The sequence below is a fragment of the Enterobacter cloacae complex sp. 418I7 genome, assembly GCF_050030705.1.
In the GTDB taxonomy this organism is placed as follows: Bacteria; Pseudomonadota; Gammaproteobacteria; order Enterobacterales; family Enterobacteriaceae; genus Enterobacter; species Enterobacter intestinihominis.
Window position 1 is genome coordinate 54206 of the sequence record NZ_JBLGUU010000003.1, and the last position, 55027, is coordinate 109232.

Below are 55027 nucleotides of genomic sequence, written 5' to 3' on the forward strand. Positions count from 1 at the left end.
CGCTGAAAGAGGGCGTCACTGTCACCGTGTCCGATGTGTCCCGATACGGCGATGTGCAGGTGGAGATCCGCACCAACGGAACGCTTAACTGGCGCGCCTGGTCGTTTCAACCTGATTTTCTTTTTGAACTGAAACGCAACCTGCAATACGTACAGCTGTAACCCCACGCCGGATATCCGGCATGTACTGATAAAAGGAGATAAACCATGCATTTACACACGACTGATTCTTTCGCTTCTCTTGATTCCAGCGCCAGCGCCGAATCGGAAATGGCCTACTGGCTGAGCCGTGAAAAGTCCGCACTGATCGCCCCCGTGGAAATCGATGTGAACAAATTCCACGATGCGGCAGGAATGCACCCACCGATGATCAACTGGCGTTGTGACACCGCGCAGGACACTGAAACCTTCATGCTGGCAGAGATGATCTGTATGAACGTGACGGACATTTTTGTCCGTATTGGAAAGCGTTATTTCCGCGTACGTGATTACAGCAACCTGAATCACGCCGATATCGTGGCGAAGGTGAAAGCAGCATTCAGCCCTGAGAGCCAGAGCCAGAAATGAAAAAAGCAGGCTTACACCTGCTCCATCCACGCCGGATTTGAGCGATTCCAACGAAAAAATCCGGCTTTCACTAAAAGGAACAAACCCATGCAATTCAGTGAAGTTTCGATTGTTACACCAACCGCCCTCTATGTCCAGATGCAGGAGGCTCAAAACGCGCCCGTGAAAAAGCAGGTGCGTATCAAACGCGGTGAAATCGCCTGCAATGCCCTCAGTCCGGAAATGCGGGCACTGGGGCGTCATATTGCGCACTGCCGGAAAAAGGGGCGATCCGTACGTATTCCCGCCATGCGCGGGAGCGAGTGGGGTCATGTGCTGCGCACGCTTGAACTGAGCCGCGCCTGTAACTGACAACAACGCCGCCCCTGACGGGGCGACAGGAGAAAAAAACATGACCCAGATTAGCTTTGCCGATTTCTTCAATGAGACAAAAAGGCGCGGAGCCGCCCGCCCTGTCGTGCAGACGGCTCCGGCTGTCCAGTCAGAGCAAGTCCCCCCGCGTCTTATCAGCATCGACACTGCGCGTAAGCAGTTTATCAGTCTGTTTAACCAGACTGCCCGCCACCTTCACCGCTGGGATGTATTCAGCGATTTTGTCAGACTTGCCGCGAGCGAACTGGATATTGCGCGGGTGAGAACGCCAGAGAGCGCGGAAAACTGCCGGAAGATCTGCGCGCGATACGATGCGGACGATATCCGCAATTTTCATGAGTTGTTCCGTCTGATGGTTTGCGCGCTGGAGGCTAAATTCCATGACTTCATCGGCTCAATTTTTATGGAGCTTGAGCTGGGGTCGGGAGGTATGGGGCAATATTTTACCCCCTATTCTGTCCAGTCAATGATGGCCAGAATGCTGGTTTCCGGCATCAAAGAGACGGTCACGCGGGAGGGTATCGCGACGATAAGCGATCCGGCCTGCGGTTCGGCAGGAATGATTATTGCCTATGCTGAATGTCTACTTGAGGCTGATATCAATCCGTCCGCGCACCTGTTCGCCAGTTGCATCGATATTGATCCGGTTGCTGCCGATATGGCATTTATCCAGTTGTCTCTTTTGGGGATTGCGGCGGAGGTGGTGACAGGGAACACGCTCACGATGCAGTTCAATCGTGTACGGTATACGCCTGTTTACTATCTCAACGACTTTGAAGCGAAGCTGAACACTCAGCGCAGACTTAAAGCCATGATGGACTTTATGTGCGATTTATCGAAAGCCGCCTGATACGGGCAGGGGAGGTGCTCAGCGCCTCCCGATGAGTCCAGCTGCTCCGGTTAGAGTCTGGATCATGGTAATTATCTTTTCTTTGGTGTTTTTCCGGTGTCCGAAGGAAGGAACAGCAGCAGCGATAGAAAGTGTTACGGTTGCCAGCTCTACTACCCGCGATACCTTTTCCGACTTCTCGTAAACTTTCCATGTTCGCAGGCTGACTCCAAGCTCTTCGGCCGCCCTGTCACTGCTCCAGTTCATACCTTTTCGCCATAAACGAAGTTCGTAACCCGTCATTTTCTGATACCTAAATAAGTGCAGATTCTGCACTTATTTTAGTGTTTTTTTTGTGGGAAAGTATATATGAATAAAGTGCAGATTCTGCACTTTTATTGATTTTTTTTTGTGGATTAATGTGATGCTAAATGACGACGAAAAGCATGTTGTCAGGACTGACATCTGGGTACCTTCGGCTCCCCGTCGCTGCCGGGTCGTCGCCTGCACTTCGCGTGGTGGCCGTACGCCCACCGCGCTACGCGGAGCCGCACGCGTCTCCGTCCTGACGGATAGCAAGCGATACCTGAACCCATCCCGCTTGCAGCTGCCGTTCCGGCAGCGCCGCTCCCACTGACCGCCACGGCGGCCGCAAGGGAACGCCGGATTAACCGGCGCCTTCTGCCTTCCTGTCCGTTTCTGCCGTGAAAGCCTTTCATTACTTATGCACTCTGACAGAGCGCCTCTGTTCAGCAAGGGACGCTGACGCTTTCCGTCCAGATTTTTTCTCGCAGGCTCCAAATAATCTGTCCTTCACCCCTGCTTTCCATCGTCACCCTGTCAGGGCATTAGCGTAATGAAGGCATTTCCCTCATTGCAAGAAAACGGAAAAGGACGACGGCAGAAAAGGCCGGATGGCCTGCAAGATTTGCGTCGTAAGACGCGCAGGATATTGCCGGAAGACTGGCAATAAAAAAGCAGGGCGGGTGCCCTGCCTGTTTACACGGGCTGCTGTAACAGCTCGTTATCACAATGACTCTGAGGAGGCACTATGAAAGACCAGTTCATCGTCGCATGTCGCGAATACTTTGTAAAGGAGCGGGTTAAAACCCGTCATCCACGGAAAATCCGCGAAACGTTGAAACCAGACGCTATCGCGCCACATCTGAAACAACTGGGGACATCACTTGTCCGTTGCGGGCGTATTCATAAACCGATCCATATTCCAGCACTTAACGGGGCTGAATGGGATCACGTCCTGAGTACGCTTGAGCTTTCCCGCGCGTACGCCTGATAACCACCGCCCTGCAACGGGGCGGTAATTTAATAACACAGTGCCGGAGTATTATCCGGCACATTTTTGGAAGGAATGGAACATGCCACACTACATATCCCGTGCGCCTCATGGCGTCACCTGTATCCGTCTTGATAACGGTGATGAAGCTCTCTTTGTGAATGGAGAACTGATTTCCTCATGTACAGCCAGTGAACTTTATCCGCGTATTATTGCATCAGGGTTGAACCTGTCGACGGCACTTAGCTTGCCATTTAAACAGCTTACTGCTCAGGTTCCTGATAACCCTAAATGGACATGGGAGGATGTTACTGCATCGCTCGGATGGGGACAGCGTACTGAACTTAATCACAAAGTTTTGCGTTCTGTTCTGGAATGTAGTCTGAGCCATATTACGCGGAGGGATAGCGAGATTCTGAGCGAACTATGTCACGCCGAGTATGAAAGCGAATGGATCCATGAATCCGATCTGGGTTACATCATTCGTGTTGATGCCGTCAGTTATCCGCTTCTCATTCTGAAACATCATGGTATTTCAAAAGCGGCGAGAATAGTGATTTACACTGCCATGATAAAGGCTGACATCAGCATGGTTCATTTTACTTCATGGGGAGAAATGCTGGCAGACGTTCCGACCTTTGAATGGTAATTTCTATATCATCTCCCTTCTTACCAGGCTGAAAAAATATTTCATCCTGGTAAGAAAAATTTCAGTACATCACATCTTCAGGATGCAGGAATTATTTCGTTGGTGATGACGAATTTTCTGCCGTCGACCTGCGATTTTTACGGGCTGGTTTGTTTTTATCAGCATCACGAACGATTTCACGAAGTGCTCTCTCACTGATTTCATACCCCGTGGTTTTTAGTGTCTCTTTAATGTCTGAGACCGTGTAACCTTTGGTTTTTACCAGTGCTAACAGGTCATCACGGATTGCATCCAGAAATTCCTTTTGTGATTTGCGCTGAGGTGTCAGATCCGGTAAACCAGCCAGAGTAACCTTTGCTAGCTCGATATCTTCATCTGAATAAAACGCCTTCTTACTCATCTTCTTACCCCTTTCAGAATATTGTCATCCAAATCATAACATTGACCACTCAAAAGTGGCAGTGCTCCGCACTGCCTATGCCGTCAAATCGCCACTAGGCGAAACAGCCAGCGAAGCGTATAATGACTCGAAAGACGGGACAGGATGTGCATTTGTAATACCGCGCACGCACGATATCACAAATGCCACCTGGTCAGGGCTCCGCCCCGACACCCGAGTAAGGAGCACACATGAGCGACAAAGCATCCCGAAGGGGAAGTGATAAACGGCAGAAAACCGTAATCAAGACCCTGAGATTCACGCCGGATGAAATCGAAGAGATTGAACAGAAAGCGGAAGCAGTGGGGCAAAGCGTATCGGCTTATATCCGTAACGCAGCGATGAACAGAAAGATGATTTCACTCATCGACGACAGCTTTATGACCGAGCTTTTAAGGCTGGGGAGACTGCAAAAGCATCTCTTTGTTGAAGGGAAACGAGTGGGTGATAAGGAATACTCCACGGTCCTTGTCGCAATAACAGAACTGTCGACCACGCTCAGAAATAAACTCATGAACAACGGTTAGCACGGAGAGAAGAACAACATCATGATCCCGGTTATTCCACCGAAACGACAAGACGGCAAGTCCTCCTTTGGGGACCTGGTTTCGTACGTTTCTGTTCGTGATGAGCCGCGCGATGATGATTTAATGGAAGCCGTTAGAGCTTCCGGAACAAAGCCAGAAATGCCGCACAGCAGCCGCTTTTCCCGTCTGGTTGACTACGCTACTAAACTGCGTGATGAGTCGTTTATCTCGCTGGTTGACGTGATGCCTGACGGCGGGGAATGGGTGAATTTTTACGGTGTGACCTGTTTCCACAATTGCACATCAATTGAAAGTGCAGCTGAAGAAATGGAGTTCTCCGCACGTAAAACGAAGTTTGCCCATAACAAAAGCGACCCTGTATTCCACTATATTCTGAGCTGGCAGTCGCACGAAAGTCCGCGCCCTGAACAGATTTACGATTCGGTCAGCCATACACTTTCCCGTCTCGGTTTAGCGGGCCATCAGTTCGTTGCTGCCGTTCACACTGACACGGATAACCTCCACGTTCACATCGCTGTAAATCGCGTACATCCGGAGACTGGTTATCTTAACCGTCTTGCTTACAGCCAGGAAAAACTGAGTAAGGCCTGTCGTGAACTGGAGCTCAAACATGGGTTTTCACCTGACAATGGCTGCTATGTGATTGCCCCTGATAATCGTATTGTTCGTCGTACCTCTGTTGAACGCGATCGTCAAAGTGCCTGGAAACGTGGCCGTAATCAGAGCCTGAGAGAATATATCGCTGACACGGCAATAGCTGGTTTACGGGAGTCACCGGTGACCGACTGGTCTTCTCTCCATCAGCGTTTTGCGAAAGAAGGCCTGTTCCTGACAAAGGAGAGCGGCGAGCTAAAAGTGAAGGATGGCTGGGACAGTGAACGTCCTGGCGTTACGCTTTCTGCGTTTGGACACGCCTTTGATACCGATAAACTTATTCGTAAACTGGGTGAGTTTGTTCCTCCTGTACAGGACATTTTCTCGCAAGTTCCGGCTGTCGGCCGCTATGAACCAGACAAGATTATTATGCCGTCTCGCCCTGAACGGATGACAGAGAAAGAATCCTTATCGGACTATGCGATCGCACGTTTACGGGCGCCGCTGATTGCACTTGATCAGGATCCAACGCAGCGAACCATACAGTCAGTGCATACGCTTCTGGCACAGTCTGGACTGTATCTGAAAGAACAGCATGACCGTCTGGTTATCTGTGACGGGTATGACTCAACGCGTACACCTGTCAGGGCGGAACGTGTGTGGCCTGCGCTAACGAAGGCTATTCTGGACTCGTATAAAGGAGGCTGGCAGCCGGTACCGAAAGACATTTTCCAGCAGGTTCCCCCTGCGGAACAGTTCACCGGCGGCAGTCTGGAAGCCACCCCAGTATCCGACCGGGAATGGCGAAAACTGCGAACAGGTTCGGGCCCGCAGGGGGCGCTGAAACGTGAGATTTTCTCTGATAAGGAAAGCCTCTGGGGCTATGCGGTTTCACACTGCCGTCAGGACATTGAGTCGCTTATCGGTAGTGGTGAATTTACCTGGGAACGCTGTCATGAGCTACTGGCGCGTCAGGGGCTGTTGCTGATGCGCGAGCAGCAGGGCCTGGTTGTGATGGACGCTTACAATCACGAACAGACCCCTGTAAAGGCCAGCCACGTTCATCCTGATCTGACGCTTGCGCGTGCGGAACCCCATGCTGGTTCGTTTGTTTCGGTGCCGGCAGACATCTTTGAACGTGTTAAGCCGGCCAGCCGTTACAATCCGGAACTGGCCGTGAGCGACCGCGATATTCCGGGTATGAAGCGTGATCCTGAATTGCGTCGCCAGCGTCGCGAAGCGCGCGCAGCTGCGCGAGAAGATCTGAAAGCCCGTTATGCAGCCTGGCGGGCTAACTGGCAGCGCCCTGATTTGCATGGCCGTGAACGTTACCAGGCGATTCATGACGAATGCAGGATACGTAAAGCGCGCATCCGTATCGAACATCGTGACCCTCTGGTGAGGAAGCTGCATTATCATATTGCAGAGCTTCAGCGCATGCAGGCACTGATTGCGCTGAAAGAAACCATGAAGGCTGAACGAGCTGAGCTTATCGGGCAGGGGAAATGGTATCCGCCGTCTTACCGGCAGTGGGTTGAAGCTGAAGCGGTGAAAGGTGACAAGGCTGCGATATCGCAGCTGAGAGGATGGGATTACAGGGATCGTCGTGGTAATGCGGTGAAATCTACAACAGACAACCGATGTGTCGTTATCTGTGAGCCAGGCGGAACGCCGATGTATTCCGGTGTTCCTGGCCTGCGGGCTTCACTGAAGAAGAACGGTCGCGTCCAGTTCCGCGATCCGGAGACAGGCCGCCATATTTGTACCGACTATGGCGACAGGGTTATTTTCCGGAACAGTGGCGATTACGATGCGCTTAAGCGGGATATGGTCAAAGTCGCGCCGGTTCTCTTCAGCCGTTCTCCGAGCGTCGCGATGGCTCCGGAAGGGAATAATGAACAGTTCAATACAGCTTTTGCCAAAATGGTGGCATGGCACAATGTGAACCACCGTGATGAAGGTGAATACCAGATCTCGCGACCGGAGGTCGACCAGGTGCGTGTTGAAAGCGAGATGCGCTTTGCTGAAATGACGAATCAGGGGAGTAATACAGAAGCTGTGCGCAATGAGTCAGGACCAAACTGGAAACCACCTTCACCGTTATAAGCATTCGGGGACCAGATGGAATTTAGCCCGCAGATAAGAAATAAAAAAGGCCGCAAATGCGGCCTTTTAAACTTTTAGAGGATGTTTTATGTCATAACAAGCGACAACGCCCGTGACTACATGGAACGCAAGCAATACATAGGCAAAGCCGCATGATGTCCAGAAGACAGCAAAACTATCATCAGCACCTATGAAAGAAGCGAAAATAAAGAATAACTGAAGTGAGCAACCTGCAATAGATAAAACCAGTGTCTGTTTAGGAATGTTCATTCTCTGCCCCCTGTTTTATCAATCATACTTATCAATTTCTCGTACTGCCAGCAGAACGGGATAGTGTGAATCTGTGCCCAATCCGGAGGGTAGCATAATCAGGTCAAAAAAAAGGCCGCTTTCGCGGCCTTATTTAGTTGAATGCGATGCGTGGGACTAATTCCCATTCAGCATGGTCTTTCTTTAAAACACATTTGTATTCAGAACCATCGTGTTTTATCTGCAACCCAACAGTATAAAGCTTCTCGCCATCGGAGCAGGCGTACACCTTCTGCTGGTTCGTGAGGAGGATGTTACGGATTTCAGTCAGCTGCGCCACGGCATCGGTGTCGATAACGGGCTGGGGCGCTGCAGCGGCAACGCATGAAAAACCAAAGAGGGCGGCAAATAGTAGTTTCTTCATTTCATTTCCTTCATTTCTATATCATTTTGTTTATCGGCAGCTGTTCCTGAAACAAGACAATTTTTTTGAACTATCACTCTGGCCACTCCATATCCGGATGTGGTGAATCAGGCAGTTTCGGGGAGATAAATGGCTCGTTTCGATATCTGGAAGGAGGAATATAAGCCGGCTGCGGGAGTGTCAGCGTTCTCAGTATCGCATCTGGTGCGAGCTGAATTTCTTCAGCGCTTACTTGCGTCGGTTCCGATTCAGGCTTATTAAGCGTGATGTACCGTATTGTACGTTCTGCCATAGTGGTTGTTCTGATTACCTCCAGCGCTTCTTCCCAGAGGTTTTCTTCCCGTCCACGGTGGTCCGTATCATATTCAGTCATCAGATTATGCGCTTCCTGGCGATTGGCCAGACGCTGCTGAAAGGTATCGATTATCTTCCAGGGTTCAGCTTTTGCCGCTTTACGCCGACGCGAGGGCTTTTCTGTCAGAACACCAATGATTTTGCTGACGTTCTCCGGAGCAGGAAGACGTCGCTGCGCTGTTCGTGGAACAAGTTTACGTAGTTGCTTAAGGTTCGGTGGGTTAATCGTGATGTATCGGTTGATAATGACGGGTGCATTGCACGTTTTGTCCTGCGGCTCGATGTAGAAGGATGCTCCCGGAACCGGATCGCCCTGAAACACCGTGTAGTTCTCACCTGGCTGCAATTTAATCAGATCCTGCACATTGATTTTGTTCTCCATCTGAATATTGATGTGGTCGCCATCGATCCAGGAGGTACCAATGATACCGTCACGCCGTTGCAGGCTGACCATGTTCGCCCGGGCTTCCTGTCCTGCGGCATTAGTGATTGTCTTTGCCGTTTTATCATCACTTACGATTTTACCCGCAACCTTAGTGCCGGCGTTTTGCATCAGGGTGGCAACGTTTGTGGCTGAGGTCTGGCTTTCAATGCGCTCCTGGTCCTGGCTCATCATGACGATAGAAAAGTCCAGGGAACGTACCTGTGTGGCCTGAACGGCAATACGCTCGGTATAATAGGCTCCCACCTCGTCGAGATAGTTCATGTAGGGGAAGGGGCCTTTGTATTTGGTGATTTCGAGAGCTTCGGAATCTAGCCCTTCCAGACGATGTCCCAGGTCCCGGGCCAGTATCATGCTCTGCTGGGTAACAAACATTCTCCCCAGTGCAGAGGTTGTGTGCTGAGAGGTGTTCATTGCCGGGATAAGGACCAGGAGTATCCGGTCGCTGTGAATGCTGTCGCGAATATCAATGTCACCGGCATCCTCAGCGAAGATATTACCGAACGTTTCCGTAAATGTGTTGAAGGTTTCCAGAAACTGCCCAGTCAGGTAGCTGTGCTGCTTGCGCGGCTCTTCTGTCCAGGCTGAAGGCTGGCGAACGGTGGCCATATCGAAACCCGGTACGTCTACCAGATAATTATAGAGCGGAGAGACAGCTTCCTCTGGCCATTGATCGTCTATGGCACGGCAGTAAAGCTCTGCCAGTTTCTCCAGTGGCATAAACTCGCGCAGCAGCTGCAACGACATGGTTTTGTTTTCACGGACGCAATAGAACTTTGTGCCAAAAACCAGCGCCTTGTTCATTGCAATTGCTCTGGACTGCCATTCTCCCCCCTGTACGTTGGTCGGCAGCATTGATTGCATCGTCTCAGCAACAAAGGCCTCAGTGCTATAGCAGAAGGGGTTCCACTGGTGAGACTGTGGCCGACTTTTATCACCGTTGTGGATCATCTCACTGCGGGACATGCCGCTATTCATGAAGTTGATGTATTCCACATCATCCTCACGCCCAAAGCGGCGGGCCAGGTAGTAGCAGGTGCGCGCCGTGTCGTTCTGCGCCTTACCGTCAACAAAGGTGAAGCCCCGACCCCAGCAAAATGAATTGAGCATCCACGCATAGATGGTTTCGGTTTTCCCTCCACCGGTCGAGGCAAAGAACATCACATGACGGGTCAGGTCATCAATGGTGAGCCAGAGTTCGCGACCGATATCATTCATTCGCCTGTAGCCGAGATAGAATATTCCCTTACCTTTACTTTCCTGCGTTGTTTCATACTGAAACAGTGAGGGAAACCTTCTGAACAGGCTGCGTCGTACCTTCCGGTCTTCAGAGGGGTCTACTTTATTCAGGTGGACAGGCATTCGCATGGGCATACGCCAGCGGTGTGTTCCAAAGCTGATGCTGGCCACGATGGCCAGCAAAAGCAAAAGCGGTATGGCGAGTGGCCAGATAAACCCCGCCACCACACTTCCTGCCATAATTCCGGCATACAGCAGGTGGTCGCGCAAAAGCTCAAGAACAGGGGAGTTCCAGGCATTGCGCTTCATGAGCGCCTGGTTAACGGGCGTATAATTCATGGTTTACTCCTGGATACTGAGGGAACTCACAAAGCGGTCGACCTGTTCTGGTGACATTGGATCTGTAATTTTCAGGAAGTGATCAATTTTATCCGGCGCGGTCAGCATGCCCGTTGCCAGGCGAATGCCCGTGTCAGTCAGCACTGTCGGCGTACCTGAAAAACCAAAGGTGCGGAAGCCAGTATCGTTTACGGCTACTACGGCCTGAGCCGACGCGGAACAGTCTGAGCTCACCTGTGGAGGTGTTGTCTGTCCCGGAACCAGCATACCTGCGTCCGGTCGGAAAAGAACACTCCATGCAACAGCACGAGCTGTCTGGTCCTTCTCGCATAAAACCGGAATGATCTTCTCTACAGCATCGCCGCCGTCATTCACGACTGATACAGGGAATACAACAACGTTGTAACGCTGCGCCAGCTGTTCGATTGCCGGCTCCATACTTCTGCAGACCGCACAGGTTGGATCGAGGAATGCATACAGCGTACGCTCATGCCCGGTTGAGAGCTGGATGGTGAACAGACCTCGATCGGTACTGCGCTTCAGTATTTCCACCATCTTCTGTCGCGCTGACTGTTCCGTCGCTTCTTTTTTTACTGATGTGGTTGACGTTACCGCTGCCGGTGCTGTTTTCAGGGCTTCAGAAGGCGAAGCCGGTAAGGATTTATGACTTTCCTTCATAATATTCTGCATGTTGTCGGATTCAGCCTGGGCAGCCTGAATGACTGTATTGCCTGCCGCCGGGTTGGCTGGCTCCTGAACAGCGGCAGTCTGCCGCGGCCGGGCCGGTGCGATTGCGCCTGGTTCTGCCGGGATAGTCAGTGTCTGGTTTCCCACATTGAGTGAGAAATGGTTGTCCGTACCCAGGAGCCATAACGAAGATGCTATCAGCGCGCCGCTCACAAACAGGGCAAGGGACTTCATACGGCGTTTCATTATTGCCTTACTCTGGGTTTTGAGGTGTCGCGCTATGGTGTTGAAGACTTCCGCTGCATCGTGCATCGGGTCATCAAGAAGTGTCACGGCTTCTGCTGAATATGGATAAAAAGCGATGAGCTTTTTATCGTGGATGGCCATACGCTGAGGCTCACGAAAGGTGAACAGAGCCTGAGGAACACCATGTCCGTGTTGATGTAAAACCACAATGGTGTCGTTACAACGAAAGGTGGTGTAGGTGCTTTCCAGCGACATAATGAGACTCCAGTAGACAGTAAGATAATTAGCGTCAGAAATGAGCGAAATTTCAGAAGATGAGATCGTCATCGTCACCCGGGCGAGTGATGACGTCTTCCGTGAGTGACCAGTTGGTCCGGATGCGACGCTTGCGGTCGCGGTCTGGCTGAGGTTCGTTCCAGATTAGCCCCAGGGACAGCATATCGATGCGCAATCCCTCAATGGCTTCATCGACGCAGGCTTGCGGGCAGGGGAGGCCAAGTCGGATAGCCTCACTCTCGGTGCGGGCGACGGCGACGATACCTGCACCTTCAATAAATCCTTTGGTGGTGTTTGCCCGGTGCAGGGCATAGAAGAGTGGGCGGTCTACCCCCTTTAGCCATAGCCAGTTAGGTGGTGTCAGCCGTAAATCATGTGCGTACAGCCAGACCAGACCACTTCTGACGTAACGGTGCTCACGCAACCACTGTTTCGCGCCTTCGCTCTGGATGACGCGCTTAAAAGCGGTTCTCGCCAGCGCATAGACCGGAACTGAGAATTTCCCCTTATCACGGCGGCTTTTTATCCGACAGGAGCGGTTCAGGGCATCCATTAATTGACGTGCGGCCGGTCGGTCGTCCAGGAAAAACTGAAGGCCGAATATTGCGAATAATGCCTTTTCATGAGGGGCGAGACTTTTCCATCCATTAAGTGGACGCCCCAGTTGGGCCATAAAAACAGCCCTGCAGCGGGCAACATCGAGCTGCATATTACTGATGAGTTCATGCTCTTCAGCGAAACCCTCAGGGCTTTGTGCCGGACGTCTTTCTTGACGACGTTTATCAAGCAACAGGCGACTGGAATTCCCCTCATTAAGAATGGGGGCAATTGCAGGAGAAATGGTTTCCATAGCGAAGGGCAGCGTGCTGATATTGAGTACCCGTCGCGTTTGCCAGTTTCGTGCAGGATGGCATAACCAGCTCCACAGCGAAGCGGTAGACAGGGGAATGAGGAATATCATCAGGATCACCGTCGTTTGCTTCATCACGTTGATCCACTGATCGTAAGTGATGTTTTCGGCATTGTTGGCGGTGACGGCCAGCAGGTTATAACGCGGTGCGGCCCAGGTGTGGAAGGGGCCAAAATCAGCCATGCCCCACAGGGTATGCAAAATGAAACATGACCAGTACACAAACTCAGGCAAGAACAGCCATGCAACAAGCAGAAGCATAATGCCCAGGATGGCGAGGGCTCCAAGAAATTCAAGCGGATCAGTCGTTCCCGCGCGAGCGGATGTCATGGAAAAGCTCCCTAAATAAAAACGATGAAGACTAACTGAATAAAAGAGGGCAGCAGAGCCCGAGCTTACGAAAAGTTAGCAAGCGTATTTACTGGTGATAACGGCAGGTGAAATTATATTGATTGGTCAAATATTAGATTGTTGAGGATCTGATACGGATCTCCTTTGTTTTAGTGAGGGTCATTAATAAGATGGGTTGTGGTTTTTATTATCATCATCTGTTTTAAAGTGAATTTTCAGAGCGATGATCTGCGTTAATGAAATCAATGAAAATAGCCGGCAATTAAACCGGCTATTTATTGGAGGGTATTGGATGTGTTTCAGGCAAGAACGGGAACAGGTAGCCCTGTCAGAGATTCGATCTCGGCACGTTTTTTATTCACGACATCGTTAAAGTTGAAGTTATAGGTGTATCCTTTGTTGTTCATTGCATGCAGATGGTTAGCAATACTGGATGCAGCACCGGTATCGATAGGAATCATCGGCAATGATGTGAACCTTGTGAAGAGACGCAACTTTGAATCTTCAACCTCTGTACGTGTCAGGCTGTAAGCATCGAAGCCAATGACATCCATGACATTGCCCGGGTAGATTCGGACGTACAAAAAGGTTCCTTGCTGAAAGTCGAAACCCAGGTAGGTACTTTTCCAGAAGAGCCAGCCCTCAGAACCGCTTTCCGGTTTGAAATGACCCGTCTCCTTGATTTTCTCAACAACAGCAAGGATCTTTTTTTTGCGTTTCTTGGCTATAACATAATTGATGGCAAATGGACCGAATAACAGTAAGCAACTTGTTATGGCGTATAGATATGCCTCCGGGCGTACGTACTCATCCATGATGATTGAAATGGAGCATAGAAAAAAAATCAGCAAGAAAGAGATTATACCGAACTTTAAAAATAAAGACTTTGCAACAGAGTATAAAACCCACCACTTAGGGAATCTATCTTTCACAGTAAACCCTCCTTAGGTATTTCACTCAATGTTATAGCACTACTGGATAGATGTCCACATCTCAACTTTTTATTCCATCATTATTTGTTTCCCCTGGACCATTCATACCCTTCGTATTAACGCCAGGGGTATGCCGTATATTCCTCCCACCGGCTACGAACATATCTTTGACAGAACCAGCCATGCTTCCAAGAGTATTTGCTGCATCTCTACCGCCAAGGAACGAAATGACGTAGTCAGGTAAATATGCCTGTAAGGCAAATATGCTAGATACCAGTGTCGTGCAAATTCGAGCATAGATCATTAAAAAACCAGCCATGCTGAATAAACCTGTTAACGAGTTGGCTTGAACATTGACCAGTGCGACACCAAAAAGTGCATGAAGGATAGTGCCAGTAGCAACAATCGCAACAGATGCAAAGAAAAATCCAAAAACCATAAGTGCGGGACGAATCATGGTATCTATAAAGTAAATGTAACCATAAGCCGCACGACTGCCTCGATCCTGAGACGTACCTAGGTGAGTTGCCCCCCATAGAGGTCCCGCAGCGCAACCTACTAGAACACTGACAATCCAGTTACCAATACCAGTCATCCAGAAGATAAACGGAATAAATGGCAAATAGATTGAAAGTGTAAATCCAGCGCTAAACATAAGTAGTAACAAGAAATATACTGCTGGCGAAATGGCATCAAGCCCTTTATCTACAGCGCTAATTGCTCCTGTCATATTGACAACCTTCCCGAGAAGGGATGACTCTCCACCCGCAACAGCAGCCCGTATGACCGTGTATGCTGTTAAAGTTCCCTCCGCTGCAACCAGCGTGTAATCTCCAACATTTTTCATTTTAACTAATGGGTTTACCTGCCCTGTTGAGGTTCCTGTCCCACTATAATTTGTTGCGATGTTGCTGGTTAAACTGACGAAAAATGGAGCGAACGAGTTCATTAATATGCTATTTGGGTCATTACCTTCAGAAGCACTTAACTCGTTTTGTGATGTTGCTGTACCTGCTGGAGGTGCATAATTAGAGTTTTGTAACTGGGTACGGTAGGCGCTCATTACCGCACTGAACAGGTCTCCGCTGCCAATTTCCCCAAGGGATGACATCCCACTGGTTGCCGGCGCGCGACTGGCAACTTCTGTCAGGCGTTGATTGGCCGTTGCAAAAGTCTGGTACCAGGCACCGAGAGCCGCCCAACCATAAGTGTCGAGGTAATTCCTGACAGCATCCTGTATGCCATTTTGTTCACTCTGCGCCGGTAGTGCGTGCTGAACAGTTTGTTCGTACGTACTGGCTGCTCTCTGAATGCGGGTTTCAATATCCGGGAGTGTGCCGTTGCCGGTTGTTCGTTTATTCATAAACCCTGCCATAAACTCGCTGGCCGCGCTGTCCATATCCTGGATCATTGCTTCCATAGCTTTGTTTTGCGCATCCACCACTTCACTTGTATCGCGGTTACTGAAGGGGTTAAAGAAGCTTCCGGAACCAGACGAGGAGTCCGATTTCTGTTGTTCCGGTATCGTCGCCGTGCCGCACACACCGCTGCCGTTGGTGACCCGGTAGGTATAATTCCCTCCAGAAGAACCGGATACCCCTGCCATTCTGGCTGTGGTCGAATTTGCCGTGCTGTTGTAATCGTCCAGCGCAGTATTGATGGCATATTTACAAAGCTGCATCTCAAAAATACCGCGTGCAGAAGTTCGGGTCGAAGCCTGTGTGGGCTGGACAGTCAGGGAGTAGCCGCTGGCAATATCACTGGCTGCTTTGGACACCATCAGGTTGGCAGAACCTACGCCCATAATCGACGCGCCCCAGAGAATTATGAGCTGGGACATGCTCCAGCCATTGGCGGTCGGGATAATCATCAAAAATCCTGACACTGTGCTCAGTGTGCTGGTGATATCGCGATCCCCGCTGAATACCTTGCCCTGATGCCCCGTTTTATTAATGTGCTTCAGACCAATAAATACAAACCAGACGACGGCAAGGACGGCGATAATTCCGTTAAACAGAGCAAACAGATTCCCGATCATCGTGGTATTGCCGGCGGCGAGAGGGTCCAGCACCACATCGCCGAAGATAGTGACCAGTGCCTGTCGGGAGAGGTCCTGTGCATTGGTTGCAGCAGAGACTATGTCATCGTAAGTGACACCTGCGCGTGCCGGGGTAACAGAGATAAGCAGCCCTGCACAAAGCGCACGAATGAGATTTTTCACGGTAACTCCGGATAATGCATGAATGCCGGGATGTCGGCAGGAGGCAGAGAAGGGCAGCTATTTCCCGAGAATGGCATCTCGTACGGCATGGGTTTCCGCCATGAAATGCTGAAAGGTGCCTCTTTCAGCAAGACTTACGCGACGGTTGCGTAACTGCCACAGTCGGTAGGTTACGATTAGCGCTTTTGACCATGCCACGCCAGCACCGGAAAACAGCACCACACAGGTGCTGATCTGGTGCGCGGAGATACTCCCACCAATAATGAATGGTGTCAGTGCTGCAAGCGGAACCGGTATGGCCATAAGCCAGAACAGCACTCGCCAGCGCCTGCGCTGGCTCACATACCCCTCATCCAACTGTGCGGGGGTACAACCTGATTCCGCAACGGCTTTTTCCCAGTCAGGAGAAGCCGGCGGTTTGTCGTCAGTAATGAGCTCCGGAAAAGCATCACGCATTCGCTCAATATTTCGTGATGTCATGTGCCGGGCAGCCCGCAAATACCACTTCGTTTCCTGCAATGGCAGAAATATGCTCAGCAGTCCCCGGGTAATACGTCCAGGTAGTCCTTTTTTCCGTGCGACTGTTTTTTCCAGTGTCATTTGGCAGCTCCCTGGTTCATGGCTGATTCGAGTTGTTTCAGACGTGGGGCGTAGGACTGGCGGGCAAAGGCGGCGAGTAGCTGGCCGTCGATCACGTTCCCTTTGCGCAGCAACTCTTTAATGTCGTTAAGTTGCCAGTTCATCTGTGCCGTAGTTCGGATGAGTTCGCGCATAAGGTTATCTCCGTCCATTTGCTGCAGGTCGGAGAGATAGGCTGTGTTGGCATATCGACGTCCGGCCTCAAACGATTCAAATTCTCGCTGGCTCATGTAGCCCTTCGCCTTCGCCTCCGGCGAAGCCACATTGTCAAAATACTGCGCTGCGGAAGGTGACTGCAGTGCTTCTTTCAGGGCATCACGGGTGGTTTCACTGGTCTTACTGTCGGCAATCAGCGAGAGCTGAGGTTCAGACGCGGCATCGATGATACCGTTGTACTCGTTGAGCAACCCTACATACGTACGACCGGTAACAGTGTTGACTTCACCTTTGCCTGGCGTGCGGCCTGCTGAAGGTCGAGCCGTGTTTTTCATGTAGGCCATAGCGGCATCAATCTGTTCCTGTGACCAGGAAAGTGCCGGTGCCTGCCCTTCAGGTCCCGCGCCGCCATAGATGGAGCGTACCTGACTGTCACCTCCGGGCAAATTACTGACGGCAGGGCAGATACCGGTTCCGCCAAAGCGTTCATATTCTGCTGCCGTACAGTACGCGGCATGTACGTTCGCACCGTCATAAGCGTCGCGGGCCTGTTCTTCCGATGCTGTAGAAATCCTCTTCCGCACCGCTGAACTGGAAACACCTTTGCCTGATGAGAGTTTTGACGCGGCGCTGCCTGATGCACTTTTACTTTGTGCTGCCACACCGGATGCGGAATCACTACAGATCGAATCCGGTACCGAAAAACTCTGCCGTGCCTCCTCCAGACGTTGGGTTTCATTATTGAAAATCATTTGCTGACGAGTAGCCTGCCCATCCTGATTAATCAGGGCGCCGAGCTTGTCGGCGTTCTGTGTGATGGCTGTGCCGGTTGCCTGTTGCATCTGTAGTATTTCGACCAGAGTTGCCTGGATGGTGGCCATCTCAGGCAGAACCTGAGTCGTGATCGGAACGCTGGAGTTCACGTTGACCGTTAAAGCACTGGCAACAGTGGGAAGGCTGGACGCGATGGCCAGCGCCAGCGCGGGGAGATGACGTTGTAGCATGAGATTCTCCGTTTATTTGAGCGGGGTAAACACGCCGGGAAGGCGGGTTGACTGTGTGCCGGGGGCGAGGGCGACCAGAGGGAAGGTCTGAAAGCGTCTGCTGATACGTCCTTCCCGGCTGCGGGTGTCTATGATTGTCAGCCCACGACGCGTGATTCTTGCATGAGCTGGAGGGGTGATATCCAGTACCGGCCAGTCTCCCGAGCTGAGTTGTGGGGTATCTGCCCCCTCCGGCCATAACCAGGTATCATCAGTTAACACCGCCCCTGTATTTTCAGGTAGCAACCACTGGACCACATGACGCGATTCCCGCACCGGTTCGCCTGGCTCATTGACCTGCCAGATGGCTGTTGTGACCAGCTGGCGTGGTCGCGCTTTGAGTGAAAGAAGCACGCCACAGGCCTCTTGCGTTGCCCGGCGATCGGTCGCGTATACCGCCCGGGAGTTCACTGCACTGTCTGTACGGAAGTGCCGGGACGGCAGGACGAACTCCACGCCGTCGGCATCGATCACCAGGCGGGAAAGACTGACCTGGCCCTTTACCGGGCGGCGACAGCGTGGCGTCAGGTGGATGGAACACATCAAAGGTCATACCCCAGCTCATTTATCATTTCGTCTGCCATCAATTCGATGACGCCCTTATCACCACGGGCGCCACTGTTACGCTCCCTGTACTCAATGAGTTTTTTTGCGGATCCGCGAGGGAACTTCTCCGCCAGTAACTGACGGGCACGGGCAGTACCGATCGTATCCGAGAGATTTCTGCGTAGCGCGCCGTCTTTTTTGTCTGAGTTAAGCGACCACAGCTCCAGCGGTCCGAGCGTAAACCGGACAATCCGTGCCAGCGTCCCCTGGGTTGTGCGCATCATACATAGCATCGGTACGCCACTACCGTCTGCAGCCGGACCAGCTGGCATACGCAGGAATGCATGAAGATTGTGTTCGGGGATCTTAAAACTGTCCCGTAAAAGTGGAATATCTTCCTGGCGGAAGCGCAGCAGCCAGAGGGTGTTGGCAGAGTCGAGCAGGCTTTTCGGATAGTCGGTAAGGAACTGGGTACTCAGCACCGTGCGGATACCAAACTTACGTTGTTCACGATCCTGCGTATCCAGTGCTTCGAAGATGAAATCAATGCCTTTGACGTTGTGCAGTTCGTCATAGATTTTGGTTTTCATTTCACTATCGAGCTGGTTGATGCGTCGCATAATGCCCGGGAGGTAGGCTTCCGGCAGTATTTGCATTACCTCATCCTGATACTGCGGCAGCAAAAAATCACCCGCAGTGATGTGGCCAGCAAAGAGGAACATGATGCCGGTTTTCAGTCTGCCTGCCGGGGTCTTATCGCCGGCTACGTTGTTTAAGTCTACGGCAATAATGCGTGTGTTCGGGTTCAGCGCAAAACGAGTCCGACTGGCCATCATCGGGTAGTCCTGTCGGGCCTGAATCATGCAGCGCTCAATGTACTCCACCAGGGGCTCCTGTGAGCCGTTACGCTGTATTCGGCCAAAAGTCTCCTGAATAACCTCACTGCGTAGTAGCGCGGGCATATCAGCAAGTTCTGGTACCGCCTGGTAGTGTGCCCGCTGAGCTGCAGATAACTGTCCACGTTCATGCAGGAGGTCACGTACTTCGTACCATGGTGTCGCGGTCCACCACTCCGGATCGTGCTCACCCCACAAACCGGATGACTCCAGTGCCGCATCCACTTCTGGCTCTACGTTTGAACGGAACATGTTTGGCTCAATACCACTACGCATGTCATACGCCAGATCAATCAGGCGATTCACTATTTGCCGGGTATCTGTAGGGTTAGGCGGGGTCCCTTTATCCGGTTCGATACAGAAGGCCGTCAACATGGACGCGATAAATTGCTTCTCTGGTGTCACTGGCTTACGAGCGCCGTACAGGATGTCGAAGACATTGCGTGACTTAGACGGGTCGTTGCTGAGTATGATGCCGACTGCTTCGTCCTTTCTCTCTTCTGGCAGACTGTCACGTATCAGCTGGATTAACCCCATCGCGCTGAATCCTTTATCAATGTGAGCCACATAAGGAAGCGAAACCTGGGCGGAAGATACCTGTATTTCCGTCAGGGTATTAATCAGTACCGATTTACCCAGACCCGAATCGCCAGGGGCAAGTTCGGTATGCTTGTTCTGTCGAGAAGACCCCAGCCCGACTTCCCAGGCGCATCCGTCTTCCGTGTGCAGCATCAGGTTGCCTTCCCCTCGCCAGACGGTACCTGGTCGGTTGAAGGGCAACATCGATAGCGCATGGGAGAGTGGCGGGTAAAGCGGAACAGGGCCGGAGCCCGCTGACGCGGCCAGCATACTGTTGACCCATCCCCTGCGAGGATCACCGAATGTGGTGGTCGTGTTACAGACTCCCCAACCCTGCAACGCTGATTCAAGCAGCATCTGATTACGGGAGCATATTTCCCGGGTATGCCCCCAGGTGGACGCCACAATGGTCATCACGCAGACCGGATCGCGTTCATCCGTTGCAGCCAGCTGTGTGAAAGCGTCGTAAAGTGGGCGAATAGAGGGAATAAATTGTCCAAATGATGAAATAGTCTTTTTCCAGCCCAGCGCTTTCATCCCGCCAGGCATGATGTCGATTCGTATGCGCCAGGGAACGGAACGTGGAACCAATTTCACAAGCTCATTGAAGGGGCGGGGATGCTGAGGCGGAAGTGTTATGGCCACCATGCCGTGCCACAGCCCCCCTGCATGCACCAGATTACCTTCTGTTTCTGGCGTACAACCAAATACCTGAAGATTCAGGAAGGGAGCTAGCAGTGCTGTAGCGTCGCCCTCCTGAAGCGCACCCGCTGGCGCAGCCTTCCCCGGTAATGCCGGGCGCCATGCGGCCGATGTGCTGTTGCGTGCTGTTTCACGTCTGATTTCATTACAGAACTCAGGCACATCAAGCAGGCGGACAAGCAAGCCGTCTCCACCGCGTACGAGTGCTTTTTCAAGAGTGGTGATAAAGCTGTCGTGCCGGATCTTCAGACCAGACATTTGCCAGCGCCAGGGCTCCTGACCAAAGCGCGCGACAGGTGCTTTATCCTGAATGGCCCGAACGGTGGCGTTAAAATCGGTTCGTTCCTGATGACTCACCAGTGTCGGAGAGCTCCAGACGGCAAGCCAGCAGCGCTCACGAACAAGCCACGGAGAAATGACATTGATCTTCTCATTAAGCAGGTCATCCAGCTGGACGCCGATGTGCTGAATTGAACGCATTTGCGGGGCGATCATGGCGCTGACTTCGTCACGCCCTTTTTCCGGGTCACGTTCGAAAATGAAGGCCAGTTTATGGCCGATATTTTTCCAGGTGGTGCTGAGCGTGGACGCGAGGTGCGCGATCATTCCTTCAAACGCATCCGGATGATCGTCTGAGGCTGTTTCCGACATTTCACGCAATGCCCCGGATATTTCGAATACAGAAAGGAAATAGCCATGATGGGTGACACCTATATAAGGGGCTTCCAGCCAGGGTCTGAGCTCCAGATCTTGTTTGTCCAGTCCGATCACCGTACGAATGTCGCAGTAGTCGACAAAGTCAGCAGAGACGGCGAAACGGGAACAGGTATTCATAACGTCTTCAATAGTGAAGACAAGGCGGTTGATATTCATAGCTGCGAAGACTCCACCGGAATGGCGTGTATTGATGGGCGAGGCGCTTCTGTGGGCGCATCTGCGGGATAAGGCTTGCGTTAGGTTTACGTGACAGTGGTACCAGATGACTGTGAGGATAATATTGTTGTCTGCGAGGCTCCTGACAGAACGTCACTGTCCGTCACTGAATCAGGTGTCAGGATCAACGCCACTCCGTTCATTTTTTGTCGCATTTCATCGCGCATGACTGGCGGGAAACGTTTAAGCGCATCTGCATAGTCAGCTGGTCGCCATCCCCCGAAACGTTCTTCCAGAGGAAGACGATGGCGGGTCAGTTCCGACAGTACCCGACGGCCTTCCCGAACCTCGCCTGGTCTGGTGCTGAAGACGGCCTGCAGGGCTTTTCGGTTCAGGGCAACAACATTACGTGGGTGCAGGTCCGGTAGCCAGACCATGACCCCCTGAGCAGCAGCAAATCCGTTGAGGGCATGCCAGGCATGGCAGAGGTAACAGAGGTGAAACGGTGTCGTGAGCCGTTCTAATTCAGCATGTTCGATGTCAGACAGCAGACTGGTGTCGGTCAGCAGTGTTTTGGGGATGTGTCGCAAAGCAATCCGGCGGGCGGCAAGTGATGCGTGCTGCATCCCGGTCCGGGCAGCTTTCAGAGCCCGGGCGTGTTTCTCATATTCAACCGGTACCTGCGGGGTGGGACGTGACTCCAGCTGAGCCAGCGTGTCTTTCGCTCTGACAAGTCGGGTCCTGGCATCCTGCGCGTCTTCCGCAAGTCGGGATAATGGCAGGGATTCCGGTAACACAAACAGATGTTTCATGTCAGCACTACAGCAATAACACCGCCCTCCAGAAACGCTCTCGGGGGGAGGAAGTAAAGGGGCTGTGGAATGGACAACATCAGGAACCGGAAGCGGATGTAGCCATGGACAGTCAGGTGTCTTTTTCTTTTTGCTCATCGTTTTCTCCTGAAAGGGTCGGTAAACACCGACCCTTTCCTGTGGTTAGCTGATATTGACAGAGCTGGTACCGAGCTGTTTCTGGGTTCGTCCCATAATTTCAGGGACTACGGCCAGTAGTGCGCCGATGGCCAGACCTGCACAGCAGCGGCCCACAGTGATCTGCGGATTGGTGCCCACTTTTTTGAAGGACAGCAGGGAACCGATGAAGATGAACACACCGATCGCCTGGGCAATTTCCAGGCCGGAAGTTTTACCGCTTTTGGCACCAGAGGCGGCGCTACCAAACATATCGGCGAGATCGCCATCAGCGAAGGCCATGCCGGGTAACAGGAACGTGACCAGAGCACACAGCCCCTGAATCATGCGCTCGCGGCACTGCATCATGGTCAGCTGGCAGAAAATAACGACGGCATAAAGACGCGCGGAAATAGCACGGAAAAGTGACATAGTGTCTCCTTGGGTTATAAAAAAACGAAGTGTGTTAAAAAGAGAGGCCGAGAGTGGCAAGTGCGGCATCGATGAGCTGAGGTGAAAAGACCATACCGGTCCCTGCAAACAGTTTTACTGTCGCAGCGCGAATGCTTTCACTTGAACTGAGTGCGGTGTGCCCCTCAAGCTCTGATCGTCGAAACATATCGAGTGCCGCATAGACAAACCCCACTCCTGCTAGCCGGACCAGAGAAAGTACGGCGTTAGCAGCCCCGGCAGCAACGCCGTAGGTGGCGGGTTGCACATACGCGATTGCATCAAAAGATGTGGCGCCAAAGCCAAGCTGCGCACCACTGGCATTAATGATGGAGGGGAGAGATACCAGCGCGGCGCAGGAAAAAAGGCCAATAGCAAACTTGCCCGGGGACAATGGACTTCGACTGGAACGTTGCCGGGTCAGAAGTGCGATGAGGCCAAAAAAACCAATCATCTCGGACCAGCTGAATAATAAATCCAGCCCAGCGGTGAAGATGCCCGAAGCAAGATTCTCTATTAGCGTGACGGCATCCAGTGCCATTAGCGCAGGGTTCCTCCGGTTGTCACCACAGAGCGCGTGGCAGGATCAATCTGACGAATAGTGACTTTACCCAGCGTATCCCCCTCCCGGACTGACCAGGTACTGCCCTGCCATTTGATCCACGCCATTCCTGCTTCCAGCGACATGATTTTCATGCCTGCAACAGCACTGGTTGTCTGCCGTTTTTGGGGCCGGGAAGCTGTTTTTGAGGCATCAGAGGTGCTTACGCGGGTTTCCAGAACAGCCAGCTTCTGTGTCAGCTCATTAAGCTGTGCACGCGTTTCTACTGCGTAAGCCTCATCCCTTTTGATAGCATCAGACAGGCGCGTAACGCTGTCTTTAAGCGACGTCAGAGAGTCATTTATCTTGCGGTCACGATCGTTCAGCTCGTCACGGATATCCGTCATCATGCTCGCCCTGTCGTCCTGAGCCATTGGCAGGGACGTATGTGCCGCCGGTTGCGCCGCGGCTGGCGAGACAGCCTGCTGCGGAACAGACTCAACCGTACTATGCTGTGCACCGTCGAGTGTATTTTCAACTTCACTGAAGCTGGTTTCAGACGGCGTATTATTCGTCAATGACAGTGATGGACCGAACAGGTACCAGAGGCTGGCCACTGCCAGAAGCGTTATCCCGAGAAGCCACGGCAGAGAATAGCCAAACAGCAGGTCTCGCTTCCAGAAGGGCGGTTTCTCGCGAGGATCTGGCGCGCCAAAATCATCCTCGCTTTCCAGTGTTTCTTCTTCAGGCATATCAATTTTCTGGTTCATCATTGTTCCTCACGGGTACGGTATCGCCATACTGACGACGGATTTCAGCCTGGCGGCGCGCGATGGCTTCCTGCAGGCGGGTTTCGGTTTGCTGCTCTGCGGCAGCGGGTGCTGATAAGGTGCTATTGATTGCGGGACGAGCCGCTTTATTACTGCTGACAATGTCGTCAGAAGTAACCGAGTCAACGAAGAGAATGGAGATAACTTCTTTCTGCTTCACGGTGACCTGGCGGAACGGCTCACGGGCCATCTCCTGTTTGATGACTTCCGCCCCGGTCTGGGCTGTGCCGCCAACCATTACACCAGCCACTGTGCTGCCATCAGGTTTACCCACTCGTCCGGTGACGGTACCGACACTGGACTGCATAACCTGAGTGTTAGCATCCTTGTACAGACCGCCAAGATCACCAAGACCTCCCAGTACAGCGGGCAGAACGATGTGTGTTCCCCATCGATGGTTAACATCGGAGGCCACAGAAGACATCAGGTTTTTCTCACTCTGTGCGCTTGCATTGACGTTCAGCTCCATGCCGTTCCAACTCATACTGGTAAATCTGATATCCAGTCCATTGCCGGCAAGTTTTGCTGACGAACTGTGAAGTCTTGCGCCAGCCAGCGGCCCGGCAGGAATAACCGCAACAACCTCTGAGTTGGGGTTATCTGAATCCACGGCAGTCTCCATATAACCGGCCGCACGCGTAAGTGCGTGGATGAAGACCTGTGCACTCTCTGTTTCAGTTTTTGTCTCTGCCAGGTTTCTTGTGCCAGTCGCTGGCGATGTCTGCGTAACACTTGCCAGGGCAGTTGCCAGCACCGGTGCATCGCCGCCAGTCTGTGCGTCACTGATCCGCTTAAGCAGTTTTTGCAGTTGAGCCTGGCGCTTTTCGTTTGCCTGCTCTTCTCCGGCCGGGTTTTCCGCATGGCGTGATGCTGCTGGCGGCGGAGGTGGCAGGTCCACCGGTTTTGTTTCTGGCACCTTATCCGGAGGGGGTTCCGTGACTTCAAGGCCGACCGGGAGACTGGCGATGAAGGATGAATCGGTCCGTGCGGCTTCCTGCGCGCCTAAATCGTTTGAGGCTTTAAGCAGTTCACGGTAACGCGGGCTCTCCGTCGTGGTGGTTACGGCACTTGAGGCCGTACCGTTAAGGTTGACGGCAGAATCTGTTCCTGAAGGGTCATGTGTCAGCCACGACATGGCCAGATAACCCGCGGTCACTAAAACCAGGGCACTAAATCCAATTATTGAAAAAAGTTTTTTGCCGTTCTTACCGGCATCCTGTTCTGCGCTCATTACTGAAGCTCCGGCGTGACGTGAACGGATTTCCCGTTTACTGAGAAGGTCAGTAACGGGGTGACGGGGAGTTTCCAGAGATGCGTACCATCCGCTGAAGAGAGTGTCTGTTCAAACTCGTCGCGCAGCATTGCGCGGGAACGGACCATCAGATCATCACCGCTTTGCCAGATCGCAGTGTCAGGGACGTTGCCCTGGAATTTAAGGCGACGGGCATCTTCTGGTGGTGTGCCATCCAGAAAAGCCTGCAACGTGGCGCTGTGGAGTGCGATTTTATCGACGGGTACGCCCGGGGCTGCTGAGCCAGGACCCAGACGCGGGACGCGTAAATCCAGCCGACTGTCGATCTCCTGACTGGCAGTACGGGTGTCTGTCTCACCACTTGTCACATTGATCATGATTGGAACATCAAGCCCTTTCAGATATACGGAAATATTCCCCGCAGCCCACGGGCGCAGTGGTGTTATGGCCAGCATGTTGGTTCCAGCATTGAACTTCACATCAAAACTCTTCGGGCTGGCATTAATTGGCGGATCTGACTGTGGCCACGGTGCGCCATTGATGTCCGTCAGGGTGACGACGCTCTGGTTATTCATGGCCGTGCGTACCAGCGGGATACTGGCGCCTGGAGAAAGATTGAGGGTTAATGAACTGATACGCGGAACCACGCTTATCATTGGGGCATTTACAGAACGCTCGTTGTCGGTCAGTCGAAGCCTCAATTCGCGTATCTCATCCGCTGACAGAGGCGAGTCTAAACCTGCTGCCTCATCTACCAGCGGCGAGCTTTGTTCCGGGGGCGGGAGCTCTCCACTAATCCGGGTTGCCGGTACACCTGTTGTTTGCGCTTCTGCCCCCTGAGGAGCGGCGGCAGTTGTTGCACCAGGCGTCCTGGCATCCTGCCAGCCAGTATTGTCAGCGGCGGCTACGAGGGCCGGACCACACAGCAGTAGTGTGGTCATGAGATAACGAAGTTTCATGGCGGGAGCCTCAGAGATTGCGGGGAGCGTTGCGTGAGATCATCTGGCGGATTTCCATCCCGACGGGTTTCTGTCGTGGATCTACGCGCTGGATGGTAATTTCGAAAACAAACGGTTGTTCAGGCTTGCTGGTCGTCTGCCCAACCAGGCGCAAACGTACCGGATACTGCATTGTCCAGAACCAGGTTCCGTCAGACAGACGCCCACGCCGGATGACGACACCAGCCCCTACGGAACCGGTAAGATTCATACGCTCGCGTTTCAGGGCATCGTAGATATTGGAGTTGGTTAGCGCCTGGATGTAACTGGCGTGTCCTGCTTCAGAGAACAGCGATGCTGTAGAGGATACCTGTTCACGATAATGAACGAAGTCCAGGTTAAAGGCCCGCATCAGAGCCTTGCTGCCAAAGGCGATGGCATCGTCCTGGCTCCATGCTGGTTCGGAAGTGGGAGCCAGGCGAACCAGGCGCCCACTGTCGGTGGCAAAGTAATCCCGTGGCTGTTGTATCAGAGCCCAGGTCAGGCCAGCATTGAGGATGATGCTGATAAGCAGGCCACTCCCCAGCAGGAGGTTACTCTTCATCAGCTCTGGTGCCATTTTCTGGCGTTTTTCTGCCGTTTTCATCATGTTCACGGCGTTTTTCAGCGGATCCTCCGCAGGGGAGGGGGCCCGCCCCTTTGCAGGGGGGGCTGATTGTGTCTGTTTTGTCATAGGTTTCAGGAGTTGAAGTTTTTCCAGGGATCGATGTTGTCTGGGATCTGTTCGTTGACTTTATCCAGGGCCGCTTCGCAGACCTTATTTTCCAGTTGCGAAATGATTTCATCGAGCCCGGGGAATTGCGGCAGGGTCACCTTGACGTTCTTGATACGGGACAGACAGGACTGCAGGGAGGATGAGACATTGCTTTCGCGCTGTTCCCAGGCTGTTGCGGCCGCCCTGGCTCGCTCATAACCAGCCTGGCTACCCGCTTCAGCAGCACTTCCTGCTCGGCAGGTTGCCGCCGCAGCGGCGGCAGAAAAAAGCATGAAGCCGGACAAAAGTCCGGCTTTAAGCATGTGATATCGCATTCTCTCTCCTTATCGGCTTAGCGGCCGGGGCTGTGGGAGTGTTCCTGATGAAGCGCTTTTTCCTGTCTGCCCTCCGGCTTTCGGGCGTCATCCCATTGTTTCCAGGTCTGTTCAAAACCGAGGCGCTGGAACAAGGTATCTGCCTGTTTTTCCGGTGTGTAGAGCCGGGCGGGAAGCGGTGTATCCTCTTCCCGACCTTTCAGGTGGAACGTCATCAGCTGAGGTGCGGCACGGGTGGTGCCGTCGGGTTCGAAATTCACCGCCTGTCCGTAGCCTACAAAGCGGGGACCGTCATCGGTGATGGCATTAATAACCAGCTGACTGTTGTCTGTGGTTGGCGTGGCCAGTGCCGGATACAGCGTGCCATCCAGACGAACCATCCCCTGCAGGTGTTCCCCCGCAGACTGGACAAGCAGCAGATCTAACTGGTTTGACTGTGTGTCCATAGAGGCCATGACGGGTACCAGCCTGTCTGGTGCTTCCGTGGACGGTGGCGAAATGCTGGCCGCGGCTACCGGTGACTTTACAGGATGCCTGTCTTCGCCCAGATAAAACTGACGCTCTTCCAGGCGAGGTGGCAGCTTCAGGTCTGTGGTGTACTCAGGCCAAGCCTGTCGGATTTGCTGTGTGAGGCGGCCAAACGTATCGACCGGGAAAGCCTGAAGAGGCTGTCCCTGCTCCGGTCGATCATGTGCCACGGCAAGACCTGTTGAGGCGGACGTCAATGACCAGTTATTTTTTACGCGCTCTTTTTCCTCACCAGGTACCTGCCAGCTGTCACGGGAATTGAGCGTCAGCGTGACCACATCGCCGGTTTTGTGGTGCGCGATCAACTCCCGTAAATCCTGCCCCCAGTAGGTATGACTTCCACCGCGGTTCTGTAGCTCGATAAAGAAGCTCTTGCCCTTTTGCTCTTTATTTTCGTACATCGCTTCACCAAAGTTCTTGAGGACCGCCGTGACGCTCTGGCCTGGTTTCAGTGCAGAGGGGGCGGGCTCAGCGGGCATATCAGGGACCCGGATGCTGTCGGCCTGCTTAGGCGCTACAGGCTCTGTTGAGGGTGAAACGGCAGGCTGCTTTGCGGCAGTTGCCTGTGCTGACGGCGTGGGTGATACGGGGGGCACGGGTATGCCCGGAGCGTCAGGGGTAACAGCTTCGGGGGCGGCTGTTGCCGGTGACACTGGCGATGCGGCATCAGGTGATGGAGTCTGTCGGTTCAGATCCGGCGTAGGAATATGTGTTGTGACTGAATCCCTGGTTGCCCCAAACTGTTGCCGCATAGTCTCAAGCTGCGCGCGCTGCGCAGGCAGCTTCATTCGGATATCGAGGTCATATTCAATAATGAGCCGCATGGCCTGCTCTTTAAACTGCGTACTGCCGGTGAGCTCCACCACACCGCCGTAATAGCGTGATGCCACGGCCAGCGCGGCGAGCACCTTGCGCTTGTCCTCACTCGCACCGTTACACATTTCGAGACGGTTGCCGAGATCGTGAAACGCATCTTCCCCGTCGAGACGGTAAAGCACCTTATTGTCACGCTGTTCTTCCGTTGACAGGGCTTTAATGATTTCATCGAGATCTTCTCGCTGAAGCGGTTCCGGCCTTCGCGGTCCGTAGACAAGCCCATCCGCTTCATGCATCTCACTCTCTGCCGTTTCCTTCCTGCCCGGGGAGGGCTCTGACGTGTTTGGATCCACATCGGCAGTTTGCGTCTGCTCCTGTTTTTGCCCGGTTGATGTTGCTCCGGGGGACTGTGGAGGGATTGGTAATTCAGGAACGATCGGCTCCGGAGACTCAGCGTCTGTTTCATGTGACGCAGCCTCAGGCTTCAGGGTTTGTTTGCCCGTTTCTGACAGTTCATGGTCTGTCTGTCGTTCCTGAGCAGGCATATGGGGAATGTCATCAGACTGACTGTTCACCCATTCAGCAAATTGTGGGTCGTCCATCTGCGCGCGTATGTCTGCATAATCATCGAGGCCAGGGACCGGTATATTCGATCCTGATTCGATGGCACTATGACTACGCTGACCGGCATCCGCAGAAGATGTCGCGATCGTCACGTCCGTGGTGCTCTGCGTATCAGGAATTAAAACATCAGCGTCTCGCAGGGACGTGGGGGCGGGTTCATCGTGTTCAGCCTTATTCTCAACCGGTGCCGCACTGATACTGGCTTCATCGGGCGGCATCACCGCTGCCGGAGAGATTATTTCAGGTTCAGGCGGGGCGGGAGGCGCTGGGTTTACTGACTCATCCTGCCTGTGGCTTTCAGACGGAATAACGACAGGTTCATCCGGGGCAATCGAAGACTGGCCGGATTCCTGACTTTCCAGATTTTCCATTTTTGGGTCCTGTTGTGAGAGAAATTGTGCATCGTTGGGTGCGTAGTCTGTCCGGATATCGATGCCGGCAGACCTGAGGCGGTCGCTGATGTGCTCACGGAAGGCTTCTCTGCCCCTGCTGATATCGAGATCGTTGAAGTCCGTCAGCAAGCGTGCTTTTTCTTCTTCGGTGAAATCAGGGGCGATGACTCTGCCGCCCGTGAGTTCTGCCGCTTTCTCAGCGCTCAGGATGCCCTTATTTTCAGGTTGTCCTGTCTGCGCATTCTTCAGCTGATGATCATTGTCTGCACAGAAAATAAAAGGACTGTCAGGCCAAACGGCACGAGCATTCTGGCCAACGGCAATCATGTTTCCCGCATCAACCGTCATCAGTACCGGCAGACCTGATGCCTCATGCAGAGAGGCTGCTGTGGCATATCCTTCAGCAAACAGCAAAGGCAGGCCATTCTGTGGCGTCCCCAGTGCAAACCAGTTACCTGTTTTTTCACTGTCTTTAAGGATGCGGGCGTCTTTTCCGCCGGTGAGCGGAATACGCTGGTAAGAGCGTATGTCGCCATGCGCATTGCTGAAGGGGATCACAAGTTCTTGCTTATCGTTGATTCTTATACCCGGCGCAGCCTCCACACCCTTACGGGTCAGATAGGCGTTCGTTGTAGCCTGCGGGTAGCGGTCAACATATCGGGCGGCGTACTCCGCCTGCCGGTTGTACTGTTGCTCCAGAGCACGGGCATTGTCTTCACGCGTTTGCTGGGCGTGTGCACGGAGATGAAGACGCGCAAGCGGATCCATCTCGCCACCACCTGAAAACACCCACTGCGTCGGTTTAGCGTCGGCGCTGCGATAATCGCGGTACCATCCGGCAGGGCGCCCGTCCAGGTAAGCCTTGTAAGCTCCGCTTTTCGAACCTTTCTTGTCCTGTTTCGTCGGTACGCGCTGAAGGCTTCCATCCATCACGGGGAGCCCCTTAACTAGCAGCCCTGCTTCTTCAAGTTTTTGAGCAAACTCTGTTACCGGATCGTCCGCATTCATCGACAGTTCATGGGGGCGGGGCATCCATCGCTCGAACCTGGTCAGGTCGGCTCCTGGTCGGGCATACCAGAGGCGGTGCTCATCGTCCCATTTAAGGGCTTTCTGCCCATCGCTGAGACGCGGGTGGGCGTTGATGGCGTCGTCCTTCTCTTCGTGAGGTACGGCAAGCCATACGCGGTGACTTTTTTGCATGGTCACATTCCTGGAAGATATTGAGGGAGTAGCGCGGGAGCGCTATGGGGAACGAACGGGTTACATCGGGTTCAGAGACCAGTCCAGTCTCGTGGTTTTTCAACAAAATGCCGGTACCACCAGGGGCGACCGGAGGCAATCTTTCCCCTGAAGGTACTTATTACGCGCAGGCAGATAGCCCGTACACTCCAGCCAAAGAAATTCAGGGCAACAAAGAATCCCAGAATGGCGGAACAGATATACAGCGTCTTCATGGACGGCCAGCGAAACCAGACCAGATACAGCAAAAGGAACGGCAGCGGGATACCAAAAAAGGTGACAGGCGGTGTGGCATAGCGCCAGAATCCTTCTCGTTTCAATGTCTAAGCTCCTGTGTCGGTAGGTAGAGTGCCGCTTCGTGTCTGTCTATATCACCCGTTACGTAACCTTCACGCACTTGATCGATAATGCGCCTTTTCTCCAGTCTCAGGATGTTATCGATGTGGGCCGGCCACTTCTCTGACGGGAGATTCTGTAGTGCATCGCGTAGCTCATCGTCGAAGACGATGTATTCCCGGAGAGCCCGGCGTTTGCCGTCTGTCGTTCTGACAAGTACCTGGACTACGATAAACCGTAACATCCCAAGCATCTCCCAGGCGCGTGCATCACGAATCTGAGGCGGAAACAGACCAAGCAGTCGGTTCAGGGTTTCACCTGGTGATTTAGAGTGCAGTGTACCGATGGTTAAATGTCCGCTTTCACCAGCCTGGACAGAAGCCTCTGCTGTTTCCGTGTCACGAATTTCCCCGATACCGATGACCTCCGGGTTTCGGCGCATTGCGGAGCGAAGCCCATCTGCAAAACTTGCGACGTCACGTCTTACCTGAGCCTGATGCGGCGGCAGAAGGTCGTCGGGGCGGCCGAGAATGTACTCTACTGGATCTTCGTAGGTCACAATTTTGCGATCGGGCTGTGTGTCCTGGCAGTGGCGATACAACGACGCCTGCAACGTTGATTTACCCGAACCCGTTTCACCGCAAATAAGACCCAGCCCGGTTTTTGGCAGCATTGCCGCCGCCAGATCGGGCTCGATACCCAGCTTCAGAAAATCGGGAATGATGTGGGGGATCACACGCAGAGTGACGGAGAGAGCCTTTTCTTCCCGGGCAGATGTCCCCTGGATGATGTGCGCGCGTAGCCGCACGCGTTCCCCCCTTTCCAGGCCATATCGCCCATGCATGTCGCCGTCGATTTGAATGGCTCTGTCCAGCGGTCTTCCACCCTGCACTCGGGGGCGCACTTCTGGCCCCAGCAGGTCGTCAAGCATATTTCCCAGCATGATATTCGGCAGTATGGTGTCTGAGACTCTCTCACGTCGGCCATAACGACTCACTGAAACTGGTGAGCCGCCAACCAGATCCACATCACTGACTCCATGTGCCGAACACCAGGCAAAAAATGTCCTGAACTCGTCGGCGGTATAGGCACCGCTGAACGGGAAAAGCCCGAACGAGTCAGGGATAGCTGATATGTTCACGAGGAAAACTCCTTACTGGATGGTAACGGACGGGCGCCAGCGTGATTTCTGTAGCTCAAACGATGCATGTGATTTGAGTCGGCGAACACGATCGCCGGTAACGAGCTTCTGACCACTGCCAGTAACAGTCTGCTGCTGCTCGGTGACTTCCGGCCGGGAAATCATGCCCCGTCGCCAGAGCAGGGAATAAAGCATCATGCCGCGATAGTCCCGGGTGAGTTGATTCATGCTGGCCTCAAAGGTCAGATCGGCATTTTCGCGACCTTCCTGCCAGCCTTTTTTCAGTGCGTCTTCCCAGACCTTTCTCTGGGCGCTGTCTTCCGGCACAACCAGACCTTCTGTGCCAGGGGTTGCCGTGGTGGCCAGACCGCGTAGTAACCAGCTGCGCCAGCTGGGCGGGTTACTGACGAATCGCTCCGGTCGGATGATGGTCCAGACTTTTGAGGCTGTGCGAATTTGATCAGGAGTGATGTGTGCTACGTCCTGCGCTTCATCAATAACCGGAGGAAGCCAGCCTTCAGGGCTGATAAGTGGACGGAAATCGTAAAGGGCATTGAGGGTGGATTCGCGGGCGTTGAGTGCCTGGGTTAACTCCCATGCCCGCTGGGATTTTCCTCCCCGGAATCCCAGTGTTCTGCCAGCATCAGTAAGCATTTGCCAGCGCGTTTCGGACAGACCTTCTGGTCTTTGTCGCTCCGGGTTGAGCCAGGCCTGCATATCCGGAGGTGGTGCCCCTGTATCTGTCGGTGAAGCCGGCCGCTCTCCTGCACACCCAGTCAGGAGCAGAGCAGGGAATAGTAACAAGAGAAAGCATTTCATTTCTTTCTGGTCTCCGGTTGCATGAAGTTGAGCTGGAGCAGCCCAGGGTACTGATTCAGGGTTGCGCGCCATGCGGTCTGCGCTTCGATAACGCGCAACACATTGCTGAACGTCATGCCACGAACGTGCAATGTTACGGGCAAGGGCAGGCGAACGCCGCTGTAGTTGAACTGCAGGCCACGTGCCCGCGCCAGTTCATCCAGTAGCTCCACAGCATCACCTTCCCAGTCGAAAGAGACGTCAGCGCTGTTGGAGCGAACGATCTCCATGGATGATGGCGCGGTTTTCGAACCGGACCAGACACCGTTATTCCACATCTGATACTGTGTGTGACGGGTAACGGAAACGGATGAGGCCGCGCCGTAACGGTCGGGGGAAGGAGAAACTGGAGACGTTGATGGCGTAGTCCAGGACTGGCAGCCGGCGAGCAGGGAGATGGCCAACACGCCGGGAAGCATTAAACAATTCATGGTAGTTACCTTGCCGGGGGGCGACGGAGATTAAAGCCAGAAGATTCAGTGGGCGAGGCTTATGATGCCGTTAATTTTGATGTTTACTTTTCCTGCGTATCCAGCTAATTAATTCAGATGGTTGATTATTTGCGGTCATCCAGAATAAAAGTCCGAATACAGAGAAAGTGAGATAAAACTGCCTGATGGTATCGTCAACACGCTCTTTCCAGTCATCCTCATCAATTAATACCGTTTTGCATACCTGAGGCATTACAAGAGGAGATGGCGGGCCGCTATCGTTTGATTGTTTACATTCTCTTACCATGCCTGGTGGTGCATCACCGGTAAGTGATCGGGCCTGTTCAAGGAAGGTGTCGGCGAGCGAGTGGTTGAATCCAAATAACATGAACAGAATAAAAAAACCGGTGGCTGGCGCAGTTATCAGGCTGCTGAAAGCAACACTGCTGATCTGATGCAATACATGTACATATCGGAAAGATTTCATCTTCAACGGTCTCAGCGGGAGAAAGTTCGGGGGGATTACAGCCAGTGCACAGGGGATAACACACAAAGAAACGGCAGAGGAAGCCCATTGCGGGCTTCCCCTAAACTATCAGAACGTGAACTGCAACTGTGCGACCGCACCGTAGGTACGATCGGTTCCTGCAATACCGGTCAGGTCCAGATGTACTACGTCGAAAGGAGAGAAGCCCAGACCCGCAGTGAAAGCGTTGCCCTCGCTGGAGACCATGTTCTGACGATAACCCGCGCGTACCTGCATCCAGTTCCAGGCATTCAGTTCGGCACCCACACTGGCGAACTGGCGTTTGTCATCCCGCTCAAAGCGGCTTGCTTCGGTCAGATCCACATCGAGAGCGGTGGTCAGGATACTGTTACTCCATGCCACGCCTGCAGTGGCCTGTGGTTTTACTTTGAATGTTTCTTTCTCACCATTCACTGCTTTAGTGTCAACGGTGCGGGCGATGATGTTCTGTACCGCGAGACCCAGCATCCAGTTGTCGCCGAGGTTTGTTGCCAGACCGATGTCGGCGTTAAATCCGGTTTTAGTATTGCGGTAGTCATCCGAATTCAGGTCATTTTTGTCGAAGTCGTTTACCTTTGCGCTGTAGTTGAAAAGATCGATGCGTTGATACTTGGGCGTGATCCCCAGTGACCAGCTATGTCCCGCTGTTTCAAATTCGTGCGCCATAGCCACACCGACATCGGTGATAACGGCAGCCCGACCATAAGCGCGGGACGTTAGTGCATCCTTGTCTACCGTATCTGACGGGATGGCGCCGCTGGCGATATTATCGAGATACTGTAGATCGTGATCACTGACCTTGCCGTTTACGGAAACGGTGCCCCAGGACTTCACGACAACCGCAAATGGAAGCACTTTATTAGGAGTGGTAGCAATGACAGATGCCCCGACCTGTCCGTTTGCTTTTACGTCCTTCAGGTCTTCCAACTTGTTGCGTAATGCGGCTGCACTTTCGCTGACACCGCTCTGGCGGTCAACTGCATTGTCAAAATTGTTCCACAGATCCTTTACGTCATCGGTATTATCGATGGCATTATCTGGGTCTGCTACCTGGACACCTACGGACGGCAGCACCAGGCTGAAGTCATCGTTCGCGCCAAATTTCGTCAGGAGTGCCGGGTTGGATAAGGCAGCTGTACCGTAATGTGCGGAAGCTACGCCAGTCCCGCCCATCGCATCGCTGCGGGCTTCCATATAAGAGGTTGCAGCTCCCGCATGAAATGCCATCATGACGGCGAAAGATATCAGTGTTTTTGCAATGTGAGTCTTTTTCATAAGTAAATTTCCTGTAGTCCTGTCTGGATTTAGGGCAAAAGTAGGTCCTGATGCGGCAGCATCAAAATTTCCTTTTTCTTTTTTAATTCAGATTTTCAGCGTGGTTTAAAGCTGTCTGAATATAAGTACGGGTAACGTTGTTCCGTGTTCAAGTGCTGTTGCCAGCCCTGCACCTAAGGTGACGAGGCGGATAGTACCTGTTGCTGCGTGTTCCCTGAGGAGTCGCTCTTTCCAGCATTCCTGCTCTGTATTCAGGGTGCGCGTAATAATGGATAGCACCGGAAAATATGTCAGCTGAGATGAAGATATTTTCTTCTTAATTAATATGCCGTTTCGTTCCTGATCTTTATCCTCAGTTGTATTTTCAGTCTTCCAGAAAATAATGCTGTCATTATTATTTTCGGCTGAAGGAATAATTACCTCCCGGAAATTTTCTTCCGTTTGTGGCCATTGATGACTCGCGCTGCCTGTGTCGACAGGGGGAACGTTGCTTCCAAGCAACCAGCCAGGAGAAACGAAAAACCAGTCAGCGAGCGCCTGGAGAAGCGGGGTGGACAGATAGTCCATTGTACGTTCCCTGTCCTGTAGCACACTAACCCGAACATTCCATGACGACAGCAGTTCTGCGATGTCTGTCGGGCTAAGCTCGTGTGACTGCATCAGTAGCTCAAAGCGGTCTATAACGCTGATTGCAGTATTACTGAATGGCAGGAAGATATCGCGAAAAGAGCCTTCAATTACCATACTCAGCAACTCTGACTGAGAAATTCCAATTTTGCCTGACAGCTCATCAATCAGTTGACGGGTACCAGGTCGCAACCGAAGTGATGTGGTCTGCATGGGCTTCTTATCATTGCGCTGAAGCAGTTCTGCAATCCTGTTCCGATCAAGGTCGGGGAGCGCCAGAAGCGAGGTGAAAATTGCTGTGAGACTGTTTGCCACATGGCCCCCTTAAGTGAAATTAAACTTTGTTACTCAGTGGGTTAAAGAATAATTAATCGTGACGCGTATGTATAACGAGTTAATTCGATCGTGTAGATCGACTGCGTTTGCGTGTTCGTTTTAATTACGTTTGTGTATTTGCTTTTTTAGCGAGCTTTCCGGCGCGGCCGAATGAGTACAAGCACGCCGGTTTCAGGTACGGTTATCCAGCGCCATTCCTGTAAAAATGTTTGCAGCCGTATCCCGTTTCTGATGGCTGGAGGTATCGTGACTGTGGTGCAGCGCCAGCGGTGCGTTTCCCCCATTTTTGACATCAGGATAGTCATGCTTTTCAGGTGTGCCGGTCGCATCAGATGGGATGTGAAGTACACCGGCGAGCTGTCTCTTTGTAGCGCCAGCTGCAACGTGACCAGAAAGCTCCGGTGAAAGCGTGCCGCACGCCGGAGATTAAGATGGCCAACCCGGTCAAATGTCGACAGATGCAGGGTTGTGTAATGCTTCTTACGATGTCGAACCAAGGCCGTTCGGAACCCTTTCCAGGGCGTCACGGCACTGACGATTGTCATTATCGGGCAATACAGCAGTAGCGTTAGTGGTACTGCTGAAAGGAAAATCAGAAACACAGCCCCTCCAGAAGAAAAGTTATACCTGGGCCGACAGTGCCAGGTCGGGGTTAAGCGGACATATCATGATGTGATTGTTTGTCCTGACAGGAAGCTCTCCCGGCGCGGGGACTCGTTCGCCGCGCTGGGCTGCAAGAGCCAGTGTCCGCAGTAGCAGTTCGCTGGCGCGGGCCAAAGCAAGTTCGCGAGTCGGCGCTGATACTGTCAGATTTTCGAAATCGCATAGCATTACCTTGATGTCACCTGATTCTTCGCTGTCCTGCTCGACCTGGGCAGGATAGGGCACGAAGTAGGGGGCGATCTTTTGAGTCTGGCGCCGTCGCGCGTCCAGCTTGCTGACCAGCTGGTAAGCTCTCAGATGGGTGTAGCGTTTTAGCATATTCATCGAGCGATGGCCTGATATAGCTGCGACCTCCATAACGTTCAGCGTACCGAGTTCGAAGAAACGGCTGATGGCCTCGTGCCGTAGATCATGAAAATGCAGATTCTCGATAGAGAGTTCCTTGAGGGCATTCCGCCAGGCGCTTTTGAAACCGGATGACGTATAGGAAAACAACTTACCTTTTAGCTGGGCCGGCATCATCTGAAGCAGGTTACGAGCCTTACGTGAGAGAGGAACATCTCGTGATGAGCCATTCTTGGTATCGGGCAGATGTGCTACGCCGTGCTGCAGGTCGATGTATTCCCATTGCAGGTTAAGGATTTCACCCTGCCGCATGGCTGTCTCAAGCGCGAGATGAAAAATTATATACAGCATTAAGTTTCGTTCCCGGAAATAACGGGACAGTCTGCGCTCTTCACTGGATGTCAGGCGGCGATCACGACCTTTGGATACTTTAGGTTTACGTACCAGTTCGACTGGGTTGCTTCGACAGGTTCCCCATTCCACGCGAGCGATCCCGAATAGAGATGATAAAAGCGCCAGTTCAAGCCTTACTGTATTGCCAGTGATAGGGTTCCCAGTCCTTGGGTTGAACTGCATCAGCCTTTCATCACGGTAGGCTGCAATATCAACTGTGGTGATCTCATCCATGTTCCGGTTAGCCAGTGGGTGACGCTTAATGACGTTGACCCGGTAAAATTCCTGAAGATGTCCCTTTTTGTGAACTGATACCGACTCGTAATACTTATCGAGGCCCCGACTGAGAGACATTTTTCTAATACGCGCAACAGAAGACATCATTACTCCCAAAAGGCGAAGAAAATAAAGCCTTGTGCGAAAAATGCAATAACACTGTCAATCCGGTGTGTGGAAGGGTACAGGCATAACCGAGGGTAATTACACTGTTCTCGGGACATTTAAAGGTTCTTACTCCGGTACGAATAATACAGGAAAGCAATATCGCCTGTACGTAACAGGCGGCAATCCACCTAGCAAAAAAATCAACTATGGAGATGCTGATAACTGCGTTAATACATACTCGCTCGTCGCTGAAGTTGGGGGGCTGTACGTTGCAAGAGATTTAAATGGCAACTCTCAGTGGCAAAAATCAGGGACAGTGAACTTTGAAGTCCCGGATGGGTCTTCATTTTCTATTGTCTCAAATGGAATGATGTCTTACGGCTGTGACTACGGATCGTTCACTGTCTTTCGTTTCCAATAACCTTGACAGTCTGATATGAGAAATGTGCTGGTTGTGTAACGTGTTGCAGATTATTTACCTGTACTCTGTCGTCTTAGCTTACCAACAGTCAAACTCCACAACTCTGAATGTTAGTGGGATTTAGCGATAAATAACGGCAGTTAAGCAGCCTTTTGATCAGTGGTAGGTGACGAGATTGAAACTCCCAGGTGAGCATCCGTAAGAGGGTAAGGGGTTTGACGTTACACTAAACGTCGATCCCGCTGGGATAATGAAGTTTATAGTTCCGGATTTACTCCAATCTGAGTTAGCGGTACCAGCCGATGTAATGATACGTCCGTCAACCATACCTTTAAGATCCCATGTATTACGGCAATTGTCACCGTCTTTAATTCCTCTATCTATAGTGGAAACGCCGCCGGAAGCGTAAACCGTCATCGGGCGGCCAGTATCGTTAACCGATGTGTAAGTGGAAACAAATGCCCCTAGCGAAGAGTAACTACCGTTATAAATGGAGCCGGAAATCCACACACCGGATTGACAGGAAAGTACGCCACCACTGGCATCACGGCTTATCAGCCCATTCGGATAACAGGCTATACCTGCAACGTTTACCTGACCCAGTTGCAAAACACCGCCAGCTGAAAGGTTGCCTGTTGCTTTAACTGTGGCACCAGAGACCTCGTTTGTTGCCGTAATATTGCGTCCGGCGCTGATGTCACTGTCAGCACGGACTGTAGCTCCTTTTACCTGTGCTCCCGCTGTAATATTCTGGGAAAAAATACCATTTAAACCACTCACATTTCCGCTGAATGTTCCTGTCTTACCATTAATGGTACCGACGCTGTTCAGATTATTTCCCCCCATGTCTATTGCTGTGTGCATTTTATTCAGGTCGGGGCGGCCATTAACCTGAAAACGGTACAACCTGTCGTTATCCTCCTGTGCACCAGATAACTCATCTGTTGAGAGGAGCACGACGATATGTCCATTTCCGGAAGTAGCTCCGTAGCTACTCAGCGGGATTTTCCAAGTCCGCAAGGCACCGGTGGCAGTTTTACCGTCATCGATGTATCCTCCGAATCCGGTTTTGATGTCCCTCGATATCAGCCTCAATGCTTTGGCCGGATATACACTTCCACCGCTTGATACCACCATTCCCTGCAACAATTCCGTGTTTTGCCCGTTTCTGACCAGGTACGTGTTCATACGCTGACCCTGGCTGTTTGTTTCGGTAAAACCGGACGGCAGAAAACCGGTATTTTTAAGCATGGCTGTGGTGATCACTGTCGGCGCGGTAGTGCTGGTTGCACTTAACAGCGTGGCATAGTTTCGCCCGACGTAGCCACGCGCAGCTGCTGCGTAGGTACTGATATGGGCTGCTTCAACCTGCCAGTTTTTCTCCTGTTGCCAGTCCTTGTATTTAGTGAGTCCAAAGACGGCCATTGCCATCACAACAAGGAGCGACAGAGCGACATCAAGATTTGCCCAGCCACGATCATGCTTTTTCATAGAATCGATATCCATACAGGTTGATACAGAAGAGTGAGCTGGAAAATACTCCCGCTAAGACAAAGCCAGGGTCCCAGCGGTCCCTCTTTTTTCCCCGATACATTCCAGGTTAGCAGCCAGAGAACAAAGGCTGCTGCTCCAAACAGAGTGACCAGTGCAGCATCTTTCCCACCCATCCAGGCAGTCAGGCCAGTTATCAGCCATAAATCCCCCTGACCCAGACGCTGAGTGCCCCGGTTTACCAGGACACTCAGTAGTGCCATCAGACTGACTGTTGCTGCGATCTCCGCCAGTTGTGTAGATATACTTTCAACTGAAACGTCTGATGCTGCTCCCCAGAGCAATCCCCCAAGTAACAGCCGTACTGTGAAGGTTCGTGGCAGATATCCACTGACTGCGTCTGTGCTCCCGGCCTGAAGAAGGAAGGCCATCATCACTATGGCAGCTGCCCGATCAGCAACAGGAACCGGTGCAAGGGCAGCGATCATACTGAAAGTAGCGAAGAACCAAATCCCTGCCGTCAAGGTTGTTTTCTGTTCCTTAACGTTTATCGGGTGCTCCTCCAGAAATTCGAGCACGCGGCACATCAGGACTCTGCCAATGATTGCGAACCCCAGTAGTAACGGCAGACTCCATGCTGTCGTCAGACTCGTAACTATGATGGTTCGCATATTCGCTTTCCTTTCACCTGTCGACAGACTCGAAGACCTTTCAGCTCCAGATAGAACCCCCAGATACGGTTGGCATATTGCTCACGGGTTTCGTGCCGATCCTTACGGAATCCAGCGTTGTAAGACCCGAGGCAATTCCAGGTCACACCACATACCTGAAAGTGGCTGGCCAGGATCCACGCCCCTATCTGAATGTTCAGACAGGGGCGCTTCAGCAGGTCTTCTGCCCCCTGGATGACACCCATCCGGACGAGCTTAGGAACATGGGTTGAGTTAATCTGCATCAACCCATAGTCCGTGCTGACCGGATTACCCTTTTTATCCCGGTTGGTGTTTGTGACCCATGGACGGAACGAAGACTCCCCTTTGGCCACTGCCTTAAGCAGCAGTGGCTCGATCTGGTATCGGGCACCGGCATTGTTAAAGCAGGCATCAAAAGTCGCAGGCGGGGAGTTCGTGCTGGCCATCAATGGGCCGGAGGAAAAGGACAGAATGAGCAGCGTCATTACCAGGCGGCAGGAGAGAATGCGTTCTCTCCGCATGTTGTCTCCTTAGCTGTTCATCGTGAAGATCAGCTTGTTGGTACCTGTGCTGCCATTGTCAGCTGTGCATTGCGCGCTGGCTTCTTCAGTTGTCACAACCCCATCACTGTGCGCCGTGGAGTTGATGGTGATCGCATCAGCAATTTTGGCGCGACTGAGTGCTGTGACGAGCGAGACGCAGGCACCCTGAGGAACCATTTCGTAGGTCAAAGAGAATCCATTTGAGAACCCGGAGACTGTGACAGGTGACAGTGTCACGGCTCCACCCCATCCATTATAAAGCGTGGCGGTGCCGGAAGAGGGGGTACCACGTACAGTCATACTTTTAGGCTGAAGTTTCATCTGGATAAGCGAGCCCATCATTTTGGCACCGGAAGTGAATGTGTATCCATCTCCTCCTTTCATCATGTTCTGGGTGCTTGTGATGAGCGACTGAATGTTCGACGACTCCTTACCTACGTTGACGTTATTTTTGAGGGCGAAGTATCCCGCCAGGACGATCCCGATGACGACCAGTACGATTAGCGCGATGCTGCCCTGCTCCAGGAAGCCCCAGCCGCGGTGTTGCGAAAGCGCCTTAGTTGGTTTGTATGGCTGAGAAGTTGGTTCAGAATTAAATTGCATGATGTTTCCTCATTTAAAAAGAGCCCGACGAGCTGTTAAGGGCATTAATATCCATAACGACAAGGACCAGAAGCAGAAGCATCAGGATCATTGCCAGGAACATGAGTCCGCGGATTACAACAGCGCGCTTTGCTACGCGCTCCAGGGTTTGTTCAAGCCAGCGCTGTCCGTAGTTAATGATGATTTCATCGTCTCCATCACCCTGCAAAAGGGAGAGGAAGTTGGCCGCTTCCTGCGACGGAAAATCGTAACCACAGTCCTTCAGGGCCAGTCCGAAATGTTTACCTTCACGCACATGTTCGGTAATCGCATCAATACGCACAGCAAGCCAGGGGGATGCCGTTTCCAGCAGGATCTCCAGCGCGTCTTTGGTTCTTACGCCGGACTGTAGCAGTGCACCGATATTCAACAGGAAGGTCGCGCCCTGAATATCCTTATAAACCGACCATGGCATCAGCCCGTCGAATATACGACGAAGCCTGTCAGGGCGATGCCAGCGCGGGAGTGACCAGACCGTCCAGATAATTAAAGCGGTGGCGGCGATGCCGGTTATCACTCCATACTCACTGAAATACACTGAGATCCCGTAAAGAAACCCTAGCGCCCCGGTCCAGTTCTCTGGCGGGCTGATTTCTGTCAGCGTAGGAAGTAGTTCGGCATTCAGTACATAGATGGAACTGGACAACATGATGGCAAAACCAATCGGATAGATGGCCATCTGCCATACAGCTGCGCGAATACGCTTACCCGCGTGGGTCAGGGCACAGGCGTATCTTAGTGAGCGTGGAAGTGACTCACTGCGTATGCCGGCGCTTATAACGGAAGCTTCTGCGGCAGGTAGCCACCGGGTGAGGGTGCGCTCCAGCGTTTTTTCGCCGCTGTTTTCCCTTAACGCATCAATACAGTCGTCCGTCAGCTCAACGTAGGGATGCCAGTTCTGGCCGAAGTTCGTCCATGCATTGCGCATTTTCTCCAGTGAAGGCTTTAGTTTCTGTCGGTTTTCAATCAGAAACCGCAGCGCATCATAGAACTGAACACGATACTGACCGCTGAACGTCTTACGGACCAGGTTATATCGGAGTCGTTTCAGGAAGTGCATTTCACGCATCATCCACCTCCAGACGTTCATCTTCATCGAGTGGAATGATCCGGTTGGCCATCAGCGGGTCGACCAGCCCCTCGTTGATTTTATGCAGAACGTGCCGGACACGGCTGATCCCCTGCATGTTGTTTATCCAGAACTGGCGAGCCGCAACCTTGCCGTCAGTTTTCAGCAGCTTAAAAAGACGGTTATTGGTCTCGATAACCTCGGCAATGACGGTACGTCCCCTGATACCCTGACCGACTTTGCCACGCACCTGGCCGTTGATCTCCACTACCTGTGTGCATGCTTCACACCCGTCCGGGTTATGGAAATAGAGCCTGTCGGTCGAGCAGACGCCTTCAATATTGCAGTATTTCTCCAGCCAGTTCTTTTCCTCGTCACTTAAGGTGTTGACCTTATCCTGCCAGGATATACGGCATTCCGGACATAGTGTGGGTACCAGACGCTGACTGATTAATCCGATTAAAAGCTGGGCATCACACAACAGATTTTCGTTAACACCGAGCGTAACCATACGCTCCGGGATGCCGAGTGCTGAGTTTGTGTGCAGGGTTGTCATCACCAGGTGTCCGGTCTGGGCGGCATAAATGGTGGCCAGCATCGAGACAAGGTCACGCATTTCACCCTCCATAATGGCGTCCGGATCCAGTCGCAGCGCTGACGAGATAGCTTTTCCCCAGGCGATACGTACTGCTTCCTCATCTGATTTGTCGCAGATGATTGGCGTCTGAACAGCTCCCACGACCTGCCCCTCAAGTGGGTCTTCGATGGTCAGAAGGTGTTGCCCGGGGTTGGTATCCAGATATTCACGGCAGGCGGTACGGAGCGTGGTGGATTTACCGGAACCAGTTGGCCCCGAGAGGATGATCTTACCTTCAGGTCGGTCAATCATGCGTTTAAGCAGCTTGATTTGTTCGGGTAGATAACCCAGTTGCAGGAAGTCAGGTACGTTGTTACCGTCATCCGGAATAAGTCGCATAACCGCAATCAGCCCATCGCCAGTTGGGCGGTGACTGTAGCGGGCACCAAACAGACCTATTTTCCGCATCATTGCCGGGGAGAGTCGTGCATCCTGTTCCCGGTGTGGGTAGAAGCTGGTTTCTGACACATCCGACATCGAGAGAATACAGGTGGCACAGAGGGATATACCTTCCTCCCGCCGACGTTCATCCACCACATGCAAATAGCCGTGGACGCGCATTTTGACCTGGAAGAGTGAATCTGAAATGAGAAAGTGAATATCTGAGGAACCGAGCTTTTTGGCCACTGAAAAATAGTTCAGGATCCGTTGTTCACTTTGGCTGCTGTCTCCATCCAGGTCTGCCAGAGTTAATCCTGTCTTATCGCTGGCCTGAGGTTGAGCTTCCTGCTTTTTTCGCGCCTCTCGTAAGTCTGAGAGAGTGACAAACCGATGTTTGATCCCCGGATGTTTGTTCATTAAGTCCATCAGCGCGGCCTGTACACCTGGGTCGACTCGCTGGTTGGTATCAATGAGGATTTCTTTCCTGTCACCGTCATCAAACAGCAGAAGAGATTCTGCAGTAATAGCGCTCATGGTTAGTCCCCAAAGGCAAGCAGTGTGCCATCGCTGAGTGTGACTCCGGCTAAGGTAATGCTTTTGACTGTGCTCTCCATTCCTGGAATACGGCTTCCGGGTGATACGACCAATGACAGTCCTGATTGCAGTTGTAGTGTGGCGCGGAGGTTTTTATCGCGGCCGTTAATCTCCAGCACGACAGGGCGATTACTCACAGTAACCGGACGTGCAGGCTGGCCAGGCAGTGAAGTATCGCCGAAGGAGGCACCGGGAAGAGCGGTGGCAGGAGTGCCGACGCTGGATTGATTTTCCTCAAGCTGGCGCTGCAGTTGCGCGCCCTGAACTTCTGCCTGAAGAATGACGTTTCGGATATGCAGCTGTTCAAGCTGTCCCTTTGTCACACCGGGTATCACGTTCCCTGCTGGCGGTGATACCTGCTGGTTCGTGGACTGAGAGGCCTGAACGGGTAAAGGCCCGAATATTGGCAGCAGGAGCCAGAGTGTCGCCTGCCGAAGAAATTTACTTTGCTGACGCATAAATTTTACCTTCAGTGGTATAGCTGAACGCACTTCCGTTCAGCTCGAATGTTAAACGGGTAAGTCGGATACCAGTTTCATCCAGACCGTCGAATAAGATGATGGCGGGGAGGGGCGCGGAAAAACTAAACGCGTATTCCTGCCAGTCCTGCACAGGAGGCGGTTCTCCGTTCGACCCCGGCAGGACTGGAGGCATGGCTACATCGGTGATGTTGAGTGTGATTTGCTGACGCTGGAACCAGGATAGGATGCGGATGAGCTGCAATGAACTGTCAGGCACTGCTTCATCCCTGAGTGGTCTGTCCGGGGGCGGTAATGAAATTCGGGCTTCCCGCCCCCCCTCCTTAAGATTGAATACTGGCGTGACACCGAAGACTTCCTGACTGCGAGCGAGAAACCCCTCGACTGTGCCACCGGGCATAATCTGGTACAAAAGGGTTATACCGTCAGGAGAACAGGTCCCGGATGCCAGTTTCCAGCTCCCCAGAACATGTAGCGCCGGATCGGTCTTTCTCTGACAATCATCAATCAGAGCCTGGGCTGTTACCTCGCGTGCCCAGGGATGAGGCAAAACCTTAGGTTTTGCCTGACTGGCGAACATTGCGCGCGCCCTGGCCTGTATTTCTTCAGCGGTGAGTACCGGTTCCTCCGGTGGTGTGGCCGTCTGCCACCAGGCAATGGCGCCTGTGCTGAGCAGCAGTATCGCGCAAGCCAGTAACCAGCGCTGCCTCCGGAGTCCATCTACATGCACACGGCATTGCTGTCGCCTGCGTGCAGATAGTCCGGCAAAGAGGCTGTTAGCATCAAGGGGGTTTTCCACTGATGCCAGACAGACCCAGCCTTCTGGGGGCGGTTCGTTCATGCTCAGGAACAGTGTCAGCAGCCCCTGCATTTTGTCCGCACTCCCTGTTTTATCGGCAGTGACGGCAGGCACACCATTAATACTGGCCAGAAACACGAAGTCGGTACTACTCAACCGATAAATGCCGTATCCATTTCGTGTGCTGGCACAGAACGCGAGTGCCAGCGAAAAGAGCTGGTGACGGCGATGACGGACGGGCAATCTGCCACTCCCAGCGACTGATTGCCCTGTGTCCCGTTTATTGAACTGTCCTGTTGAGGTGTGGACGCCGATGCCGTCTGTTCTTCCGGAACGTGATTTTATTGGTTGAAATGGCGGCAGCCGAAATTTTTGTCTTTCCGTTGGCGCCCAGTCCATCCCCGCCAGCCAGTAACGGCTGCGGGATTTTCCATCCCGGATTGTAAACAGGTAATCCTCATCCTTCATTTCAGCCTCCGGAACTTTGCGGGAATGTCGGTGTGATCACGATGACCAGAGTGGTCCGTTCGTTTTTACCTGACTGACTTCCGCCCAGGAGCGGGTTCCCTGGCGTAAAGGTGCCGGATTTATTGACGGAGGTATTGTTCTGATCAAAACCAGTGAGGATCAGCGATTGCCCGGCCCGGAGATTTGCCTTCTGGCTCAGAGAGCGCAGTTTGGTATATGGCATCTCGATGTAAGAGTTCCCGTCTTTTGACGTGAAGTTACGGATGGTCGGTGGATCTGACAGGTTGAAGTTTACCTGTAGCTGAACGTTACCTGTTTCCTGAATCAACGGTAACAGGGTCATGTTGAAACCGGTGGTGATCATCCCAGGCGTCAGCGTTGTGGTGGCGCCGACATCGGTGGTTGTCGTTGTAGCCGACTGCGCTACATAGACCGTCTGATCTGCCATCTGAATAGGCACGGGCGTCAGGTTAGTCACGGTACTGGACTGAGAAGTGACGACGCTGACATCGCCCTGTTCTGACAATGCTTTCAGCAGAAGGCTGGAGCCAGCAAACTTCGCGGCATTACCAGTAGCGGTATCAAGAATGGACGCGCCGGCAGAAATACCACCAGTGAGATCCCCTGTCGCGTTGTTAAGCGTGGCGCCAGCAGAGTGCAGTGACTTGTACACCAGGTTCCAGTCAATCCGGAAATCTTCGTTTCGTGAGTTACCGACGCTCAGGACTTCAACATTCAGGGCTACCTGTCTGTTCATGATGAGATTTTGCTCGTTCACATAACGGGCCACAGCGGCCTGTACTGACGGCGTGTCTGTCACAATCAGTGATGAGCTGGAGGAGGACAGCCAGTAGCGACCTTTGTTCGGGGTCAGCATCGACTCCACAGCTTTTCGCAGATCAGCATACAAATCGTATTCCTGCCCCGTGGTTGTGCTCTGGGAGGTTGTGGATTCGCCGGAGGCGGAGTTATCTGTACCACTGGTGGCTCCCATACTGCTGGTCGTCCCTGAGCTGACGCTCGACGTGCTGGACGTTTTAGTGTTCAGCATGGCCAGCGAATAGGTCCGGGTTTCCATCAGATAGAACACGATAGTTCCATTATCCATTCGCCAGTAGAGACCGCTACGGCTGGCCATCAGATCCAGAAGTCCGCCCAGGTCTCCCTGCCACATCAGTCCGGTAAGGTTCAGGGGCTGGCTGGTTCCTCCAGTCGGCAAAGAAGTTACGCCCCCCAGACTGGCCAGTGGCGTCCGACCGCTGTCATCAGGTGGTGGTAGTGTGCCACTCATCTGGCGTGTGACGCCGGTACTGACGCTGCTCTGGCTGATATCAAGGGCGTCAGGAGTAAAAATAACGGGGGTTCCACACAGCGCGGTGATGCGTTGTGCCAGTTCCTGTAGCGTAATAGTATTTTTTGCCTGGGTGATATTACATGACGGAGCCTGGTGGTTCCGTTCACGAACGGCGACCGGGATAGGACTCGGATTAATCCACTGACGCTCCGTCCAGGTCAGTGGTTGTTGATGTTGTGTTCGCGGGAGCTGTGCCTGTGCGCGGGCTACCGTGGCGTCAGATTGTGCCTTAGTCTGCATTTTGTTGATTTCAGAGAAGGTACAACCTGCGAGCATGGCAAAGCAGGACGCCATCAGCAGGCGCCGCAAAAGGGTTTTCTTCATGGGGGAAATCCGGATTAGTTGAGGTAAACCACAGCGCCTTCAGGAACGCCCTGTGGAGCCGTGAGCCCGGTGGCCAGACCGGAAAGCCAGATTAACTGGCCGCTTCTCATGGTGCCGATGAGTGCCGAACCGCGACTCTGTGCCCGTAAGGCATCAACGAGTCCAGCTTGTTCCGGCATCCAGACCCACAATCTACTCTGAAGTAACCGGTACTGGATCCGGGCGTCGGGAGTAAAGGGAAGACCCAGCTGGTCAACTGGAACTGTGCCATTCGTTTGGCCAGTTTTGTAACGCCAGTCGTTAACGCGGTTGGCGATAGTCAGGATCTGGGAGGCATAAAGCTGGCCGCTCTGCGTCTGTATTGCAGTCCGGCTGGTCTGATTTTGTTGCGAATCTATATCACCGACAATCAGGAAAAATATCATGCTGATTGCCAGTATGACCCAGCCCATCACCGACCTGCCGGAGTGTCTGTGACAGATACCACGCACTGCATGCGGGAAGCTTCAGCATAAAGCGGTTTCTGTGCTGAACGGTAAAGGTCGAACATCTGACCGAGCATGGTTTCAAATGAGCCGCGGAAGGTCAGTGGTGCGTCAAGCCGATAATCCGTCACGGATACTGGCCAGATAACCGTCCAGTGCGATGATGCGCCTGATTCACAGCGGGTATCCTGCGCCCATTTCATCAACATTTCCCGAAGAGTCGTTCCCGATGGCGCCAGCCAGGTTTTACCCTGAACCACAGGTGCGACTGGTTCCCCGGTGGCTGGTTGTGCTTTAACTACCGCTGTTGGTGCCTTCATCGGTTTTGTTGTTACAGAGGATGTGCTGGTTTTAACCGCTGCCGTCGGTATGGGTTGGGTCACCTCCGGTCCGCTGAACGGATTTCTCGGCGCGCCAGACGCCTGTGGCGGCGCAGGGAGGTTTCCAGTGGACAGTGCAGGGACGGTCATCTGAGCGGTTTGCCCCTTTCGCTGCAATGTGACGGCATGACGATCCCAGTCCAGCTGACCCTGGATGGATTGCTCTGTCAGCAGACGGTTGAGCACCCTGGTCCACTGGTCATTGGTGTCGACCGAGACGATACGGGTATTCAGTACAGGTCGCAGGGCATTCTCATAGTTCAGCGTCCAGCCAGTCGGAATGATGCGCCTGACCCACTGTTCGAAAGTGAGGTTACGCACCTGTGATAATGACAGAACGGCAACGGGACCTGGTGTGCCGGTAAATGTGAGTGCCGGCAGCGCTGGATTCATGATGGGGCTCACTGAGCTGACTTGTTTTGCGGAGGAGGCCATCATTGTTGGTTGCGGCAGCGGGGAGGTCTGCGATGTTACCGCTACAGATGTCGGCTGGCGTACGGGAACGGGAGTGGCCGCCGGAGGCGCAATTCGCCGCTGTGTCTGTGTAATGATATCGGCACTATCGCTGATCTGGCCGTCGACAAACACGAGCGCAGGTGTGTCAGGAGCAATGTTACGGTTATTAAATCCCGCGCAACTGCTTAACAGCGACGGTATTAACAGGGGCAGGGCAAGTTTTTTCATGATGATCCCCGGGGTTATTCGGTGGGGTGAACGGTAATACGTGGAAAAGCACAGTTCGCGTCAAAACCGATACCGCTGATCAGAACATCGTCTCCGCGCGCTATCAGAATTTTTTGCTGTTGAGTTATGTAATTTTGCGAGGGCAGGTCTATCCCTTCCTCGGCTGAGCCAGCTGAGAGTTTTGATAATTCGGGATGGCAGGCGTGTCGTACCGCCAGTGAAACGAGTTGTTTGTCATCCCCTGCATCGCTGACGACAGCCCTGACCGTGGTTCCATAAGAGAGAGTGCGGTATTCCTTACTGACGATTTTCCCATCTTCCGTAGTGACCGAATTTACATAGCGTACGCTGTCTGAGTTGTCGAAAGTAACAGGTTGGCTGAGCGGCGCATCCATCCTGAGAGAAACCACTTTTTGGACAGAGGCTGGTTTGCCGTGAGTAATGTCAATACGCTGATCGGGCTGTGAGGATGAGCAGGCGCTCAGGATAAGCGGCAATACGGCAAGGGTAATATGTTTCATGTTTTTTACTCCGGAGTTAGTTGTTAGTGAAATACAGGTATGAAAGGGAGCAGGAAGTGACGAGTCGGGACGGTTATGTTTTTTGAGAGATGATAATGAGGCGGTTCGTTTCGTCATTGAGGGGAAGAGCAACACTGAGCTTCTGTCCACCTTTTAATCTGAGAAGTTGTCGGAAGTTGATAGCGTAACGGGAATATTCATTTTTTGAGCTGCCAGTGGTCCGGGAAAGCTCTACGGTCATCTGCATTAATGCAGAGTCTGCGGAAAGAGCCGGCGTTATCACTAATGAGAGATCATCCACGACATTTTCTTTCTTCTTCTCCCCTGTCGTTGCGTGTTGTTGAGCGGAGTAATTTGAAACAGAGAAAAGTAATGCCTTGTTGTTGGTTGTGACTCCTGACATATCGTAGAGCAGTCTGACGTCCCCTTTAGCGACCAGTTCCGTGAGTTCGTCTCCCAGTGAAGCGCTGACCGGTCTTAAAGATATTTTTGCACCTGGCTGTTCAAGCAATTCCTTTAGTTCAGGCGTTACGGGAGTGGAAAGCTCGTAAATACTGGCTCTGACAGGAATGTATGCAGTTTCGTTTTTCTGATACTGCCCGATTTCATTACGGTGATGAGCCTGGTTTGAAGTAGTAGCTCCGTTGCAGCCATATAACGCCAGCAGGGAACATAGCACGCCCAATGTATGCGTTTTCATGATTAAGCCTCGGCAAAAAGATTAATGAAGGTCAGGGCGCCATACATCTCCGTAGCGGACGCCTTCACGGGCACCCCATGCTGACTCCGGCAGTGTGTGATGTCCGATATAGAGTGTGCGAAGAGTGGCTTTGGGTAGTGAGATATCGCGGCCACGGACAACAGAGAAACGATCGAGATAGAAAGACTTTTCTACCTCATCATCTTCATTTTTTTTCAGGAGGAGTTGAAGCGTGACGGGGGAAGCCATTGAGCCTGTCGCGGTAAATGCTTCTTCCATACGGGTGAACTGTAGGATGTGGTTCTTACGATTTCGCTGGCGTTCCATGATTTCAGTTACAACCTGCTCAGGCCAGGGGCAAAGGCAGTGCTTCCAGCCAAGGCCGAGAAGTGAATTAAGAACTGCCCGAAAACGAAACAGATCACAGTTCCCGGTTGAAACAGCGTTGGTCCAGAGCGCAGTCAGGACGTCATCAATGGGACGATTTCGTTCGTTTTCGAGCAACTGCCGGATAGTCATAAACTCGCTACTCATCCCTTTGAATGTTGGTATTCTTCGTGCTCCGCTTAGCCATTCTGTGATGAATCTACGTTTGCCACGCTCTGAGGTTATGTGATGGTTTTCGACTGCCGTACGTAAGGCTACGAGAATGCACCACAAGAGATGGCTGACCTGTTCCTGGGTGGATTGCATGGTTTGTCTCTCTCTGGTTCCGGTTTCTGGCAATGACGTCTGTACCTTCATTCCGCCAGAATGAAAGAAGCCTGAAAGCAGGCTGGCTACAGGAACAGAGGGTGTTCATTGGGCAGGGCCAGCCCAGACGTCATTGCCGGAAAACGGTGAAAAAAAGCCCCCGTGAACGGGGGAAACTAAAGGGATGGTGTAAAACTGGTTTGAACCAGCTTAAGAGGCTCGGTTAAGTACATTTTAAAATCCCCACGCATCAGCATGGGTGATCATATCGAACAGCATTGCAGTCCGGGATATGGGATGATCCGTTTTATCTAACTGCGTAAGGCGTTTGTATTGGCTTTTTGTCAGCCAGATATCTGATGCCGCTTCGAGTTCAGCTCTTGCAGCAGGGTGATGAGTCGGGTCGGGGTATTTCTTCATTAATGCTTCGACTACCCTTGTATTCACAGGGGCAATTTTACTGCCGAATTTCACAAAGTCGCAGAATGCAGAGTGCGCCCGAATCATATCTATTTTCTGTGATTCGAAATCTGCCTTAAGGAAGAAATATCCTGGGAAAACGGCCGAGATCCTTTTTCTGAAAACATGCGGGGCATCCGCACGCCGTATTTGCGTTAAGGATAAAGGTGTCCATGGAGTTATTCTCCTGTCGTGTAGCCAGTCGAATAAGTTCTCGCGGTTTTTGCCCCCGGTAATATAGAGAGCAAGATACCATTGTTGGTTACATACAGTCTCAATATTCATTTTTGAACGCTTCGCGCAGAATTGATCCATGAAAGGATAATTCAAGTTCAATGGGGTCGAACATACTCAACCATGAAGGCGAAACAGTCTTACTAACAAACACTTAAGTTTGCATGCTGTAGTTCGAGCGCCTTCATGGCTCAGGATGCTCTTGTAGGTTAGTCCCTTAAGTAAAATTGGCGGCAATACTTAAGGAACTGTGCGTATTTTTGTTTCTCTGTATAATGAAGTAAAGTGTAAATAGGCTGAATCCTAAAAATGCACCCTCAAGGGTGCATTTTTTGATTAATTTGTGATCATCAATGAAATCATGAAAAAGTATGAGCGTGACAATATAACTGCACGCATTGCATCGTTACTTTTTAAGTTCAGAGCTTTAGTACTTCGCTTCAGATGCGAGCGGACTGTCTCAACAGAAATATTGCAAATGTCAGCGATTGTCTCATATGCATTACCGTGAGCATACAGAGTAACGATTTCTAACTGTTTTCTGGAAAGCTCAGGAAATACGCTATGCAGGGCGTTAATAGTGTTTTCATTAATCATCGTTAAGTCCCCTAGCAAATCTATACGTAGTAAATTTACGCGCAATATGCATCCCCTTTAATGGGGAGAAACCCCATGGACCTTGTCGCGACATGTGGTATGGGCGAAGGATTTCTGATGAGGGTGAGCTTTAGCAGCTAGGCCTATAAAGGCATGTTCATTTGCTAAGGGGGATATAGAAATTTTTGATAGGTTCTTGCACATCATAGATGAAGCTCCCGTGTAGATACTATGTCGGCTACCAAGGAGTTCTCACGCTCTGGTGGCAGCCCAGGCAGGGGTGAGAAACCGGCCTACACGGTACCGGCCAACCTTACGGTTGCCCTACCTGAACCGCCATTACGAAGATGTGCTGGTTCAGTACACAAAAAAACACGCTTGTGCGTGTCTATGTGCACGTGTAGATACGGGTTCTCACGCCCGATCACAGGATTTACTGTGACCTTTGAAGACTACTGTCTGCTTAGTGATGAGTCAACTAGATACGCATCAGGAGCAGCTCTGAATAGTCGAAACCGAGGCTTTAAAAAACGAGGGGGAACATATGCATCCCAGTTATTCTTTTTGCAAAAGTCTAATAGTTCGGCTCCAGACGAGGTCCCGGTTTTCTGCAGGCATCGGCTGATTCTGTGTTCTACCGCTTTAAGAGAGGTTCCTAATATTCGAGACATCATTTTCCTGCTGTATTTTAGAGAGATTAAGAAGATGGCCTCCCATTCAGCATTTGTGAATATCTCAGACGGTACCCTGTATACCAACGATTTGGGAACGTCTCCCGATAGCAAGCTGTCTGGCCCAAAAATATCAACAGGCCTAACTTGAAGCATCGTTCCTGAGCAGATCCCGTCATCGTCGTAATAGGGTCTAGATTCGAAGCATAGGGCATGTATGGAGTTGCTCTCACCTATTGGATGCGTAACGATTGAAGAAAACTTATCTTCATGTTCCATAACGAGTTCCTCCTGCTTATGTATTCGTTGTGAGAGGTAAGCTAAGGAGGTAGGGAGCTGGTCCAACGTTTTTCCTACAATCGGATAATCGTTGGGGAGTTTTAATAATCGAAGAAAAGCTTGGTTTACCGCTACATACTGCAGATTGCCGTTCTTGATTGTCATCGGTTCTCTGCTGTTGGATATCAGGTTTAAAACCTGGGGAGCGAGTTGGAATTTTTTTTTGAAGAAACGAGTTTAGACATCATCCACTAAGAGCCGTATGTATTTGAAATTTAGAGATATATTCTGTGTGTTGATGTACTATATCATGTAAGGCGACACTTAACTGGATTTGATCTGCGATCATAATATTAGTTAATGATGCTTTTAAGTGTCTGATTGTATGCTACGATACAATAATTCGTAGGTGCTATCTGTAAATCAGGAGGAGTTATGGCACATCCGATACATTGCACGAAAGTCGCTGGTATCACGGAGTTCAAAAGGGATCCGTTAGGGACTGTCGAGTCAGCAGAGGGTGATGCTATTGCTATTCTGAACCGTAGCGCGCCGGCATTTTATCTTGTACCACTTGAGCTGTTCGAAAGCTTAAAACGAGACGCAGAAGCGCATCGCTCCAGAGGTGATGTTTGATCCTGCTGCCGGATAGATCCTAAAAATTGATCCTGCATTGTTGTGGTGATAAAGTCGGAGAACTTATTGTTCTAAATGAATTTATTAGGTTGTCACGCCGAAGAAGGTGGCAGGTTCTGGGTGGTTAGTTAGCAAAGCCCAGAAAAGCAAAAACCCCGATAATCTTAGATACTTGGCGGCATCGCGAGATTAACGGGGTCCTTAACAAATCATGCAGAAGTTGTTGCTTCTGTATGGGAGTATAACCCGTGCGCGAAAAAAGACAAGAGATTCCGTACTTACTCCTTCTGTGCAACATAAGCGCAGGAAGTG

General features: G+C 52.2%; 56 protein-coding genes (1 of these 56 only partly in view). 8 read left to right on the plus strand and 48 right to left on the minus strand.

Going from position 1 to position 55027, the window contains the following annotated elements:
- The 4 genes from ACQG0S_RS23630 to ACQG0S_RS23645 all read left to right on the plus strand — a co-directional run.
- Window positions 1–161, plus strand: the 3' portion of a protein-coding gene (locus ACQG0S_RS23630; RefSeq protein WP_022650017.1) for a hypothetical protein. The gene continues 112 nt to the left of window position 1, outside the view; only the last 161 of its 273 coding nucleotides appear in the window; its start codon lies off the left edge, out of view; the stop codon is at window positions 159–161.
- A gap of 45 nt (window positions 162–206) precedes the next feature.
- Window positions 207–566, plus strand: a complete 360-nt coding sequence (locus tag ACQG0S_RS23635; protein WP_022650016.1) for a hypothetical protein — start codon at window positions 207–209, stop codon at window positions 564–566.
- Window positions 567–653: 87 nt separating this feature from the next.
- A complete protein-coding gene (locus tag ACQG0S_RS23640; RefSeq protein WP_022650015.1) occupies window positions 654–917 on the plus strand; it encodes a hypothetical protein in 264 nt (87 codons plus the stop codon).
- Between the two features lie 40 nt (window positions 918–957).
- Entirely contained in the window at window positions 958–1788 is an 831-nt protein-coding gene (locus ACQG0S_RS23645; protein ID WP_022650014.1) for an N-6 DNA methylase, read from the plus strand.
- 18 nt (window positions 1789–1806) lie between these two features.
- On the opposite strand, the gene ACQG0S_RS23650 is transcribed toward ACQG0S_RS23645, so the two are convergent.
- Complete coding sequence (locus tag ACQG0S_RS23650; protein ID WP_369798832.1) at window positions 1807–2034, minus strand: XRE family transcriptional regulator; 228 nt, start codon at window positions 2032–2034, stop codon at window positions 1807–1809.
- A 784-nt stretch (window positions 2035–2818) separates the two neighbouring features.
- Here ACQG0S_RS23650 and ACQG0S_RS23655 point away from each other — a divergent pair.
- Together ACQG0S_RS23655 and ACQG0S_RS23660 are read left to right on the plus strand one after the other, a co-directional pair.
- Window positions 2819–3061 (plus strand): hypothetical protein, encoded by a 243-nt coding sequence (locus tag ACQG0S_RS23655; RefSeq protein WP_022650012.1) that lies wholly within the window; start codon window positions 2819–2821, stop codon window positions 3059–3061.
- Window positions 3062–3143: 82 nt separating this feature from the next.
- Complete coding sequence (locus tag ACQG0S_RS23660) at window positions 3144–3710, plus strand: DUF5983 family protein (RefSeq protein ID WP_022650011.1); 567 nt, start codon at window positions 3144–3146, stop codon at window positions 3708–3710.
- Between the two features lie 91 nt (window positions 3711–3801).
- Here the strand turns inward: ACQG0S_RS23660 and ACQG0S_RS23665 are convergent, their stop codons facing one another.
- Window positions 3802–4110: a hypothetical protein gene (locus tag ACQG0S_RS23665; RefSeq protein ID WP_022650010.1), complete on the minus strand. Its 309-nt coding sequence runs from the start codon at window positions 4108–4110 to the stop codon at window positions 3802–3804.
- A gap of 230 nt (window positions 4111–4340) precedes the next feature.
- Here ACQG0S_RS23665 and mobA point away from each other — a divergent pair, with 230 nt between their 5' ends.
- Entirely contained in the window at window positions 4341–4676 is a 336-nt protein-coding gene (gene mobA, locus ACQG0S_RS23670) for a plasmid mobilization protein MobA (protein ID WP_022650009.1), read from the plus strand.
- 21 nt (window positions 4677–4697) lie between these two features.
- Window positions 4698–7397, plus strand: coding sequence for a relaxase/mobilization nuclease domain-containing protein (locus ACQG0S_RS23675; RefSeq protein WP_022650008.1), 2700 nt, complete (start codon window positions 4698–4700; stop codon window positions 7395–7397).
- 66 nt (window positions 7398–7463) lie between these two features.
- On the opposite strand, the gene ACQG0S_RS23680 is transcribed toward ACQG0S_RS23675, so the two are convergent.
- From ACQG0S_RS23680 to ACQG0S_RS23905, 46 genes are all read right to left on the minus strand, one after another.
- Window positions 7464–7667, minus strand: a complete 204-nt coding sequence (locus ACQG0S_RS23680) for a hypothetical protein (RefSeq protein ID WP_123839396.1) — start codon at window positions 7665–7667, stop codon at window positions 7464–7466.
- 133 nt (window positions 7668–7800) lie between these two features.
- The gene (locus tag ACQG0S_RS23685) at window positions 7801–8070 is read right to left on the minus strand and encodes a hypothetical protein (protein WP_022650007.1); all 270 of its coding nucleotides are present in this window, start codon (window positions 8068–8070) and stop codon (window positions 7801–7803) included.
- A gap of 73 nt (window positions 8071–8143) precedes the next feature.
- A complete protein-coding gene (gene trbC / locus ACQG0S_RS23690; protein ID WP_022650006.1) occupies window positions 8144–10444 on the minus strand; it encodes an F-type conjugative transfer protein TrbC in 2301 nt (766 codons plus the stop codon).
- A 3-nt stretch (window positions 10445–10447) separates the two neighbouring features.
- The gene (locus tag ACQG0S_RS23695) at window positions 10448–11704 is read right to left on the minus strand and encodes a hypothetical protein (protein WP_126530067.1); all 1257 of its coding nucleotides are present in this window, start codon (window positions 11702–11704) and stop codon (window positions 10448–10450) included.
- Window positions 11685–12893: a hypothetical protein gene (locus ACQG0S_RS23700; protein ID WP_022650004.1), complete on the minus strand. Its 1209-nt coding sequence runs from the start codon at window positions 12891–12893 to the stop codon at window positions 11685–11687. Before ACQG0S_RS23700 ends, ACQG0S_RS23695 begins: the two co-directional genes overlap by 20 nt.
- Before the next feature lie 320 nt (window positions 12894–13213).
- On the minus strand, window positions 13214–13846 hold the full coding sequence (gene excA, locus ACQG0S_RS23705; RefSeq protein WP_022650003.1) for a plasmid IncI1-type surface exclusion protein ExcA: 633 nt from the start codon (window positions 13844–13846) through the stop codon (window positions 13214–13216).
- 61 nt (window positions 13847–13907) lie between these two features.
- A complete protein-coding gene (locus ACQG0S_RS23710; RefSeq protein WP_022650002.1) occupies window positions 13908–16067 on the minus strand; it encodes a DotA/TraY family protein in 2160 nt (719 codons plus the stop codon).
- A 57-nt stretch (window positions 16068–16124) separates the two neighbouring features.
- Complete coding sequence (gene traX, locus ACQG0S_RS23715; RefSeq protein ID WP_022650001.1) at window positions 16125–16667, minus strand: conjugal transfer protein TraX; 543 nt, start codon at window positions 16665–16667, stop codon at window positions 16125–16127.
- A complete protein-coding gene (gene traW, locus ACQG0S_RS23720; RefSeq protein WP_022650000.1) occupies window positions 16664–17866 on the minus strand; it encodes a conjugal transfer protein TraW in 1203 nt (400 codons plus the stop codon). The genes traX and traW overlap by 4 nt, the downstream gene beginning before the upstream one ends.
- A gap of 12 nt (window positions 17867–17878) precedes the next feature.
- Window positions 17879–18448, minus strand: coding sequence for a hypothetical protein (locus tag ACQG0S_RS23725; protein WP_022649999.1), 570 nt, complete (start codon window positions 18446–18448; stop codon window positions 17879–17881).
- Complete coding sequence (locus tag ACQG0S_RS23730) at window positions 18448–21501, minus strand: hypothetical protein (protein ID WP_022649998.1); 3054 nt, start codon at window positions 21499–21501, stop codon at window positions 18448–18450. Before ACQG0S_RS23730 ends, ACQG0S_RS23725 begins: the two co-directional genes overlap by 1 nt.
- A gap of 86 nt (window positions 21502–21587) precedes the next feature.
- Window positions 21588–22313: a hypothetical protein gene (locus tag ACQG0S_RS23735; protein ID WP_063864836.1), complete on the minus strand. Its 726-nt coding sequence runs from the start codon at window positions 22311–22313 to the stop codon at window positions 21588–21590.
- 183 nt (window positions 22314–22496) lie between these two features.
- Window positions 22497–22901 carry a DUF6750 family protein gene (locus tag ACQG0S_RS23740; protein WP_022649996.1) on the minus strand — a complete coding sequence of 135 codons (405 nt, stop codon included), beginning with the start codon at window positions 22899–22901 and terminating at the stop codon, window positions 22497–22499.
- Window positions 22902–22935: 34 nt separating this feature from the next.
- On the minus strand, window positions 22936–23460 hold the full coding sequence (gene traQ / locus ACQG0S_RS23745; RefSeq protein WP_022649995.1) for a conjugal transfer protein TraQ: 525 nt from the start codon (window positions 23458–23460) through the stop codon (window positions 22936–22938).
- Complete coding sequence (gene traP / locus ACQG0S_RS23750) at window positions 23460–24233, minus strand: conjugal transfer protein TraP (protein ID WP_123839398.1); 774 nt, start codon at window positions 24231–24233, stop codon at window positions 23460–23462. The genes traQ and traP overlap by 1 nt, the downstream gene beginning before the upstream one ends.
- Window positions 24214–25521 (minus strand): conjugal transfer protein TraO, encoded by a 1308-nt coding sequence (gene traO / locus ACQG0S_RS23755; protein ID WP_022649993.1) that lies wholly within the window; start codon window positions 25519–25521, stop codon window positions 24214–24216. The genes traP and traO overlap by 20 nt, the downstream gene beginning before the upstream one ends.
- A complete protein-coding gene (locus tag ACQG0S_RS23760; RefSeq protein ID WP_022649992.1) occupies window positions 25521–26501 on the minus strand; it encodes a DotH/IcmK family type IV secretion protein in 981 nt (326 codons plus the stop codon). Before ACQG0S_RS23760 ends, traO begins: the two co-directional genes overlap by 1 nt.
- A 10-nt stretch (window positions 26502–26511) precedes the next feature.
- Complete coding sequence (locus ACQG0S_RS23765) at window positions 26512–27129, minus strand: DotI/IcmL family type IV secretion protein (protein ID WP_179297403.1); 618 nt, start codon at window positions 27127–27129, stop codon at window positions 26512–26514.
- 89 nt (window positions 27130–27218) lie between these two features.
- Window positions 27219–27569 (minus strand): hypothetical protein, encoded by a 351-nt coding sequence (locus tag ACQG0S_RS23770; RefSeq protein WP_022649990.1) that lies wholly within the window; start codon window positions 27567–27569, stop codon window positions 27219–27221.
- A gap of 17 nt (window positions 27570–27586) precedes the next feature.
- Window positions 27587–31129, minus strand: coding sequence for an LPD7 domain-containing protein (locus ACQG0S_RS23775; protein ID WP_032635082.1), 3543 nt, complete (start codon window positions 31127–31129; stop codon window positions 27587–27589).
- Window positions 31130–31200: 71 nt separating this feature from the next.
- Entirely contained in the window at window positions 31201–31488 is a 288-nt protein-coding gene (locus ACQG0S_RS23780; RefSeq protein ID WP_022649988.1) for a hypothetical protein, read from the minus strand.
- Complete coding sequence (gene traJ, locus ACQG0S_RS23785) at window positions 31485–32645, minus strand: plasmid transfer ATPase TraJ (protein ID WP_022649987.1); 1161 nt, start codon at window positions 32643–32645, stop codon at window positions 31485–31487. The genes ACQG0S_RS23780 and traJ overlap by 4 nt, the downstream gene beginning before the upstream one ends.
- 12 nt (window positions 32646–32657) lie before the next feature.
- Window positions 32658–33464 (minus strand): type IV secretory system conjugative DNA transfer family protein, encoded by an 807-nt coding sequence (locus ACQG0S_RS23790; protein WP_022649986.1) that lies wholly within the window; start codon window positions 33462–33464, stop codon window positions 32658–32660.
- Entirely contained in the window at window positions 33461–33934 is a 474-nt protein-coding gene (locus tag ACQG0S_RS23795) for a DotD/TraH family lipoprotein (protein WP_022649985.1), read from the minus strand. Before ACQG0S_RS23795 ends, ACQG0S_RS23790 begins: the two co-directional genes overlap by 4 nt.
- Before the next feature lie 70 nt (window positions 33935–34004).
- Window positions 34005–34421, minus strand: coding sequence for a hypothetical protein (locus tag ACQG0S_RS23800; protein ID WP_123839394.1), 417 nt, complete (start codon window positions 34419–34421; stop codon window positions 34005–34007).
- Window positions 34422–34529: 108 nt separating this feature from the next.
- Window positions 34530–35735: a conjugal transfer protein TraF gene (locus ACQG0S_RS23805; RefSeq protein WP_022649984.1), complete on the minus strand. Its 1206-nt coding sequence runs from the start codon at window positions 35733–35735 to the stop codon at window positions 34530–34532.
- Between the two features lie 105 nt (window positions 35736–35840).
- The gene (locus ACQG0S_RS23810; RefSeq protein ID WP_022649983.1) at window positions 35841–36677 is read right to left on the minus strand and encodes a hypothetical protein; all 837 of its coding nucleotides are present in this window, start codon (window positions 36675–36677) and stop codon (window positions 35841–35843) included.
- Window positions 36678–36823: 146 nt separating this feature from the next.
- Window positions 36824–37300, minus strand: a complete 477-nt coding sequence (locus ACQG0S_RS23815; RefSeq protein WP_022649982.1) for a hypothetical protein — start codon at window positions 37298–37300, stop codon at window positions 36824–36826.
- Between the two features lie 19 nt (window positions 37301–37319).
- On the minus strand, window positions 37320–38483 hold the full coding sequence (locus tag ACQG0S_RS23820) for a site-specific integrase (RefSeq protein WP_301741653.1): 1164 nt from the start codon (window positions 38481–38483) through the stop codon (window positions 37320–37322).
- Between the two features lie 577 nt (window positions 38484–39060).
- Window positions 39061–40395 carry a shufflon system plasmid conjugative transfer pilus tip adhesin PilV gene (gene pilV / locus ACQG0S_RS23825; RefSeq protein WP_032627586.1) on the minus strand — a complete coding sequence of 445 codons (1335 nt, stop codon included), beginning with the start codon at window positions 40393–40395 and terminating at the stop codon, window positions 39061–39063.
- Window positions 40392–41066 carry a prepilin peptidase gene (locus ACQG0S_RS23830; RefSeq protein WP_022649979.1) on the minus strand — a complete coding sequence of 225 codons (675 nt, stop codon included), beginning with the start codon at window positions 41064–41066 and terminating at the stop codon, window positions 40392–40394. The genes pilV and ACQG0S_RS23830 overlap by 4 nt, the downstream gene beginning before the upstream one ends.
- Window positions 41051–41533 (minus strand): lytic transglycosylase domain-containing protein, encoded by a 483-nt coding sequence (locus ACQG0S_RS23835; protein ID WP_045261878.1) that lies wholly within the window; start codon window positions 41531–41533, stop codon window positions 41051–41053. The genes ACQG0S_RS23830 and ACQG0S_RS23835 overlap by 16 nt, the downstream gene beginning before the upstream one ends.
- An 84-nt stretch (window positions 41534–41617) precedes the next feature.
- Window positions 41618–42232: a type 4 pilus major pilin gene (locus ACQG0S_RS23840; RefSeq protein WP_022649977.1), complete on the minus strand. Its 615-nt coding sequence runs from the start codon at window positions 42230–42232 to the stop codon at window positions 41618–41620.
- A 13-nt stretch (window positions 42233–42245) separates the two neighbouring features.
- Complete coding sequence (locus ACQG0S_RS23845) at window positions 42246–43340, minus strand: type II secretion system F family protein (protein ID WP_032623575.1); 1095 nt, start codon at window positions 43338–43340, stop codon at window positions 42246–42248.
- Window positions 43333–44892, minus strand: coding sequence for a GspE/PulE family protein (locus ACQG0S_RS23850; RefSeq protein WP_022649975.1), 1560 nt, complete (start codon window positions 44890–44892; stop codon window positions 43333–43335). Before ACQG0S_RS23850 ends, ACQG0S_RS23845 begins: the two co-directional genes overlap by 8 nt.
- 2 nt (window positions 44893–44894) lie before the next feature.
- Window positions 44895–45410, minus strand: a complete 516-nt coding sequence (gene pilP, locus ACQG0S_RS23855; RefSeq protein WP_022649974.1) for a type IV pilus biogenesis protein PilP — start codon at window positions 45408–45410, stop codon at window positions 44895–44897.
- Entirely contained in the window at window positions 45394–46698 is a 1305-nt protein-coding gene (gene pilO2 / locus ACQG0S_RS23860) for a type 4b pilus protein PilO2 (RefSeq protein ID WP_022649973.1), read from the minus strand. The genes pilP and pilO2 overlap by 17 nt, the downstream gene beginning before the upstream one ends.
- 1 nt (window position 46699) lies before the next feature.
- Window positions 46700–48376 (minus strand): PilN family type IVB pilus formation outer membrane protein, encoded by a 1677-nt coding sequence (locus tag ACQG0S_RS23865; protein ID WP_022649972.1) that lies wholly within the window; start codon window positions 48374–48376, stop codon window positions 46700–46702.
- A 14-nt stretch (window positions 48377–48390) separates the two neighbouring features.
- On the minus strand, window positions 48391–48828 hold the full coding sequence (gene pilM / locus ACQG0S_RS23870) for a type IV pilus biogenesis protein PilM (RefSeq protein ID WP_022649971.1): 438 nt from the start codon (window positions 48826–48828) through the stop codon (window positions 48391–48393).
- Window positions 48828–49925, minus strand: coding sequence for a toxin co-regulated pilus biosynthesis Q family protein (locus ACQG0S_RS23875; protein WP_032623573.1), 1098 nt, complete (start codon window positions 49923–49925; stop codon window positions 48828–48830). Before ACQG0S_RS23875 ends, pilM begins: the two co-directional genes overlap by 1 nt.
- Window positions 49926–49939: 14 nt before the next feature.
- A complete protein-coding gene (locus ACQG0S_RS23880) occupies window positions 49940–50446 on the minus strand; it encodes a hypothetical protein (RefSeq protein WP_022650068.1) in 507 nt (168 codons plus the stop codon).
- Between the two features lie 73 nt (window positions 50447–50519).
- On the minus strand, window positions 50520–51146 hold the full coding sequence (locus tag ACQG0S_RS23885; protein WP_022650067.1) for a hypothetical protein: 627 nt from the start codon (window positions 51144–51146) through the stop codon (window positions 50520–50522).
- 21 nt (window positions 51147–51167) lie between these two features.
- A complete protein-coding gene (locus ACQG0S_RS23890) occupies window positions 51168–51839 on the minus strand; it encodes a hypothetical protein (protein ID WP_022650066.1) in 672 nt (223 codons plus the stop codon).
- Between the two features lie 234 nt (window positions 51840–52073).
- Window positions 52074–52583, minus strand: coding sequence for a transcription termination/antitermination NusG family protein (locus ACQG0S_RS23895; RefSeq protein ID WP_032623570.1), 510 nt, complete (start codon window positions 52581–52583; stop codon window positions 52074–52076).
- 285 nt (window positions 52584–52868) lie between these two features.
- Window positions 52869–53129, minus strand: coding sequence for a helix-turn-helix transcriptional regulator (locus ACQG0S_RS23900; RefSeq protein WP_022650064.1), 261 nt, complete (start codon window positions 53127–53129; stop codon window positions 52869–52871).
- Window positions 53130–53581: 452 nt separating this feature from the next.
- Window positions 53582–54268, minus strand: a complete 687-nt coding sequence (locus tag ACQG0S_RS23905) for a helix-turn-helix transcriptional regulator (RefSeq protein ID WP_096149269.1) — start codon at window positions 54266–54268, stop codon at window positions 53582–53584.
- Between the last annotated feature and the right edge of the window lie 759 nt (window positions 54269–55027).

Excerpts from the sequence above, each read along its gene's own strand:
- ACQG0S_RS23835 (WP_045261878.1), bottom strand. The coding sequence starts at position 41,533 with ATGGCCAGCACGAACTCCCCGCCTGCGACTTTTGATGCCTGCTTTAAC.
- traP (WP_123839398.1), bottom strand. The coding sequence starts at position 24,233 with ATGATGAACCAGAAAATTGATATGCCTGAAGAAGAAACACTGGAAAGC.
- ACQG0S_RS23635 (WP_022650016.1), top strand. The coding sequence starts at position 207 with ATGCATTTACACACGACTGATTCTTTCGCTTCTCTTGATTCCAGCGCC.
- mobA (WP_022650009.1), top strand. The coding sequence starts at position 4,341 with ATGAGCGACAAAGCATCCCGAAGGGGAAGTGATAAACGGCAGAAAACC.
- ACQG0S_RS23795 (WP_022649985.1), bottom strand. The coding sequence starts at position 33,934 with ATGAATTGTTTAATGCTTCCCGGCGTGTTGGCCATCTCCCTGCTCGCC.
- ACQG0S_RS23740 (WP_022649996.1), bottom strand. The coding sequence starts at position 22,901 with ATGTCACTTTTCCGTGCTATTTCCGCGCGTCTTTATGCCGTCGTTATT.
- ACQG0S_RS23850 (WP_022649975.1), bottom strand. The coding sequence starts at position 44,892 with ATGAGCGCTATTACTGCAGAATCTCTTCTGCTGTTTGATGACGGTGAC.
- ACQG0S_RS23735 (WP_063864836.1), bottom strand. The coding sequence starts at position 22,313 with ATGAAACATCTGTTTGTGTTACCGGAATCCCTGCCATTATCCCGACTT.
- ACQG0S_RS23900 (WP_022650064.1), bottom strand. The coding sequence starts at position 53,129 with ATGATTAATGAAAACACTATTAACGCCCTGCATAGCGTATTTCCTGAG.
- pilP (WP_022649974.1), bottom strand. The coding sequence starts at position 45,410 with ATGCGTCAGCAAAGTAAATTTCTTCGGCAGGCGACACTCTGGCTCCTG.
- ACQG0S_RS23875 (WP_032623573.1), bottom strand. The coding sequence starts at position 49,925 with ATGAAAAAACTTGCCCTGCCCCTGTTAATACCGTCGCTGTTAAGCAGT.
- ACQG0S_RS23730 (WP_022649998.1), bottom strand. The coding sequence starts at position 21,501 with ATGAATATCAACCGCCTTGTCTTCACTATTGAAGACGTTATGAATACC.
- ACQG0S_RS23765 (WP_179297403.1), bottom strand. The coding sequence starts at position 27,129 with ATGATGAAAACGGCAGAAAAACGCCAGAAAATGGCACCAGAGCTGATG.
- ACQG0S_RS23760 (WP_022649992.1), bottom strand. The coding sequence starts at position 26,501 with ATGAAACTTCGTTATCTCATGACCACACTACTGCTGTGTGGTCCGGCC.
- ACQG0S_RS23880 (WP_022650068.1), bottom strand. The coding sequence starts at position 50,446 with ATGAAACATATTACCCTTGCCGTATTGCCGCTTATCCTGAGCGCCTGC.
- traX (WP_022650001.1), bottom strand. The coding sequence starts at position 16,667 with ATGACACTGGAAAAAACAGTCGCACGGAAAAAAGGACTACCTGGACGT.
- ACQG0S_RS23725 (WP_022649999.1), bottom strand. The coding sequence starts at position 18,448 with ATGTGTTCCATCCACCTGACGCCACGCTGTCGCCGCCCGGTAAAGGGC.
- ACQG0S_RS23800 (WP_123839394.1), bottom strand. The coding sequence starts at position 34,421 with ATGAAATCTTTCCGATATGTACATGTATTGCATCAGATCAGCAGTGTT.
- ACQG0S_RS23650 (WP_369798832.1), bottom strand. The coding sequence starts at position 2,034 with ATGAACTGGAGCAGTGACAGGGCGGCCGAAGAGCTTGGAGTCAGCCTG.
- ACQG0S_RS23640 (WP_022650015.1), top strand. The coding sequence starts at position 654 with ATGCAATTCAGTGAAGTTTCGATTGTTACACCAACCGCCCTCTATGTC.
- ACQG0S_RS23805 (WP_022649984.1), bottom strand. The coding sequence starts at position 35,735 with ATGAAAAAGACTCACATTGCAAAAACACTGATATCTTTCGCCGTCATG.
- ACQG0S_RS23655 (WP_022650012.1), top strand. The coding sequence starts at position 2,819 with ATGAAAGACCAGTTCATCGTCGCATGTCGCGAATACTTTGTAAAGGAG.
- pilV (WP_032627586.1), bottom strand. The coding sequence starts at position 40,395 with ATGAAAAAGCATGATCGTGGCTGGGCAAATCTTGATGTCGCTCTGTCG.
- ACQG0S_RS23645 (WP_022650014.1), top strand. The coding sequence starts at position 958 with ATGACCCAGATTAGCTTTGCCGATTTCTTCAATGAGACAAAAAGGCGC.
- traO (WP_022649993.1), bottom strand. The coding sequence starts at position 25,521 with ATGAGCGCAGAACAGGATGCCGGTAAGAACGGCAAAAAACTTTTTTCA.
- ACQG0S_RS23865 (WP_022649972.1), bottom strand. The coding sequence starts at position 48,376 with ATGAAGAAAACCCTTTTGCGGCGCCTGCTGATGGCGTCCTGCTTTGCC.
- trbC (WP_022650006.1), bottom strand. The coding sequence starts at position 10,444 with ATGAATTATACGCCCGTTAACCAGGCGCTCATGAAGCGCAATGCCTGG.
- ACQG0S_RS23695 (WP_126530067.1), bottom strand. The coding sequence starts at position 11,704 with ATGACGATCTCATCTTCTGAAATTTCGCTCATTTCTGACGCTAATTAT.
- ACQG0S_RS23830 (WP_022649979.1), bottom strand. The coding sequence starts at position 41,066 with ATGCGAACCATCATAGTTACGAGTCTGACGACAGCATGGAGTCTGCCG.
- ACQG0S_RS23660 (WP_022650011.1), top strand. The coding sequence starts at position 3,144 with ATGCCACACTACATATCCCGTGCGCCTCATGGCGTCACCTGTATCCGT.
- ACQG0S_RS23845 (WP_032623575.1), bottom strand. The coding sequence starts at position 43,340 with ATGCGTGAAATGCACTTCCTGAAACGACTCCGATATAACCTGGTCCGT.
- ACQG0S_RS23885 (WP_022650067.1), bottom strand. The coding sequence starts at position 51,146 with ATGAAAACGCATACATTGGGCGTGCTATGTTCCCTGCTGGCGTTATAT.
- ACQG0S_RS23775 (WP_032635082.1), bottom strand. The coding sequence starts at position 31,129 with ATGCAAAAAAGTCACCGCGTATGGCTTGCCGTACCTCACGAAGAGAAG.
- traW (WP_022650000.1), bottom strand. The coding sequence starts at position 17,866 with ATGCTACAACGTCATCTCCCCGCGCTGGCGCTGGCCATCGCGTCCAGC.
- ACQG0S_RS23770 (WP_022649990.1), bottom strand. The coding sequence starts at position 27,569 with ATGCGATATCACATGCTTAAAGCCGGACTTTTGTCCGGCTTCATGCTT.
- ACQG0S_RS23665 (WP_022650010.1), bottom strand. The coding sequence starts at position 4,110 with ATGAGTAAGAAGGCGTTTTATTCAGATGAAGATATCGAGCTAGCAAAG.
- ACQG0S_RS23890 (WP_022650066.1), bottom strand. The coding sequence starts at position 51,839 with ATGCAATCCACCCAGGAACAGGTCAGCCATCTCTTGTGGTGCATTCTC.
- ACQG0S_RS23680 (WP_123839396.1), bottom strand. The coding sequence starts at position 7,667 with ATGAACATTCCTAAACAGACACTGGTTTTATCTATTGCAGGTTGCTCA.
- pilM (WP_022649971.1), bottom strand. The coding sequence starts at position 48,828 with ATGGGCTGGGTCATACTGGCAATCAGCATGATATTTTTCCTGATTGTC.
- ACQG0S_RS23840 (WP_022649977.1), bottom strand. The coding sequence starts at position 42,232 with ATGCAATTTAATTCTGAACCAACTTCTCAGCCATACAAACCAACTAAG.
- ACQG0S_RS23700 (WP_022650004.1), bottom strand. The coding sequence starts at position 12,893 with ATGACATCCGCTCGCGCGGGAACGACTGATCCGCTTGAATTTCTTGGA.
- ACQG0S_RS23685 (WP_022650007.1), bottom strand. The coding sequence starts at position 8,070 with ATGAAGAAACTACTATTTGCCGCCCTCTTTGGTTTTTCATGCGTTGCC.
- ACQG0S_RS23790 (WP_022649986.1), bottom strand. The coding sequence starts at position 33,464 with ATGAAATGCTTTCTCTTGTTACTATTCCCTGCTCTGCTCCTGACTGGG.
- ACQG0S_RS23675 (WP_022650008.1), top strand. The coding sequence starts at position 4,698 with ATGATCCCGGTTATTCCACCGAAACGACAAGACGGCAAGTCCTCCTTT.
- ACQG0S_RS23820 (WP_301741653.1), bottom strand. The coding sequence starts at position 38,483 with ATGATGTCTTCTGTTGCGCGTATTAGAAAAATGTCTCTCAGTCGGGGC.
- traQ (WP_022649995.1), bottom strand. The coding sequence starts at position 23,460 with ATGGCACTGGATGCCGTCACGCTAATAGAGAATCTTGCTTCGGGCATC.
- ACQG0S_RS23895 (WP_032623570.1), bottom strand. The coding sequence starts at position 52,583 with ATGAATATTGAGACTGTATGTAACCAACAATGGTATCTTGCTCTCTAT.
- pilO2 (WP_022649973.1), bottom strand. The coding sequence starts at position 46,698 with ATGAAGGATGAGGATTACCTGTTTACAATCCGGGATGGAAAATCCCGC.